This window comes from Acinetobacter sp. YH12128, assembly GCF_013418655.1.
Taxonomy (GTDB): Bacteria; Pseudomonadota; Gammaproteobacteria; order Pseudomonadales; family Moraxellaceae; genus Acinetobacter; species Acinetobacter amyesii.
Map to the genome: position 1 here is coordinate 57,672 of NZ_VPBO01000014.1, position 57,671 is coordinate 115,342.

The following is a 57,671-nucleotide window of genomic DNA, read 5'->3' on the forward strand; positions in this document are numbered from 1 at the left end:
CTGTCAACAATTGCGCAAATGGATCGATTGATTGTCTTGGATCAAGGACGTATTGCTGAGCAAGGCACCCATGAAGAGCTTGTCGCTTTGAATGGTATTTATGCACACTTGTGGCAGCGTCAAACCGGTGGATTTTTAATAGAACAACATAAAGTAGAATCAAAGGAAGATGAAAATGCTGTATCTGGAAGACCTTAAAGTTGGTGATCACTTTAGCAGTCGTGAATATGAAATGACTGTTGAAGAAATCAAGCAATTTGCCAACGCTTTTGATCCTCAGGAATTTCATACAGATGAAGTCAAAGCCCAACAGCACCCGATCTTTCAAGGGCTAGCGGCAAGTGGTTGGCATACTGCTGCTGTAACAATGCGCTTATGGACTGAATTTCCTTGTGGCTTATGGCTTAATTGGCTCTGAATCAAGTCTGCGTTGGCCGCGCCCAACACGTCCGGGGGATAAAATTCGTGTAGAAGTTGAAATATCTGCAATTACTCCGTCGAAAAGTAAGACAGACCGCGGCATTGTGACCTATGTTACGCAAGCGCTCAATCAGCACAATGACGTTCTTTATATGTCTACGACCAAAATTGTGGTCTTTTCCAAAGATTTTAAACCGAATTAATCCTTAACGGCCTACTTTACAACGCTAAGGTAGGCCGCTATAAATAGTTGAGCCTAGTCAGTTTGTCCAACAATTTTTGTGGGATACAACACGGAATCATGCCAATATAACCTTGAACAGAAGAAAAACCCGCATTGCAACGGAACGCTATGAAAACAATTAATTCCCGTCAGGATCAGGGTATTCCCGGAGTGTATGGATTGCTCCTTTTAGATGTGGTCTCTCGATGGGGCTACACTGCAGAAACATTATTTAGTCCCTTCGGATTAAACAGCGAACAATTGGCTGAACCAGATTTCCGTATTCCAACACCCATCGCCAATCAATTGGTAGAGCACGCACTACGTTTAACTGGTGAGCCAACATTAGGTTTTCATTTAGGCAACCAAATGCGCATCTCGATTCATGGTTTTATTGGCTATGCCATCATGACGGCGAAGGACATAACCGATGCCTTAGTCTTGGCAAACCGTTTTATTCAGTTACGCATGCCCTTTTTACAGCTTTTTTTCTCGACTTTTGGAACCAAAGCGACTGTTCAACTACAAACCGACGTTACGATAGAGCCTTTACGTACTGAGATTTCAATTGCCTTAATTTTTGGCATGATCAGCATGGGCAAAGCAATTACCGGTGTGGATTATTCTGCTGGTGAAATTGATTTTGATTTCCCTCAACCTGAAGGTTTTGAGCGGTTTATTGCCAAATATCCACGGCACCAATTTAGATTTGATCAGCCACACCTTTTACTCAGTTTTGATAAGCAATATTTAACCAATAAATTGGTCCATGCAGACCCGATTGCCAGTCAAATCGCGATTAATCAATGTGAAGCTGAACTCTCCGCTTTGGGCGAACGTCACCGTATTGCCATGCGCGTTCGTGACATTTTAACCAACTCCGAGCAGCACTATTTAAGTATCGAAAGTGTTGCTGAACGGCTACACATGTCCGATCGAACCCTTAAACGCCAACTTGCTGCTGAAGGGACTTCATTTTCAACTTTGGTCGACGAAGTTCGCTACCGTCATGCCACTTCGCTCCTGTCACGAACTGATTTTACCTTAGAGCAAATTGCTGATGAATTGGGCTATAGCGATGTTGCCAATTTCAGCCGTGCATTTAAACGCTGGAGTGGTCGTAGCCCAAGCAATTGGCGTAAAGATCCGTACTTATAAGTCTTTTGTTTTACCTAAAAAGCATGTATAACTCATGCCAAAAATGAATTTAATGGATTTAAGGAGTTATCAATGAATCATCCTTCAGATTTAAAGTACGCAAGTACACATGAATGGGTGCGAATTGAAGGTGACCTTGTTGTTACAGGCATTTCTGATCATGCACAAGACGCATTGGGTGATTTAGTTTATGTTGAAGCACCAGATGTTGGTCAACATATCACTGCTGGCGAACAAGCGGGTGTGGTTGAGTCGGTAAAAACCGCTTCTGATATTCATGCTCCGGTTTCTGGTGTGGTTGTTGAAGTCAATCCAGATCTTGAAGATGATCCTGATTTTGTAAATGATGCGCCTTATAGCAAAGGTTGGATTTATAAAATTAAACCAGACAATATGGCTGATGTAGATGCTTTATTGACCAGCGAACAATATGAAGCTGGCCTGTAAATATTTCTAATATCTAAAAAATCAGCCCTCAGGCTGATTTTTTTATTTCAATATGATGACTGAATTGGCTTATATACCATTTGCATGAATATCCAGCTTATATTTCTTCCGAAGCTTCGGTACTTTCAGGTTCTTCTTTCTTTTCTTCAACCATACTAAACGATTGCGCAGCCGCTGAAGTACCATTTGCACGTGAACTTTTTAGTTTAATTTGCAAACGTAGTTCATTGGTTGAATCAGCATTTCTTAAGGCTTCTTCATAAGAAATTGCGCCGTCATTATATAAATCAAATAAAGCTTGGTCGAAAGTTTGCATCCCAAGTTCACGAGATTTTGCCATGATCGCTTTTAATTCATGAAACTCACCTTTCAAAATCAAATCTGAAATGAGCGGTGTATTTAACATGATTTCAACGGCTGCACGGCGTCCTTTACCATCTTCAGTCCGGATTAAACGCTGCGAAACAATCGCTTTCATATTGCTCGATAAATCCATAAGCAATTGATTTCTTCGCTCTTCTGGGAAGAAGTTAATGATTCGATCTAGGGTTTGATTGGCATTATTTGAATGTAGCGTACCTAAACATAAATGCCCTGTTTCAGCAAAGGCAATCGCATGTTCCATAGTCTCGGTGTCACGAATTTCACCGATTAAAATCACATCTGGCGCTTGTCGTAGTGTATTTTTCAAAGCGTTATGCCACGAATGACTGTCTACGCCGACTTCACGATGCGTAATCATGGATTTTTTATGCTTATGCACATATTCCACTGGGTCTTCAACAGTGATGATATGCCCTGCACTGTTTTCATTGCGATAATCAATCAGCGCCGCTAAAGAGGTTGATTTCCCTGAACCTGTTCCCCCAACCACTAAAACCAAACCACGTTTTTCCATAATTACATGCTTAAGCGAAGCCGGTAATTTAAGTTTTTCAAAGTTTGGAATTTCTGCCGTAATGGTACGAATGACCATACCCACATGTAATTGTTGCTGAAATACATTGACACGAAAACGTGAAACGTTTGGCACACTAATCGCAAAGTTACATTCTAGTTCTGTTTCAAACTCTTTGCGCTGCTTCTCATTCATCAAACTATAGGCGAAAAGCTTTGTTTTCTCAGCATCAAGCTCTTGCTGCCCAAAGGGTTTCATCATGCCTTGATGTTTAATACTTGGTGGAAAATCTGCCGTAATAAATAAATCAGAACCACCATATTCAACCACTTTGGTTAACATGTGGAACATAAAACGGCGTGCTTCTTCCAACAATTCAGCAGTGTACATCAACTTCCCCAATATAAAATTTCAAACACCCAAGCACAGATTGTCATTATTTCTGCCGCTGTATTGAGCTTAGACATTATTGTGCATAAAAAGTTTGATTTACTCAAACATAAAATATTGAATTATCAGTATATATTTTAAAATATAGGATATATTTTAATTTTTATATCACAGTAAACAACAAAGGATTTTTCAAAATAAAAGCCTTAGAACAATCAATGTTCTAAGGCTTAGCGGTTAATCAATTCAGACTGAGTATGCTGTTGATTGTTAAGCACTACGTTTGATTTGTGATGCACGTAGCTCATTCGCAACCTGTTGAATCAAATCAATGGTTTTGTCCCAACCTAAGCATCCATCTGTTACAGATTGACCATAAGTCATGTCACAACTAATTTTTTGATTACCGTCCACCAAATGACTTTCTAACATCACGCCACGCACTTGGGTATGCTCTCGCTCTGCTACAATAGTGCGTAATACTTCAGGTTGCTTCATTGGGTCTTTATGGCTATTGCCATGACTACAATCGATGACTAAAGCCGGTAAATCGCTTTTTACTTTACTGCGAATTTTGTCTATTTCAGCCAAACTATAATTTGGACCTGTATTGGAGCCACGTAAAATCAAATGTGCTTGCGGGTTGCCAACAGATTCTAAAATACACGGTAAGCCAGTTTGGCTCATACCTAAAAACTGGTGTGGATGCGACGCAGATTGAATGGCATCTAGAGCAATTTGGATTGATCCATCTGTTCCGTTTTTAAAACCGATGCTGTATGGCATATGACTTGAGATTTCACGATGAATTTGTGATTCGCTGGTACGCGCACCGACTGCACCCCAAGCCAAAAGGTCATCAAAATAACCCGTCGCCATTGGGCTTAAAATTTCAGAGGCAATTGGCAAACCCATTTCAATAATTTGTAAGTACAGCTCACGTGATTTTTCTAGGCCCAATTGCATATTGGATGAACCATCTAAACTTGGGTCATACATATAGCCTTTCCAGCCCACTGTAGTTCGTGGTTTCTCAATGTATGCGCGCATCACAAGAAAAATTTGATCTGAAACCTGTGCATGTAATTGTTTTAATTTTTCAGCATATTCCAAAGCAGCAATCGGATCATGGATTGAACAAGGACCGGTAATAATCATTAGACGCGGGTCTTGACCCGTCAAAATATTTTGAATCGTTGCACGATGTGCAGCAATTTGTTCCGCTGATTGAGCAGATAAAGGTAATTGTTGTTTCAGTTGATGAGGCAAGCTCAAAAGTATTTCTTTCGACTGCGTAGATTTCTGTTGAATTTCTGAATTTTGAGTTTGTTGTAAAGCTGTATTTAGCGCATTCATTGGTTTTATTCCTTTGGACTGTGTACACAAACAGTCCGATCTTTTATCTGAGCGTTATGGGACTTTGGGACTTCAAGGCTTTAGACATAGACTGACTAAAGTAAAACCAATAACCGTTGCTAAAATATGAATTTTTTACTGTAAACATGAGATTTCTCCAAAAATATTATAAAAATCAAGACATAAAAAAACCTGATCAGGGTTGCCGATCAGGTATAAACTTGGTGGGCAACCTTTTTCATGCCCGAACGCGTTCAGGCAATTATCTAAACTGCCAAAAGTAATAATATGCGTTTGAGATTAAAGGTTGCTTTAACATCTTGATTTCATCAAAAAGTATCTGTCTGAAAATTAAAATACGCTGTATTCATCGGTTTGACAATAGTTTTTTGCTATTTTGTTGTATTAAATAACTCTGCTGTAAATAATTGCGACCTATTTTTAAAATTTGATGTATTGATTAATAAATAAACATTTATTAGACTGCACAACATTATTCCGCTGTTTCAACCTTTTTTCATTCATTTTAAATTCGAGTATTTGCCAATGAAGTAAGCCCTGTTTTTTTCATCATCAAATCCATTTTTTTGATGTGCAAACACATGGCTAATGACTTCGACTGCATTTTCTCAAATATTGTCTTTTTTATAGAATCAAATTAGTTATTTGTGTTGCGCATCTTTGCTATCGCAAGGTGCATCTATGACTCAAACGGCTTGTATAATTTCCAAATTAAGCTTGGAATTTCCTTCTAAAAAACTTTTTAAAAACCTGAAATTCAACCTGAATCAACAACAGCTTTCGGCATGTATTGGTCGCAATGGTTTAGGAAAGTCCTGCATCCTTAAAATCTTACATGAACAAAATATGAAAGATCTCCCCTATGAAGGTGAAATTTCATGGAATGTACCACATGCCTATTTATCACAATTTTCTCGACTTGAGGCTGACACGATTGCTTCTGCACTCGGTGTGGAAGATTTATGTAGCGCATTTCAACGTATCGAAATAGGCAATGCCAGTTTTGAAGACTTTGAGCTGACTGAAAACCAGTGGCACCTTCCTACACTTTGGCAGCAACAACTTAAGCAGGCGTCACTTCCAACAGATTTAAATTTTCCAGTCGCTCAGCTGAGTGAAGGTCAAAAAACCAAATTGGCTTTGTGTGCATTATTTTTAAAAACTGACCATTATTTACTTTTGGATGAACCTAGTAACCATTTAGATGCATCCTCACGCTTATGGCTCATCGATCGTTTAAAAAACCATCCTGCGGGTGCATTCGTCGTCAGTCATGATCGAGAGTTGCTGCAACATGTAGATCATATCTATGCTTTAAATGAGTTTGGACTCAGTCATGTTACTGGTAACTATGAAGACTACGCTCAACAAAATGATCAGCAAAATAAAGCCATACAGCGTAATGCTATACAGCATCAGCGTGAGTTAAAACAACTCAAATTACAACAACACGAAACACAGACGAAAGCGCAAAAAAGAGAACAACAAGGTCATGCACTACGCAAGTCGAGTTCCCAAGCTAAAGTATTACTCGATTTTAAAAAGGAACAAGCAGGTCAAAGCCTAGCGACAGTTCAAACGCAACAGCAGAAGCAATTGGAAGAAAAGATATCTCAACTGATTCAGTCACAGCAACAACTTGAGCATGTCAAAGAGCAGAAATTCGTTTTTCAACATCGCACTGAAAAAACAGGAGAAATCTTAAGAGTTAAAGATTTTCATAGCAAAACATCTCAGCACCTACCTTTCGACTTGGCCTTACAAGCAGGTGACAAAATTCATTTAAAAGGAAAAAATGGTATTGGTAAATCTACATTTCTAAAGTATCTGAGTCAGACCACATCACAGTCTAGCCATGAAATATTTTTGTCTGTGAATACCCTGTATTTAGACCAAAACTTGAGTGATTTATCACCTGAACTGAGTGTTTTGGACAATCTAGCAAAGTTTAATCGTGATGTTTCCTCAACGGAATGGCGTAATCAACTTGGTCAACTTAGAATCCGTGGTCAAAAAGCGGAACTGCCATTTCACTGTTTAAGTGGTGGTGAACGTTTAAAAGTGACCTTGTTAGGCTTAAATTATTTAACGCCAAATATAGAGCTTTTATTGTTAGATGAACCTGAAAATCACTTAGATATAGAATCTAGAGCGTTATTGGCTCAAGCCATTCAGCATTATACAGGTGCTGTGATCCTCGTTTCACATGATGCTTATTTTGTAGAATCTTGTGGCATTCAGAGTAGCGTCCAATTAGTTGAATAGCTCTTACTCTTTAGAAAGATCTAAAAAAGCCAAAGTAGATGAACGCTACTTTGGCGAATTTACTGCTTTAGAAATCGTTCTTATTTAACTGATATTACGCACGTAAAAGTAATTTCGCATTTTTAAAATGCTTTTTCAGTCTATTCGACGGAGTCTTACATCTAGGGTTTAGATAAAGAGATTAGCCTTCGGCTGGAGGTACTCTTACGAAACGATGTTTCTCATTAGGCAAAATGAGAAGCAAAGCTTCGCAAGGAAACCATCTTGCGGTGCAATGCACCTCACCGACTAAACTCGTTCACTAGCGTCAAATTATTCAAAGTATCGCAAAAACATTTTTGATGAGAAGTAGTCCTGTCTCAAACAGTTGCGGATGACATTACCGTGTATCGTTCTTTTATTTGAATCAAATTACGTTTCTGATGTTAATACGTAGCTTCAGCTTCTAATTTAAGATCTCTTAGGACAATATTGCTAAACAATACTGTTTTTTAACGCCCAATTTTCTTCATGATTTTTTGTTTAACGCGCTGCTGAAGTGATGTTGAGCGTTCCTTGAGCTCGGCACGCCAATCATTCGGCACTGAGCATTTCGCGAGGCGAACCCAAACGCTTGCAAATTGTTTGATAAAACTGGCTTCGTTATAGTGAATACCATATTCGTCACAAAGTGCTTTAATTTTAGGTGCGGCTTCTGCATAGCGATTCGCAGGCATATCTGGAAATAAATGGTGTTCAATTTGGTGACTCAAATTACCACTGAGTATATGCAACCATTGTGTTCCACTAAAATTACTTGAGCCACGAATTTGACGGAGATACCACTCTGCTCGAGTTTCGTTTTCGGTATTGTCCATTTCGAAGTTTTCCGCATCTTCAGTAAAATGGCCATTAAAGATGACAGCGGAAGCCCATAAGCTACGAATCACGTTGGCTACAGCATTTCCTGCAAAGACAGGAATCGCATTGGGACCTGCAATAAGCGGAAAAAACACATAATCTTTAATCACTTGGCGCTTAATTTTCTGACGTACATCGGCCGCTTCATGCCATACATCTTTCCAAGTTTTGGTTTTATACGCAATAACATCTTCTAAATGTAAACGTTGAATGCCGACATACCACTCAAAGAAAACCATGAGTTGAGCAGCCAATGGAATATTAAATAGGAAGCGTGGCTCCCACTTTTGCGATTCGCTCACACGGATCAAACCATAACCGACATCATGGTCCATACCCACAATATTGGTATAGGTATGATGCACATAGTTATGGGTATATTTCCAGTCTTGACCCGTGGCAATAGTATCCCAGTCATAGTTAGCACCATTTAAACTCGGGTCATTTAACCAATCAAACTGACCATGCATCACATTGTGTCCGAGTTCCATGTTCTCTACGATTTTAGAAATACCCAATAGGCCTGTGCCGAGTAACCACACTGGTGGAATCCAGCCTGCAAACATCAACATGCCACGAGATGCGATCTCGCTATAACGGACAAAATTGCGAATTTTATAAATATACGCTGCATCTTTTTCACCCACACTCTGGATGATTTCACGGCGAATTTGCTCAACTTTTTCGCCAAATTCAGCAGTTTGTTCGGGTGATAAATAACGTGACTTACTATTCGGACTAATATATATCGATTGATTCATGATGACGCCCCTGATTTGTTTTTATGCGGCTTGGGTTAGAGTTGAATGCGTACGGGTGAAATTGCCTGAGAGACACATAACTTGATTTGTGTGTTATTCGCATGATCCATTTCGCCAGTGAGTAAGTTTTTCACTGAACCCTGTAATTTGGTACACGAACAGGTATTACAAATACCCATCCGACAGCCATGCGCAGGTTTTAAACCGGCTTTTTCAGCACTTTCCAGTAAATTTCCCTCTGCCAAAAAATCTTGCTGGGCTAAACTAAAAGTAACAGGTTGAGCAGGTACTGAATCATCAGCAATCATCTGAAAATATTCAGTATTTAAATATTCTGAAAGCCTTAACTCACGATACAATTGCTCAATGCTTTGCATCATTTGCGTTGCACCACAGGCATAGCAATCTCGCAGCTTAAAATCAGGAACCATGTGATTTAGCACCTCTGGTGAGATATGCAATTTGGTTTTCAGCGTATTAATCGCATGTAAATGTACATGGTTAGATTGCTTCGCTAGTTGAATCAATTCATCCAAATAAGCATCATCTCGATTGAAGTAAATCAGGTCAACTGTACGTCCAAGCTGAATGGCTTGTTTAAACAAAGCCATGATTGAGGTAATACCACTCCCTGAAGCAAGCAGTAAAATTGGGCGATCCGAATTTAGCTTTAGACCAAACACACCTTGCGGTTGGGATAATTCAACAACATCACCTGTTTTTAATTGCGTCAGGCAGTTGGACACTTTGCCTTGTTGTTTGACGGCAATCACCACATGACCTGATGTATTGATTTCGACGATGCTATAGCTACGTTGATGACGTACACCATCTTTGACAACTGTCACCAGAACACATTGGCCTGGTCGATAGTTTGCTGCTTTAAAATTTTGATTCGCTAAAAAACTCAGTTCATAAAACCCGATCCCCACACAACGTGATTTGACTAATTGTGCTTTTACACGTTTGTAGGCCCAAATTGCATCAAATTTTTCTGCAATAAAATCAATAAAATCTTCCCGAATCCACTCAGGCTTGTAACTTGTAGTTGTCATTTTTTGCCTCGGATAATGCATTAATATACATTTGTTTTTTAAATTATGCTTACATTAAGTTTAGTGCTAATTCCCCACCATGTGAATTCGGGACAAAATCTATCATTTGGCATTTTTTATCATTTTATGTCTAACAATCTGTCACTTTTTGCAAATCCAAATTTGAAGTTCTGATTTGTCGTAACAACACAAATAAAAAAAACTAGGCCAAAGCCTAGTTTTTAAAACAGTGAAAGTTAACGCATTAATATTTAATGATTAGTAGATAAATCAATAATATTTAAATCAATGTTTAGTCTTCAAAATGCACAACAGAGCGAATTGATTTACCTTCATGCATTAAATCAAACGCTTCATTGATTTTATCCAACCCCATGGTATGGGTCACGAATGGTTCAAGTTTGATCTCACCTGACATGGCTTCTTCTACCATACCCGGTAATTGTGAACGACCTTTAACACCACCGAATGCAGTGCCTTTCCAAGTACGACCAGTAACCAATTGGAATGGACGGGTTGAAATTTCTTGACCTGCACCTGCCACACCAATAATCACAGATTGACCCCAACCACGGTGAGCACATTCCAAAGCAGAGCGCATCACATTGGTATTGCCAATACATTCAAATGAATGGTCGACGCCCCAACCCGTCATTTCTACAATCACTTCTTGAACTGGACGATCATAATCTTTTGGATTAACAAAATCTGTAGCGCCAAATTCTTCAGCCAGTTTGAATTTGTCAGGATTGGTATCTACGGCAATGATACGACCTGCTTTGGCTTTTTTAGCACCTTGTACCACAGCCAAACCAATTCCACCTAAACCAAAGACTGCAACTGAGTCACCTTCCTGAACTTTAGCGGTGTTTTTAACTGCACCTAAACCAGTAGTTACGCCGCAACCCAACAAACATACATGTTCATGGTTCGCTTCAGGGTTAATTTTTGCCAAAGACACTTCTGCAACCACAGTATATTCAGAGAATGTTGAACAGCCCATATAGTGATAAATAGGCTGACCATTATACGAAAAACGTGTTGTACCATCTGGCATTAAACCTTTCCCTTGTGTTGCTCGAACAGATACACAAAGATTTGTTTTACCCGATTTACAGAATAAACATTCACCACATTCTGCGGTATAAAGTGGAATAACATGATCACCTGGTTGCACTGAAGTCACACCTTCACCGACTTCAACCACAACACCTGCACCTTCATGCCCTAAAATTGCTGGAAATACGCCTTCAGGATCATCACCTGATAATGTAAATGCATCTGTATGACACACACCTGTATGGCTAATTTTGACTAAAACCTCACCTGCTTTAGGTGGTGCCACATCAATTTCAACAATTTCTAAAGGCTGACCCGGTCCAAAAGCAACGGCTGCACGTGATTTCATGTCTAAAAACATCCTGTATGGCTTATATTAACAGATGAGTTACAGTAACCTCTTTTTAAGCCTAGATACAACCTTAAAACATGATGTTATGATGAATTTTTCAAGGAATGATTAATGCTATTCGAATGATACAATTACGTGAAATAAGTTGTACTGTCGGTTTAACTGTTTCCATCAGCCTATTAACTGGATGCAGCTTACCTAGCAATCAGTCAAAAAAAGATGTCCCTATACAATCACATGCAGAAAAATGGATTACGTCTGCTACGGATTTAGAAAAATTAGAACAAAAACAAACGGCTTATTTAGCATTAGATGATGCCTTCTTAAGCATTGCTTCTCGCCTACATTTGATTCGAAATGCAAAATACACCATCGATTTGCAATATTATATTTGGGAAAATGATGCTATTGGGCATCTGATGTTTCAAGAATTACTGCATGCCGCTGACCGTGGGGTAAAAGTCAGGCTACTAATTGATGATCAAAACGGGACGAAACTCGATCCGACCTTACAAAGCCTTTCAGCTCATCCTAACATTTCAATCAAACTATTTAATCCCTATAAATTCAAAAAATTACGTGTCATTGATTATGCATTTCGCTTAAAGCACATTAACCATCGTATGCATAATAAATTAATTATTGCCGATGGTTTTATGGGCGTAACTGGCGGTCGTAACATCAGTAATGAATATTTTGATGCCAGTGAAAGTTTTCAATTTACAGATTTGGACATCCTTTTCTATGGCGAAGCCATTCAACAAGCCAATCAGGTGTTTTTGAACTTTTGGAATGATGATTTAAGTTATTCTGTTCAGCAATGGATAGGTGCAGGTACAAAAGAAGAATTAAATCAATTAAGACAACAATACCAAGAAAATTCTGCAACGTTGACTAAAGATCAGCAGCGTATTAACTATGCACAGCAACAACTGGCGGCTCAGCTTAAACTTAGACCGGTAAATTGGGCCGAAGCACATTTTATTGCGGATAGTCCGAATAAAATACGTGGTGAAGCCAAAGAACAAGAATTGATTTATAACCAATTTTCCACCTTAATGGGACAGCCCAAAGAACGCATGGAATTGGTTTCGGCTTATTTTGTTCCTACGCAACAAGGGACTGACTTTCTGATGGGCCTTGCAGGTAAAAATGTAGAAGTTCGCGTCTTAACCAACTCATTTTTAGCCAATGACGTCGCTGTCGTTCATGCGTTTTATCAAAAATATCGCAAAGACTTACTTGAAAATGGCGTGAAACTATATGAATTTAAACCTTATATAGAGCGTTCAAAACGCACATGGTATGAGGTCATAACTGGAAATATCATCCCTGCAAAAGGCAAAAATGCCTCTAGTTTGCATGCAAAATTTTTCGATATCGACGGAATGGTGTTTATTGGATCATTTAACTTTGATCCACGTTCCGCAAATTTAAATTCGGAAGTTGGCCTTGTCGTTAAGTCTGATCGATTACAAAACGATATTTCTGCCGCATTAAACCAATATTTACCGCAAATTGCGTATGAATTAAAACTGGATGAAAACGGCGAAATCATTTGGTTAGAGCATCAAAAAAATGGAAAAACCAAAACCTATACCCATGAACCTGAAACAACTCGATTCCAACGATTTAGTATAAAAGCAGTGTCATACCTCCCGATTGAATGGATGATGTAATGACAACGTACTGATAAATGATTGAATTGCCCTCGTCGAGGCTATTTATTGAAATAATCTGATAAGTTCGATCAAGTCAAAAACGGTCTTAGTCAGTCTCGTTAATATGAGTGCTGGCTTTTGAAAACAACCAAGCCATTGATTTCGCCAAGAAATTCCACTTGCCCATATTTGGCTGCTTTCAGCGCGGCTAAATGTTCCTCAACTGACATATACAACTCATGATTTTGCTGTGCATGTGGTGCATATAAATGATCACATACAAAATACACGCCTTGTGTATTTAACAACGTTTTTACAGTCCGATGAAACTCTGCTGCATACGCCTTATGTCTCAATTCATGTAAGGCCTGATGAATAATAATCACATCAAAGGTGCTGTTTTGATTAAACTGAAGTGACTCTTCCCAATTAGATTGTTTGAAATCCCCTGTTATAAAATTACATTTTAAGCGTTGCGCTGCACTTAGTTTTTCTTTTGCCAAGTCATGCATAGCTTCGGAAAAATCAAATGCAGTGTAGTGAATATTTGGACAATGATTGATTAAAAACTCAGCCAAATAGCCTGGGCCTGAACCGAGTTCAAGCACGTGCGCATTCGGGTTGAAAGCCAAAATAGAGTCAACATACATTTGAAAGATGTCATAACGCCATGGACGTTTAAGATTGACTTCAGCAGCCCATTGTTTAGCTTCGATTGGATCTTTTAAGTCTATGGGGCTGTGCACATCATTTATGTGAATATTATTTTCGCAATTCATTTTTCTTAGACTTAATTTAGATAGATTGAATGCTATTTATACATAAAATATCTCAATAAAAGCAAAGGTTTTACTCACACTTGATGATGCTTTAACATCCACCTCTTATTTTGTTTTATCTCCTCCTAAAGTTTTCTAATGCAATTTTTTGATTTAAGCCGCCAATTTAATTTAAGTGATATTTTAACGCCTTTTACAACGCTCTCTGACCTTGGTCATCAAGAATGGTTTTTGTCGAAAGTGCGGGTTGAGCATGACTGCTTATCTGACAATGAAATGATTGAAGGCCAAGCTGTACTTAAATCTAATCACAATATACAAATTGAGTTGGAATGGTTAATCCAAGATACAGGTCATGAATTACAGCTTTTATTTAAAGGCATTGAAACTGCAGCTAGCGAAGAAACTTTGGTGATCGTGAAAGGCGCACAAATTTTAGATGATGCAAACAAAAAAGTTTCATCCCAGGCACTGAGTTTATGGATCGATGGCACTTTACTGCCTATGCTGCCGAATATTCGCAAAGAAATTAAAGCGCGATTAAACCTTTGGGATTATGTTGAATATGATGGCTAAGAAGTTGATGTTTATCCATTATTAAGATGCCACGTTTTAATCATTGAATGTTTGCCTGTTTAAATAAGAAATTTTATTCAAGGCATTTCATAAATTCGAAAACTTACTTAAAGGAAGCCTATATCTTTAAATAAGCTTTGGTAGGCTTCGGCTTTTTTTTCCAATGCTAGTGGATAAGCTCTAGATGATGACGGCATACGGTATAAAGTCAAATCTCTGCCTGCAAATTCGGTACGAACAGCATGCCCAATGTGTGGTTTTTCAGTATTTTCTGGCATCGAGAGCATCAAAGTATCAGTCGCCTTGTCTCCCGTCGTCATAATACTGTGGCAATTCGGCATCTGTGTAAGCAGCTTCGCAATGTCGGTTGGCTGATAGATCTGTAAAAACTTGTCTGATGCATTGCCTTTCAAACGAATCACTTGATAGGCCGTATCAAAAATGCCTATACCTTTTTCATTTAAAAAATCTCGAATGAGCTGTTCTTTAAAAGTCTTGCTCTCTACATTGAGAAAATGATTTTTATCCTGAAAAAAACATAGGCCAAAGATTTTCCACATGTCATTTTGGAAATTTGGATAATAAAAATCCATCTTCCAGCGTGTTTTGGGTGGAGGAAAACTCCCTAGCATCAAGAGTTTCCCATTTGATGGCAAAAATGGCGCTAAAGGATGTGTTTCGATTTGCGGATTTGCGTCTGAAATATCTTTACTCATATAGATGTAACTTCACCAAGTGATTGAATCATATATTATCTATGAAAATTGTTCAGTGATATGTTTCGCTATTTTTTCAGCCCATAACTGATAAATTTCTTTACTCGGGTGAAAGCCGTCTTTGGCCATTTTTAATTTTTTTTCACGATACTCGTGTAAATCGTATTGAATTAATCTCATATTCGCTTGAGTATTAACATAATTTTTTAACAGCGCATTCATCTTTTGCGAATATTGTCCAAACAACCATGACAATGGAAACGGTAAAGCTGGAAACTCATTCATTGGTGGCACACCTGAAATGATCAATAGCTGTGGATGAAACCTTTCCTCGACAGCTTGATATAAACGCTGCTGGAGCTTCAACCATTGGTCTGGCTGTTTTAAAGCTGTGACATCATTGACACCAACAGAGCTGATCACGACATCAAAGTTCTGCATAGTGACATTGTCCAAAGCATTGATGATTTGCTGGCTGTTATGCCCCGTTGTGGCTTCAAGGCAAAAGTGAACTTGATAATCAGGCGATAAAATTTTAAGCAATTGTCCCAATAGCGCATCTGACTGATGCTCGACGCCGACACCTGCTGCTGCTGAATCACCTAGTATTAATAGCGATAATGGTCGATTACCCTTACCACTCATCCCACAACGTTCTCCCATCGGTTCTGCTAAACGTGGGGTATTTTTTTTCACACGGTAACCTTGGATCAGTAACGCAGGTAACAGCAGCAGTGTTGATACTTTGAGTAGCATAATATTTGGGTAATGATTTAAAGCTTGTCGTCTTCATTATTTTAAATAGTTTAAGAAACAAAGCATTGACTCTATTGTAATTTTTCTACGTTTTCTTTTGTTAAAAGTGGCATATTGCTAGTTATTTATATTAATAATGATTATCATTTATTGGTTTTCATCCTACCTATTTTATTATTTCAATGAAAAAACTTTCCCCACTTTTTTTAGCTTGCTCTATGAGCGTTGCTGTTTCTTCTGCTTTTGCCCAAACTCAAAATTCACCCGCTTTAACCGATACAACAGAAAAAAAACATTTCCCCTATGCTGCTGCATGTGAAGATGTCAAAGCGCAAAGCCAAATATTATTAAACCTACAGCATCAGTTAAATCAAAATCCAAAACAACATGCTCAAATACTTGAAGATTTTTGGAAGCGTGTAGAGCCTATGGGTACACCAATCATTGAAAACCATGATGAAAAACATGACCGTATAATTTTTTTATGGAAAGGTGCGCAGCATAATGTTCGCCTTATTGGTGGCCCTAGTAATGACCATGAATGGCTGACGCGCCTACCAAATACCGATATTTGGTTTAAAGAATCGATTATTGATCATCGTTACATTGGCAGTTATAGCTTTGCTGTCGATTTACCGAACTTAGAAGGTTATCTGTCAAATTATTGTCCGCATCTGAATCCAAAACTTAAAGAATCAAGAACACAGCGCCGTGCTGTGATACAGGTACAACGCATCGATCCTTTCAACAAAAACACTTATCTCGCAAGTGATGACACATCAGGCTTGCGTAATGAAAATTTTGTGGCCCTTAAAGATGCCCCGCCTTTTATTGATCCAAAACAATATCTAAATGTTAAACAGCCCAAATTACAAGAGTTTGCTCTAGATAGCAAAATTTTGAATAACTCACGTAAAATCCAAATTTACCAATCTAAAGCCAAGAAAAACCAGAGTTATATCACCGCTATATTTTTTGATGGTCAGCAATATAATGAATTACTGAATGTTCCAAAGGCATTAGACATTTTAGTTGAACTAGGTCAATTGCCATCAATTCAAGCCATTTTTGTTTCTCCACCGAACGATCAGGAACGACCTAAAGAATTAACACCAAATATAAAATTTTCAGCATTTTTTAGTGCTGAATTGATGCCTTGGATTCAAAAAAATGCACCTGCAAAAGTCGATTCGAAAAAAACGGTTTTGCTCGGGTCAAGCCTTGGTGGTTTAAGTTCAGCTTATTTAGCCTTAGAAAATCCAAATCAAATTAGTCATGTCGTACCGTTATCTGGATCATTTTGGTGGCAAAATGCGGCGACAGACCTCCCCAATGGCATGAGTAAAATCATTCGTGATAAAACCTCACAACCTAAACAGCATTGGTTTATTACTGCCAATATTTATGAAAGCTCACGCAATAATAATGAACTGAGTATTTTAGAGACTTCGCCTATTGTTGCAGCCGACTTAAAAAATAAAGGTCATGATGTGCATTACCAATCATATATCGGCGGACATTCCTACGCGGTATGGCAAGTTGCCTTACAAGATGCGCTCAAACATTTTTTTGCGCAAAAGTAATTTATAAACGTTTAGATCATAAAAAATCCCTCAATTGAGGGATTTTTTTGAAGCTAGTACTGATTTAATTCCAGCGATTTATGCGTTTAAAGGTTCCAAAATCATTGAAACGTACACCAACTTCACGCATGACTTGGTGTGCCGTTTTTGCAGTTAGGTGACGAATATAAAACGGCTCTTTGACCACAAAATGGTGGATGGCATGGGTCGAACCAAAGTTAAAGCAAAACAATTGCATTGGGAACAACCACCACGGATTTAACACCTGAGTTTGTTTAATGACATCGCGTGGGTCAATATCACCATAATAATGCATATTTGAGCTGATAAATTGTAAGCAGAAAGAACGTATAAAGTTCGGAATAATCCAAATCACAGCTAGAAAATTAATCGTTGGAATTAACTTCACTAAATTGACTGACCAACTAATACTTTGCCCTAACATCGGAGCAATACCATTCACCACATGATAAATGACAAATACATACCAAATGCCGTAATAAACAAAACTTAAAGGAAAAAATCCAGTCAGTTGAGAGAACAATGCCGTTTTACGTTCTTTTTCAGGTTGTTTTTCAATGAATTGACTAATCATTTTAAACATTTGAAATGGGCGCAAATACACCGTCATCAATTGATCGCTCATGACCAATATACGACGTAAACCCCACGGCATGCCATTACTAATGCCCCGTTCTTCCAAATCGTATTCTGAACCTGAATATTTATGGTGGTTGAGATGCAAACGACGACGTGCCCAAGGACTAATGGTATTCGGACGTGCTAACCACACCAAGGCCAACATGAGATGGTGAGCCCACGGCGTCTTTTTAAAGTACATATAATGAATCAGGTCATGTTCTAATTCATGTGTCAGTGAAGCAAACATCGCCACCAAAATCACACAAGCCCATGCCGGTAAAATGCCAACAGCAAACGCCCAAGCTGAACCCAACATTCCTAGTAGCGCAAAAAAAAGGATGGCTGCGCCTATAAAGTTTTGATGTTTTAAAATGGGATATTGCTGACGTAAGTCTTCACCAGCTTTCGTTACGACAGTTCTGACTTTGTTAATTCGCTGTTGATCTGTCATATCGGAAGACATAGACATAGTACAAACCTAAAAATTAATGAACAGTTGTACATTAAAGCAAATTAAAAAAAAGGAAATCGCTATTTTGAGTACAAATCATCGTCTGTTCAAATATTCAACATTTTATTTATTTTCAATATCTTATTTATAAATAATCTGAGTAATTACTCCATTTTTTCTTTGCAAAATCGGCTGCTTTTACTGTCTTTTCATCACAGGTTTTCTGTATTCATTTTAACCTTCAGAAGGTTGTGAATATCATTTGAGAATAAAAAAGCCCCAATATTGGAGCTTTTTTATTACATAAAGGTTTAACCCAATTTATTCACGATCTTCAACGGCAATACTTTCATCGCAAGACCTAAAGGCAACCAAGGCCATTGTGGTACATAAGCTTTAATTGGTGCTTTCTCAATGGCTTTTGCTAAAAGATGTGAACCAGTTTTTTCATCGACTTCAAATGGCAGTTTTTTCGCACCTTCATTGATCTCCGTACGAATATAACCAGGGAAAATAGTCGTCACTTTAATTGGGGTATCAATCAGCTCTGCACGAATACCTTCAGCTAGAGCAGCAACACCTGCTTTACTTGCACCATAAGCCGTTAAATGTTTAGGCATACCACGCATAGCACTCATCGACGAAATCACAACCAAATGCCCTGCATTTTGGCTACGGAAAATTTCAACCGCAGCTTCGCATTGCGCCAAAGCAGAGATAAAGTTAGTTTCAACTGTGGCGCGGTTAATTTCAAAATTACCTTTACCAATACGACGACCTTCACCGACACCTGCGTTGACAATAACACGGTCAATACTGCCAAAATCTGCTTTAAAGGCACGGAACACTTCAAACACTTGATCGTAATTTGTGACATCGAGGGTTTTCGCAATCACTTTGATGCCATATTGGCTTTCCAGTTCATTTTTTAGCGTTTCTAGACGCTCTAAACGACGTGCACAAATGGCTAAGTTGTAGCCTTTTTGTGCAAACTCGCGTGCCATTCCTGCACCAATCCCTGAGCTTGCACCTGTAATTAAAATTGTTTTAGCCATGATAATTCCTTTGTTTATCTTAGATCCAAGTCAATAAATTTGGATCAACTGCTTTTATAAAATGATGTTCATTTAAACTGAGTAATTGCGGTTCATTTCCAACCAAACGCAGTGTTGTCATACTGGTATTGGCAATGGCCCAATTAAGTGCAAATGTTTTTTCAGGACTCAGCCCTAAAATTTTACCGACTGCAACGGAGATCACTCCACCTGAACTAAACACAACGGCATAACGCGGTTTGGTTTCAGCCAGTTGAGTGCATAACTTTTCTAGCGCTGTTTCGACTCGATTTTTAAAATGTGGCCAAGATTCATCGTATTCATGATGAAATTCTCCGCCTGTCCAACGTTCAATGGCACCTTCAAAAATTTTAGATAAATAAGCACGCGGGTTTTCATGCTTAGATACATCTTCTTTTAATAAATGCGGTTGGTTAAATCGAGGTTCATATTGAGCAAAAACTTGCTGATGATTAAATTCATTCCACGCGTTATCTGTATCAACTTGTGCTTCTGGAAAGCATTCAGCCAATGCAAGATTGGCTGTTTGTTGATGACGTTGCATGGAGCCTGCAACCACATAAGGACTTTCTTTTAAAATACGGTCGAAATACTGTCCCAGCACCTTAGCCTGTAGCTCACCATTGGGAGAAAGCTTGTCATAGCTTTCTGCACCAAAAGAAGCCTGACCGTGCCGAATTAAATATATCGTGGTCATTTCCCTAAAATATCCTTCATTTTTTCAATATATTTTTGTGCCACATCATTGGCTTCAAGTTTTTGCAAACCGATAAGTTTTAAGGCACGAATATGTAAAGCATGGATCACAATCCAAAAATCTTTGAATGCCGGATTATTGGTTTGTTTGTGGTAAAAGCGGTAATAAATTTGCTGTGCGATCACGGCTAAACGGAAAATGCCGAACACTTCATAAAATGTCCAGTTGTCTGTTTGTAGACCAGTTTTTTCTAAGTAATATTCAACGACTTCTTTACGACTAAACATACCTTTCAAGTTAGTCGGCTGGCGTCGAGTCGCTTTAAAAATTGCGTTATCGCCACTTTCAACCCAATACGCTAAAGCTGAACCTAAGTCCATCAGTGGATCGCCAAGCGTTGCCATTTCCCAATCCAATACGCCAATCACTTGGGTAGGATCATTTGGATCTAAAATGACGTTGTCAAAACGCCAATCGTTATGAATTACACAGGTTTTAGAGTCAGCAGGAATATTGTCTTTGAGCCAATTACGGACATATTTAAAAGAAGGAACATTTAAGGTTTTGGCTTTTTCATAGCGTGCGTCCCAACCTTCCACTTGACGACGACAGTAGCCGTCGCCCTTGCCTATTTTTTCTAAAGCTGTGCCTTCATATGGCACTTGATGCAGTTCAATTAACTTGTCGATGACGTTGGTACATAACGCTCGAACTTGGCTTTCATCAAAATTTAATTCTTTGGGTAAGTTTGCACGTGGAATGATGCCTTCTACGCGCTTCATCACGTAGAAATCACAGCCAATAACTGATTCATCCTGACATAGCGCCACCATTTCAGGGAGTACAGGATAAAATTCAGATAATGCTTTCTGTACGTTAAATTCACGTGCCATATCATGTGCAGACTTGGCTTTGGTACCTTTCGGTGGACGACGTAAGATTAAATCAGCATTGTCGTATTTTAAGCGATAAGTCCAATTTGATGCGCCACCTGAATATTGAGTGACTTCAACAGGCCCTTCTATTTCAACGCCATGTTCAATCAACCAATTGCCTACGGCACGTACATCCAGTTCTTCACCCTCACGAACTGAACCGCCTACATCGATCACTGACATGCTTTTCTTCCTAAACTTGAATCTATCATGATGATAAAAATATAATTTTCTATAGTTTTATAGCATGGACAACTCAGGGTTGCCATGCCAAATATGTGACTACAACTTGTTTATTTTTTACTGCGGCTGTTGTAACCGCGCTTTGCCAACTCTAATTTTGCAATCATGCCTTTATGCACTTCATCAGGGCCATCAGCTAGACGCAGTGAACGTGCTTGCGCAAAGAAACCTGTGAGCGGTGTATCTCGAGAAACCCCAGCACCACCGTGGATTTGAATCGCCATATCAACGACTTTTTCTAAGACACTTGGCGCAACCACTTTAATTGCCGAAATCTCGGTTAATGCAGCCATATTCCCTAGAGTATCCATTTTATATGCTGCATAGAGGGTCAGTAAACGTGCTTGATCGATCGCAACACGTGCTTCTGCAACACGCTCTAAATTGCCACCGAGTTTTAAAATTTCTTTACCAAAAGCAGTACGGCTCATACCACGGTCAATCATCAGTTCTAGCGATTTTTCAGCTGCACCAATACACCGCATACAGTGATGAATACGGCCTGGGCCTAAGCGACCTTGTGCAATTTCAAAACCTTGACCAGCGCCGCCAATAAAGTTTGCAACAGGAACACGTACATTTGTGAAGCTAATTTCTCCATGTCCATGAGGTGCATCATAATCACCAAAGACTGGAAGCATACGTTCGATTTTCACTCCAGCAGTTTCAACTGGTACTAAAACCATAGAATGCTGATGATGACGGTCTTTGCTTTCATCTGGTGTATGTGCCATAAAAATAATGATTTTAGCATTAGGATCACCTAAACCTGAAGACCACCATTTACGGCCATTCAACACAATTTCGTCGCCTTCAACGACAGCTGTTGCTTCCATATTGGTGGCATCACTTGAAGCAACAGCAGGTTCTGTCATGCAAAACACCGAACGGATTTTGCCTTCTAGTAATGGTGTTAACCACTGCTGCTTTTGTTGTTCCGTACCATAGCGCCAAATCACTTCCATATTGCCGCTGTCTGGTGCATTACAATTGAATACCGTGGGTGCAAGTAAGCTACGGCCTGAAAGTTCTGCGATGTGTGCATATTCTTGTACAGATAAGCCTTGCCCAAGTTCAGGACAAGGTAAGAACATATTCCATAAGCCTGCAGCTTTGGCTTTATCCTTTAAAACCTCTAACTGTGCCGGCCATTGCCATTTGGTCCAATCACCACCTTGGTTCAACTCATGAACTTCTGCCCAAAACTCAGTTTCTACAGGCTCAATTTCATCTTTAATAAACTTTTTTGTTCTTTCAATATAATCTTGTGCACGTGCTGAAAGTTCAAACATGACAACATCCTTTAAACATTATGTTCTTTACGCTTTACAACACCATAACCTGAAATCTAATATGAACAAAATGATTTAATTCAATAGATGAACATGAATAGTATTCATAAAAACACCGTCATCGATATGGGTGTGTTTCACCGTATGGATATCAATTTATATCCACTTTATATCGCAATTTATGAACAAAAAAGCATTTCAAAAGCAGCACAAATTTTGTGTATTACTCAGTCTGCAGCGAGTCATGCACTTCAACGTTTAAGACAACATTTACAAGATGACTTATTTGTACGTGCTGGGGCGAAAATGCTTCCGACCCCATTTGCCGAGCAGATCTATCCAGTAATTAAAAATGCGCTTATTGCGATTCAAAGCATTTCTATCCAAAAACAACAATTTACTCCGTCGATGGTGCAGAGCCTAAAAATTGCGGTACATGATGAAATTGAACCGATTATTTTTCCTAAGTTAGTTGAACACTTTCAACAGCAGCAGTTTCAGATCCAATTTTCCAGTATTAAATTAGACCGTAAAACCATTGTGGCTGATCTTGCTGCACAGCAAATCGATTTTGCGATTGACCTTGAGCAAAACTTTGGTGAAAAAATAAATTTTCAAACCTTGGTTGAAGACCAATTCGTGGTTTGTAGTCAACATCCTAAGATGGATGAATCTATTTATCTTTCTGCTCCTCACATTGGGGTTTCTTCCCGACGTGCAGGTGTATTAGTCGAGGATATTTATTTAAATCGTAAAAAACACTCTAGAGAGATTTTTTTACGCTGTCAGCATTACTCTACTGCGCTACAAATTTTGGCACAGCAACCCAAGGCAATATTAACGATTCCGCAAAATATTTTGACGCATTTACAGGTTGCTCCCGAACTGAATATTTTTGATGTACCTGTAGACTTGCCGAAAATTAAACTAGGGATGTATTGGCATAATGATTTGGAATTAAATTCACGGCATGTTTTTTTGCGAAGCCAAATTTCTAAAATTTTTGCTTAGGCTATTTTTAAATGAGATATCACTTTGCTTAGGCTATTTACATGGATTTAGATTTAATTCTGCGTGATGAAACTTGCTGTATATTTATAGATCAAATACTGATTATTTAAGGTATTTTTAACTGACCGTCGGTTTATTCGACAGCCATAAATTATGAGTTCTTATAAAATCTAAATTCCTGTTTTTATGCGATATGAGCTCGTTCATATCATTTTGTATGCTTTCAAATCTCTCCGCGAATTGGCTCATGGCGTTAGGTGCAGTACTGTGCCTGATCACAGTCTATGTTCTCTATAAAGTCACTATATTCTTAAAGGATTTTTTCCAGCCTTTTAAGAAAGGAAAATCTTACCTCTGCCGTGTATCCGATATTAGTGATGGCGATACCCTCACCTGTTATCGGATGAATCTAAGACGTTCTAAAACCAAACTTCGCTTTGCTTATGTGGATGCGCCAGAATCGACACAAGCCTACGGTAAAGAGTCAGCCCGCCTGATCAAATCCATGGTTTATAAGAAATTTGTCCGCGTAAAAATAACTGATGTAGACCGTTATGGCCGCTGCGTTGGGGTTATTTATCGCTACCGTAAATGTATGAATGAAGAGATGGTAAAACGTGGGGCTGCATGGGTATATGAAGAATACATCCGTGACCAAAAGCATTTGAACTATATGATGAATTTACAAAGCAAAGCACGTAAACAAAAGAAAGGTTTGTGGAAAGCCAGTCGTCCAATGCGCCCTAAAGAGTATCGTAAATTACATAAATAACAGACCACATTACAGCATGGCTAAGGAATATTTGATGACTTAGCCATGTCTAATATTTGACCTTTTTTTACTTCGCTATACAATAATGCTGCCCTTTTGGGCATAGAAAATAAATTAGATAATTAAAATTGGAATAATAATGACTGAACTTACTTCAAGCGAATTGAATCCGTTTCAACAAGATCAAAATATTCAGCCTCAAATTCAAAAAGCCGATCATCCCCTGTCTCCTGAGGGACGTTTTGGCCGCATGTCTTATTTAGCGTGGTTATTTATCATTAGTATGATTTATACCTGCCTATTGGGCATCAGCGTCGCGCTGGGTCTTTTTGCATTTTTCAATTCAGCAGAACGTAGTATTGATGCACTTTTTAATTCATTCTTAGGACTCAGTGCGATCGCTCTGATTGTCGTTTCCATCGTTGCAATGTTTGTCGCAATGATCTGCATTACGATTCGTCGTTTACATGATCTAAATAAAAGCGGTTGGCTCTGTTTAATTTTTCTCATCCCACTGGTCGGAACCATCTTTAGCATTTATGTGATGGCTTCAAAAGGCACTGAAGGTGAAAATAAATATGGCATAAAACGTCCAACGGAACAAACAGAGAAAGTTATTGGGTCATTGTATCTAATCCTGATGATTGTTTATTTATTGGTCATGATCCCATTGATGTTCAATATGCAAAGTATGATGAACAATTTAGAACAAGCGCAATTACAAGAACAAGCGATGATGTCTGATAGTGAACCTGAATTAACGGATGAACAAATTGCGGCTTATTTAGAGCAAGCTGAATCAGAAGGTGAAGAACTTGCTTATGCAGATGGTGAAAGTGTAGAAATTTCAGAAAATGCAGACAGTTCAGCGGAAGATGCTGCAATTGCAGCTGCAGAAGCTTCTGTAGAATAAACACGTATTGTTTAAGGTATCAATTCAATGATATACATTGAACGATAAGCTTTAAATGAAATGTTATGCAAAAAAACCTGTGTGCGCACAGGTTTTTTTATACCTGTTTTTTATGCTTTGAGTTGTTCACTTGAATTCAAAATAAATAAGGCATAAAGTTGCGATAATTTAGTTACCCTAGTTAACTATCATGAATTCCACATTAGGTTTCCGCTCTTCACTTCTACGCTGTGCGCGTTTGATGAGTGATGAAATCAACACGATTTTATTGCCCTATCAATTGAACTATTCGCTTTGGCAAGTCATGTTTGTCATCCGTGAAAAAACCGCTTGTACATCTATTGAAATGGCGGAATATTTAAACGTATCCAAGCCATCTATCACAAAGCGAGTCAAAATTCTTGCACAGATGGATATTTTGGCACATGTGCAAACTGACGATAAACGTCAAAAGAAAATGATGCTCAGCGAGACTGGACGTGAGTTATTTCAGCAATGTGCAAAAGACATAGATGCCTTTGAGCAGCGCCTGATCGCGCCATTAGCTAGCCAAGATATCCAACACTCCATTCAAATTTTACACCGTGTCATGCAAGAACTTGAACACAGAAATGTAGGTGATGATCATGCAAGATAAAGCACCACTTTGGACTCGAAATTTTATTTTAGTCAGCGCCATTAACTTCCAATTGGTTTTAACCTTTTATCTCTTGGTTGTGGTGATCGTGGGCTATGCGGTGGCTGAATTGGGTGCGACTACAGCCCAAGCAGGTTTAGTTTCAGGCTTGTTCATTGTCGGCACATTGGTCGGGCGTTTATTGGTGGGTAAGTTCCTAGAACGTTTTGGTCGTAAAACAACACTGATCGTTGGTTTAATTGGCTTTTTAGTCTTTTCTGGTTTTTACTTCATTCAGTTTGGCGTCGGCATGTTGCTTTTCATACGCTTTATGCATGGCTTTATGATGGGTATGGCATCAACAGTGCTGGGTACCTTAATTGCTCAAATCTTACCAGCGACACGTCGCGGTGAAGGCATTGGCTACTACAGCATGAGTAGTACTTTAGGTACAGCTATTGGGCCATTTCTTGCCATTTGGATGATGTTACACATTGGTTATCACGCGATTTTTATCGTTTCTACGATTATCGCATTGAGCTGCCTATTGGTTGCCTTGCTGATTCAAGTGCCCGATTTACCCAAAATCAATAAATCCCTCGATACTGTTGAAGCTGTCAAAAAACCGAGTTGGATTGCTCAATTTGTAGAACCTAAAGCATTACCGATATCGTTCATCATGCTTTTCGCTTCAATCTGCTATTCAGGCGTATTGTCTTTCATTAACTTCTATGCCAAAGAAATCGATTTGGTTGAAACAGCCTCGTTTTTCTTTTTGATGTATGCCATTGCGATTTTAATTTCTCGCCCATTTACAGGCCCGTTGATGGACCGTAAAGGTGAAAATGTAGTGATCTACCCTGCTTTTGTGATTATGGGCGTGGCATTGGTATTACTCAGCATCACTCAGAGTTCATGGATGCTTTTACTTTGTGCAGGCCTACTTGGACTCGGTTATGGCAATATTCAGTCGGTCTGCCAAACAGTTGCCGTGAAAAGTGCACCGCTTGAACGTATGGGCTTTGCCACTTCGACTTTCTTTATCTTTTTAGATGCCGGTTTAGGCTTTGGGCCATACTTTATCGGTAAATTGCTCGACCATATTGGTTACTCACAATTGTATTTGTATAGCGCATTTGCTGCCTTTGCATGTATTGGTACCTACTACATTTTACATGGTCGTTATGCCGTTCGAACCGCTTAAACTGTATTTAAACATCAAATCGTCGGCTGAAACGTCGACGATATTCTAAGGGGCTCAGCCCCGTTTTTTTTTGAAATAACCGTCGAAATGAGCTTGGGTCACTATAGCCGACCTCTCGCATAATCAGATCTAATGCGTGTCCCGTTTCTTCTAAACGCTTTCGTGCAGCTTCTATCCGTATTGATTGTAAGTATTGATTGGGAGGAATATCCAAAGCCGTTTTAAAATGTCGAATCAATGTCCTCGTTGTCACATTAAACTGCGCCGCAAGTTCATCTAAGACAATATTTTCATGATAATGCTGTTCTAACCAATCTTGAACTTTTTGCACCAAACCATCCTGATGCGGTTTAGATATTTTCAATAATGAATAGGACAACTGACTATCACGACGATAATCCAGTACAAATGATTTTGCCGTATGGATTGCCGTTTCAAAACCATAAAAACGTTCGATTAGGTGCAGTCCCAAATCAAACCATGCTAAGCCACCTCCAGCACAGTAAATATTTTGATCATGGCTAATGAGCTGATCTGCATTCAGTTTCACCAAAGGATAGCGTTCACTAAACATTTGCTGAAAGCCCCAATGCGTCGTTGCCTGCTTACCATCTAAAAGCCCTGCTTCCGCCAGAAAAAAATTACCCGTACAATTTCCTGCGATCAGTCCGCTCTGCAATTGCCGAGTTTTTAATAACTCGATCAGCGCTGAATTTTGCGCTAAAACATCTAAAATCGCCGCGCCTATCGTTGGAACAATGATGATATCTGCATCTGTTATTTCAGAAAATGCTAAATCTGCATAAAGCTTGATGCCATTAATACATTGCACAGCTTGACCATGTTGTGAGGCAATTTTAACCTGAAATAGCCGCTGCACATTTTGTTTTTGAATCCGGTTCCAACTGACTCCCGCCATTGCAAAGAGATCAACAACCCCAGTAATCGCAGAAGCCAAAGCACCATCAAATGCTAAAATTATGATTTTCTTCATTTAAAGTTCAAATTATCAAAATGTCATTTTTGACTTATTAAGTGTCATTATTGACAATTCTATATCTAAAAATCAACTGCTAGGCTTAAGCCATAAAATTCGACCCGATTAGAGATTGATCAATGGCGCAGTTAATCAATGACAAAGATTTAAATTTTTTGCTATTTGACGTGTTTAAAGCGCAAGACTTAACGCATTACCCACGTTTTGCTGAGCATGATGCTGAAACCTTCAAAAGCATCCTAGAAACTGCACGAGGTATTGCTCAAGACTTTTTTGCACCCCATAACGCAACAGCCGATCAAAACGAACCAACCTTTGATGGTCAACAGGTTAAAACCATTGCAGAAGTCAAAACGGCATGGAAGCAATTTGCAGATGCCGGCTTGCTTTGTGCGCAGCATGATTATGATGCAGGCGGTATGCAACTTCCGACTTTGATCAACATGGCTGCAAATGCTTATTTCATGTCAGCAAATCCTTCATCAGTGGCTTATTCATTTCTAACCGCTGCGGCTGCAAATGTGATTCAAGCTTTCGGTACGACTGAACAAAAAGATAGGTTTGTACCGCATATGTTCAGTGGTCGCTTTGCAGGAACGATGGCCATGACTGAACCTGATGTGGGTTCATCTTTAGGTGATTTGACCACAAAAGCCATGCCACAAGCCGATGGAACATACCTCATCAAAGGCCAAAAGATGTTTATTTCAGGGGGTGACCAAGACATCACTGAAAATATCGTGCATTTGGTCCTTGCTCGCATCCAAGACGCACCTCAGGGCGTAAAAGGTATATCTCTGTTTATTGTTCCGAAGTTTAAAACCCTGAGCGATGGTTCACTTGCAGGCGCCAATGACGTTCAACTGGCTGGCTTATTACATAAAATGGGCTACAGAGGTACAACATCGACAGTACTGAGCTTTGGTGAAAAAGACCAATGTACAGGCTATCTGATTGGTGAAGCAGGTGCTGGTCTTAAATATATGTTTAAGATGATGAATGAAGCACGAGTCGGTGTCGGCTTAGGTGCAGCCATGATTGGATACCGTGGCTATTTAGAGTCACTCGAATATGCCAAAAACCGTCCACAAGGTCGCTTAGTATCAGATAAAAATCCTGCCTCAAAACCTGTCAATATTATTCAACATACAGATGTTAAACGGATGCTTTTGGCACAAAAATCCTATGTGGAAGGCGCACTCGCATTATGCCTATTTGCTGCACGATTAATTGATGAACATCAAGCCGCTAACAATGAAGACAGCGCGTTGTTATTAGATTTGATTATCCCTGTCGTCAAATCATTCCCTTCCGCCTATGGACCAAAAGCCAATGATTTAGCCATTCAAGTTTTAGGTGGCGCTGGCTATACCCGCGAATATCCACTTGAACAATGCTATCGCGACAACCGCTTAAATCCGATCCATGAAGGTACATTTGGTATTCAATCTTTGGATTTGTTGGGTCGTAAGCTTTGGCAGCACAACAGCAGAGGTTTGATGCTGTTATTACAACGTATGCAAAATACGATTGATCAAGCTCAACATCCAAAAACGGAAGCGCTTGCAGCGATTTTTTCAGGGCATTTAAACACGGTGAAGAAAACCACACAAAGTTTGGGACAAGTCCTCGCACAAGGTCGTGTCGATCAGGTACTGGGTAATTCTGCCTTGTATCTAGACATGATGGGCAAAGTCATCATTTCATGGCTATGGCTTGAAATGGCTAATCAAGCTCTTGTGAAATTTGAACATTCAGATTTAGCTGAAGATCAACAATTCTTAGCCGGTAAATTACAAGCCGCGCAATATTTTATCCGCTGGGAATTACCTGAAATAGAGCACCAAGCCAAGTTATTGCTAGAACTTGATGATACTTGCCTCAACATGCAAGAAAGTTGGTTCTAGCCACTTGTTTAGCTCAGTCCTCAATGGGCTAATCTGGACAAGGTTTTCACGGATGAAAATCTTGTCCAACCCTATCTATTTCAATAAAACCGCAATAAAAAAAGGAATTTAGTTTTCGTGCCTTTTTTATAAAATTGAGTGCTATACACCGAAATTATTGGAAGACTTTAAAACGAGCTGCATCATCCATATAGCCTTTTTCTTTCGCTTCACCTTCCACTGAACCAAAAACCAATTGAGCACGAAGTTTCCAATGCGCAGGAATGTCCCATTCAGCATGCGCTTGTTCATCCACAATTGGGTTGTAATGCTGTAATGATGCGCCTAAACCTTCGGTGTGCAATGCGGTCCAAGTCGCAAATTGGGCAATGGCAGTTGAATGCTCTGCCCAAATCGGAAAGTTTTCTGCATAAGAAGGAAACTGTGCTTGTAGACCACTGACCACATCCAAATCTTCAAAGAACAGAACCGTACCCAAACCTGCTGCAAAACTTGCCATTTTAGCCGTGGTCTTCGCAGCACTTTCTTCATCTTTTGCATAAGATTTTAATTTGTCAGCGACTAAGCCCCAAAATTTTTCGCTTTCACCATTAAATAAAATAACAGCACGAGAAGATTGTGAGTTAAATGAAGACGGGCTTTGTTTAATCGCTGTTTGGATCAAATCAGTTAAATATTCTGTGCTTTGGCTTACATTGTCCCCAATAGCATAAATAGTGCGACGTTTGCTTATCAGGTCAATAAACTGATTTGACATATAAAATGGTCCTTTAGAATATAATGTGCAGATGAGTCAGAAACATTTGGAATGATAAGTATCGCGACTTTCCAAATGTTTTGAATGCTTTACTTGCTTGATGGGTCACTATGAAACAGTCACTTGTCGAAGTAAATCTGAAGTTCTGCTGTACATATAAAAAATCCTCCTAAGCGGAGGATTTTTCGACTAAAACCTTATGAAGTTTAGAATTTTGCTTCTAGCACATTCGCTGACACTTTGTTTTTCCAAAGCTCACGTAAAGTCGGTAGATAGAATTTTTCACCTAGCTCAACCAACTCTGCATCAATCAAACCATGAACTTCGTGCATGAATAGATAATCCAGTTCAACAGTTTGTAATTTTGACTGTGCTTTTTTATATTCTTTGCGCTTTTGCTGTGCTTTTTTTACCAAGTTATCTGCATAAGCACGGTCTTTATATTGGGCAATAGCATTCAAACGTAGTTCGATTACGCCCCAACCACTGAGTAGTAATTTGAATTTTTCAAAATCAGTAGTAGTAGATTCCCAGCTCATTTCTTCTAGATTTTCATTTTCAGGCAAAACTGGTAGCAAAAGCTCCATAACACTTGGGAAAATCTTTTTAAAATTCAAAACAAATTTAACAGGATGCTCGCCCGGATAGTCTTTAAATTGAACGTTCTTTTGGACATCTGTCAAATAGATGGTGAGCATTGGGGGAAATCCTTAAATAAAACACTGTCTTGCAAATATTTATTCAAACAAATGTCAAATAGCAACGAAAACAGAAAAAGAAAGGCATTTTAACAAGTGTGCCAATGAATTCAAAGCCCAATCCTATGAATTACTTGCTTCATACTCCGGCCTTGCTGCATTTTGTTCGTTCCCCTATTTTTAATAAATCGTCTGGTTTCTATACATACATTTCAAGATGAATATGAATCCAAAGAATCTGTGTTAGGCAATAACTAGTTGAAAAATAATTCAATCATATATCCAATAAAAAGAGAGGCTGAGTATGAGTCAGCCTCTCAAATTATTTTCAAACACTCTAATTGAATGATCTCAAAACTATTTATTTGGTATTGGGTGAAACCATTTGCTCAGGACGAACCACTTCATCAAATTGCTCTGCAGTGACTAAACCGAGTTCTACCGCAACTTGTTTTAAGGTTTTTCCTTCTTTATATGCAGTTTTAGCAACTTTTGCAGCATTTTCATAACCAATTACAGGATTGAGTGCCGTAACTAACATTAATGAATCATGTAAGAAATGATCGATTTTTTCACGGTTTGGCTCAATGCCTACTGCACAGTGGTCATTAAAGCTATTACATGCATCACCGAGGAGTTGAATAGATTGCAATAAGTTAAAGGCAATAACAGGCATAAACACGTTTAATTCAAAGTTACCCGATGCACCGGCAACATTAATGGTTGTGTCATTTCCAAGTACTTGAGCAACCACCATTGTCATGGCTTCACTTTGAGTTGGATTGACCTTACCTGGCATGATGCTTGAGCCTGGTTCATTTTCTGGAATACGTAGCTCACCAAAACCACAGCGTGGGCCACTGGCTAACCAGCGCACATCATTGGCGATTTTATTTAAACTTGCAGCAAGTGTTTTTAACGCCCCCGACGCGAATACAGCTGCATCACGCCCTGCTAGTGCTTCAAATTTATTTGGCGCAGTGACAAATAGCAGACCCGTTTGTTTCGCAAGTTCTGCTGCTGCTTTTACAGCATATTCAGGATGTGCATTCAGACCTGTACCGACCGCTGTACCACCTAGTGGTAATTCATACAGTCCTTCTAAAGCTTGATTTAAACGCTTCAAACCATGATCGAGCTGTGAAACATAGCCGCTAAACTCTTGGCCTAATGTTAAAGGCGTTGCGTCCTGTAAATGTGTACGGCCAATTTTAACAATATCTTTAAATTCTTTAGATTTCGCTTCTAAAGTATTACGCAGTTTCGTTACAGCAGGAATTAAAAGCTCATTGATTTGTAGACTTGCAGCCACATGAATTGCGGTTGGGAATGAATCGTTGGTCGATTGAGCACGATTGACATGATCATTGGGATGGACAGGTTTTTGTGAACCCAACGGATTACCCAGTTTTTGATTGGCAATATTGGCAATTACCTCATTACAGTTCATGTTACTTTGCGTACCTGAACCAGTTTGCCAAACTACCAGTGGAAATTGTGCATCCCACTGCCCTGAGATCACTTCTTCGGCTGCATTGACGATATAACCAGAAAGTTCCTGAGGGATTTGACCCAATGCTGCGTTAGTAATCGCTGCTGATTTTTTAACGAGACCCATTGCACGAATCATGGGACGTGGTAAACGTTCACCACCAATTTTAAAGTTTTGCAAACTACGCTGTGTTTGTGCACCCCACATCGCATCGCTAGGTACTTCAACATCGCCCATTGTGTCATGTTCAATACGTGTTTGCATAAATGACCTCATATCCTTATCTATAAAACTTGAACGTCTATGCAGAATCAAACTCTGCTGATAAATACAGTTTAGGTAACTTGCTTAGATTTGTAAATAATAACCATTATCAATTATGAGCGGTTTATTTGATAATCTTTATCGTGATTTTATAAAGAAAATCATGCACGATGATTAAATTTACCGAAAACAAGACGAGTTAATTCCCTCTTAATGTTTGTTGATAGAAACGCCATTCATCTTCTAGCATTTTCTTTAAATCTTGTTCAGGCTGCCAATCAAAAGTACTTTTCGCTTTCTGTGTACTTGCCCCAAGCTGGTCATATTCATGGCTTGGATAAAAAGTAGATTCGACAGTCTTAATCTCGGCCTTAGTTACTTCTGAAAGCGTATCTAATAGTTGCTGTATCGAAACCAACTCACCTGAAATATTAAAAGCCTCACAGGCGAATTGCTGCTGCGACAACCATTGCAAACATTGCCACACCGCCTTACAACAGTCGAGTACATGCAAGAAACTCCGTTCCACAGTACCATCTCCAGTTTTAGCTTGTTTGCGAAGTTCGATAAAATCTCGTTGTAAAGCCCCAACTTGCATCGCTAGTGGCACGATATTTTTTGGCAATGGCGCTACAAACTCACCTAAAACTGCATGCTCGAAAGCACCTGCGACGTTTCCTAAACGCAAAATCGCAATTTTCCACTCGTTATCAGTACGTGCGGTATCCCGTATAATTTCTTCCACCATTTGTTGAGATTTCACATAGGGATTTGGATAAGTAAAATTGATTTCTGTGTCTTCTGTTAAATCTGCCGAAGACTGACCATATACCGCCAAACTTGATAAATGGATCAGTGTTCGTACACCTGTTCGCTGCATGGCACGCAGCAAACTCATGATACAACTGACATTATCATTATAATATTCAAGTGGTTTAAGGACGGATTCTTCCAATGACTTAAAGCCTGCCGTATGAATGACTGCATCGACGGTATATTGTTCAAATACTTTATTGAGTGCGGGAGTATTGCGAATATCGAGTTTGACAAAAGGCACATACATGCCTGAAATAAATTCTAGTCGTTCAAGTGTTTGTAAATTTGCATTGGATAAATTATCCACAATAATGACTTCTTGACCTTGAGCCATTAAACTCAAGGCTATATGTGAACCTATAAAGCCTAAACCACCAGTCACTAAAATCATTGTTTAGATACTCCTTATAGTTATCAAGCTTTTACAACTCTTTGGCATCATCTTGGTGTCGTCACCAACTTATCTACAGATCTAAATTTTGAAACTTCGCCTCAGCATTTTTCATGAGCCGAATAATCTGCAAGAGCATTCTAGTTTTATCTTACTGCTTTAGAATTTTGACTGTGTTGCAGTTATGGATATTAACTGTATTTGATTTACGACAAATGACCTCGCTAGCGATTCATTTTGAAGACAACACAATTATTCGTGGCATTTGAGTGAACGCATTTAGAAGAAGATATTTAAAAATAATCGCACTAGAAAGCATATTTCACAGCAATAAAAAGTATTAGAAGTGATCTACTCGAATGAGCAAATAGCATTGAGCAGTCTGACTATTTTTTGAGGTATAGGACCTGGATGTGAACGCCAGATGAATCATCAGAAATATTCATCTGGCAAGATGTTGGCAATGTAACTATAACAGCAGCAAACGTTTGAAATCGCAAATATCTAAGCAACTTAATTTAGCGGATATAGCCTTTTTTGATCATGGCTGAGAATAGGAACTCGTAAACTTTTAAGATCATGCTCACCAAATAAAACCCATATTTTCGCCATAAAGACAGCCCAACAAAATTCAGCAAAACCGCAATGATCAGCGCCCCTGCCATATCCATTGGATAATGCACACCTAAATAGACTCTCGACCACGCCACAAGAAAAGCGAATGCGAGAAATACATAGCCGACAGTTTTTTGCTTTGAAAATATATAAGAAAATGCAATCGTGCTAAAAAACAGCATGTGATCACTCGGGAAGGATCCATTCGGTGAATGTTCTATAATCGTGCGTCCAACATCCAAGACAAAAGGTCTAGGATAGTAAAAGAAACTTGAAATCACTTGGCTGAAAAGAAAAGCGACAATTGTAAAAACAGTGGCTTTAACGATTTGTTTTTTGGTGTCAAAACTGCCTTTAAACCAAGCCAAAAACATCAAAAGAATCACGATATAAAATAGATCATTGGCTATAAATATGGCAAAAGAAATAGTGAAATCTAAAGCATTGTCCGATGCATTGATTGAATTAAATAAACTTAAGTTAAATTTCTCTATATTCATGAGATGGTTTAAAAAATGAAAAGATCATAGCACTCTGCAAAATCAAAAATTGCGTTTTATTCATATAAAGATTTTTCAGTATGTAACCGTAGAGTTTATTTATGAAAAAGTGATGGCTCGAGGTTGAATCCAAATTAAACCCAATGTTATACCAATCGTTCTATTTGAAGAAAAATTTGCAATGACTTCGCTGCCTAAATAAGCAAAACTGTGCAAATATTCAGATCATTGAGTAAATCATTGTATACTAGCTTTTTCTTCTGAACTCAGAACAAACTGTCGATCTAGACCGTTTATTCATTTAGTGAATTTCGATGAGTACTCTATTACTAATTACCTCCTCACCCACTTCGATACTGGCTTGGCATGCTTTGGGTCTTGCCCAAGCGCTGAAGCAAAAAGGCGAAAACTTTCGAGTTTTTTTCTATCAAGATGGTGTAAATGTGGCAAATGCCCTGCAATGGGTGCCAGATGATCAACGCAAACTCAGTAGTGAATGGCAAAAACTCGGCATTCGTTTACCTGTTTGCGTAAGTGCAGCGCTCGCACGTGGGATCACAGATCAGGAAAATGCACAGCGTCACAATATTCAGCAACATAATCTAGCTGAGCAATTTGAACTTGTGGGCTTAGGTGAACTTGCCGATGCCGTACAAACTGCAGACCGTTTATTGCAATTCTAAGTATTTTGATTGCCGCGCATTTGTAGCATTGAAAAGGAAAATTACGTGAAATCTGTACTGGTTGTTTTAACCCATGCAAATCTTGCAAGCTTACAAGTACATGAAAGTCTTTCTGCGACCATGGTGCTTGCAACCTTCGGTTGTGACGTTAAAGTGTTGCTCAAAGATGCTGCGCTGAGCCTACTTCAAGCCGAACAAGAGTTTAGTCAACTCAAGCATGCATTTAAACTCGCATCCAACATGGTTGATAGCTTTGAGTTTTATGATCTCACCCCGATTTATATTGAACAAAAAAATTCACAGCATCCATTTGTAATCAACAGTGAACAAGAACTTGAGTTTGTTCAATTCAATACTAAATTAATTCAACAATTTGATCATGTGTTGTATTGGTAAAAGAGGAATGATGATGTCAAATTCTACGCTGTATTTAGTCCAAGCCAGCTATGCCAATACCCTACAGCACATCCAGCAGTTAGCCAGTTTAATCAACCCTGAAGATGCAATCATCCTGATGGGTGAAGCAGTCTTACATATTGCAGATGAACAAATTCAGCAATTTGGCACATGTTATGTACTTGAAAATGATGCTGAAATTTTAGGTAAAAGTATGAATTATAGTCATATGAAAGTGATCGACTATGCCGCTTTTGCTGATCTATGCCTTAGATTTAAACGATGTATTTCACTCAAATAATTTGAGTAAAAGCGATCCATTTCTACAATCTTCTCTTTTGGAATGAATATGAATCTTGAATTAGACCAAGATGGCCATTTGGTGGATTACACTATTTGGAATGAAGCTGTTGCCCAAGAACTGGCTAAAAGTTTAGAACTTGAGTTAAGCCCTTGGCATTTTGAAGTTTTACAAGCTGTACGACAGTTTTATCAACAGTTTGGTCACTCACCGGCAACTCGCCCACTCATTAAATTTTTAATGAAAACCGTGAGCGCTGATATTAATAATGCAGTGTTACAAGACAAATTTAACACCGGTTTGGTCGCTCGACATTTAAGTCGTTTAGCGGGAATACCTAAACCTGCAAATTGTTTGTAATTTTAAAGTAATCTAAATACTGCTTAGGCTATTTTGGCTATATGGATGCAAATCAGCATCTTGAAGAAAGCCATAAAACAGCTTAGGCAGGTTTTAATTGGTTGAGAGCGATGTAATAGGCTTGGGTAAATATCGGTTTGACCTGTTTGGCTTGGATCGGTTCAGCACAACATGAGCACACCAAAACCGGTTTAAATTTTTGCCCACATGCCTGATGCACATATTCAACAGGTGATCCTAAGCCCTGATCCATATATTGATCAGCCCAATGGGTCATAGCTAGAAGGATTGGATACAAGTCTAAGCCTTTTTGAGTCAGTCGATATTCAAAACGTTCCTGACGCTCGACATAAGCAACTTTGGTTAAAATACCCTCTTCAACCAAACGCTTTAATCGGTCGGATAACACATGACGCGTCACACCGAGATTTTGTTGAAAGTCATCAAAACGTCGAATGCCCATAAATGCATTACGGATAATCAACATGGTCCAACGATCCCCTAGCACTGAAAGCGCACGAGCGATTGAACACGGTTGTTGACCAATATCATCCCATTTCATTTTATGAACCATCAAAAATAACGACCAACACCCAATTTAATTCATGCCTGTTGATTTTGCAAAATCCTTTTCAATAATCTTTGATATACAAATCATAAATCAACCTTCATTTCCAATCATTTATTTATCGGCTTGATCTGTGAATGAACTAAAAATGTATTTTGTCTTTATTGTCTTCAATGATTTCTAGCCATGCACGCGTTGCGGGACTCATGGCAACAGTGGTATTCCAGGCCATACTGAGTTTCCAGTCTAGGTTTGGATTTTCTAATTCAGCCATATGGTATTTTGCCGCATCAAGTTGTTCACAATAAATTTTAGGCAGGAGTGCAATCCCGACATTTGAATCTACCATTTTGGCGATAAAGTCCCACTGGCTACTTTTACACACCACATTTGGCTCAAATCCGACGTAATTTGCCGCCTGTATAATGATGTCATTGAGTGTGAAGGTATCGTCATACAATAAAAAAGATTCTTCTTTTAATTCAATCAACGAAACGGTTTTTCGCTTACGCCACTGTGAGTTTTTTTTAGATAATAAACATAAAGGTGACTCCATCACTGGAATACCACTTAACACCGGTTTCAAGTGACCCAAAATAATTCCCACATCGACCTGTTTTTTTAAAATGGCATTTTCAATACCCGTCGCCCCTACCTCAAAAAAGCTCAGTTCAATATTGGGGTATTTTTTATGAAACAGCGCAATTAACTGACTGAACAATACCGATGCCAATGGCGGTAAACCTAGAGTCAATTTACCTTGTTTTAAGGCGCGAACTTGGGTGACAGTATCAAGCATCCGTTGTTGTTCATTCAAAATCACTAAAGCATGCTGATAAATCTGCTCTCCCATATAGGTGAGCTGTGCTTCCCTTTTTCGACCTGCTTCTCCTTTATGAAATAAAGGCACGCCGATCTCATCTTCTAACTGACGAATTAATTTACTAATGGTCGGCTGAGTGACAAAAAGCGCTTCAGCTGCATGACTGAAACTCTGTTTTTGTACGATGGTCACAAAGACTTTTAGGCTTTTAATGTCCATTATTATTCCATTTAAGCATAATTAATAATTAATTATTCATAATTATACAGGGTATGCACTTTTAAAATAGCGTCATCTCCTATTCTGCTGTTGTCTCATGGATACGTTTCCACAATCTACTTCCAAATTTACCCAGTTTCTTAAGACTTTAGCGCAGCTAAGTTTATTGATATTGATCTGGTGGATCGGCTCTTGCATTCAATCATGGTTTAACTTGCCGATCTCTGCTGGCGTGATCGGTTTATTGCTCCTTTTAGCTGCATTGTTGAGTGGTTTATTTAAAATGCAATGGGTCAAACAAGGCTCAGATTTTATTTTGGCTGAACTGGTTCTATTCTTTATCCCCTGTGTAGTTGGATTAATTAAATATCAAGATTTATTACTCAGCTCTGGCTGGCAGTTAATTTTAGCCGTGGTACTGGGTACCGTCTGTGTCATGGTGTTTACAGCATTTACGGTTTATTGGGGCTTTAAACTCGAGGCAAAACTTAAAGCGAAACACCAAACTGCGACAGATCATGATGTCAACACAGCAGGAAAAACCTTATGAACGATTTTGGGTTGAACAGTATCTCAGTGTTGTTTTTCGTCCTGACCCTTGTCGGTTATATTTTGGCGAAAAAGCTACATCGTAAGTTACCGTATATGGTTCTTTCCCCTGCACTATTCGTCCCGTTTGTGCTGATTATACTCATGCTTTGCTTTCATATTTCATATGACACCTATATGCAAGAAAGCCAATGGATTGTATGGATGCTCGGCCCGGCCACTGTGGCCTTTGCTATCCCCATCTATGAATATCGACAAATTATCCGTCAGCATGCGCTGAGTATTAGTTTAGGCATCGTGATTGGCATGTTAGCTGGGATTATTAGTGCTTTTTATTTGGCACAGTTATTTCAATTTGACCAAGAAACGTCTTATAGCTTGATGGCACGTTCCATTTCTACGCCATTTGCCATGGAACTTACCTCAAATATTGGGGGCTCAGTAGAATTGGTGATTCTATTTACCATGATTACTGGGATTGCCGGCGTGGCTTTGGCTGACCTAGTTTTGGCTGGGCTTAAATTGCATTCACGCTTTGCGCAAGGTGCGGCTCTTGGCAATGCTGCACATGGATTTGGTACAAGTAAGGCGTTATCACGTCATAAAGAAGAAGGTGTTGCAGCCTGCCTGAGCATGGTACTTGCTGGAGTATTTATGGTATTACTTGGGCCATCACTTATTCATTTGGTCATTTATCTATTAGGATAAAATAAAAAGCCCAGTGCATTAGCTGGGCTTTTTTTTAAATTGTGAGTTAAGTCATTTCACTGTAAAAACTAAGCAATTATATAATGTAGTGCAATGACAAACGCTAAGAGACTCGACACTTCTGTGATTTCAATTGCTGCACCAATTGTATCTCCCGTCACACCACCTATACGCTGAATAAATTTCCATCGCAAATACAGTAAAGTACAAATAAACGCGAATATACTCACCACTCCAGTCCAGCTAAAATACAAACATGCACTTAGGCAGAGTATAAAGATCATGTATGCCGACTTTCGTGGAATAGTTGCTGCTATCGATGAGCCTAAGCCTTTTTCACGGACATATTGAGTTGTTAAAAACAAAAATAAAGGGGCTAAACGACCCAATACTGGAAATATAACTATTGCCAAATACATTTGCTGTTGTAGCAAAACATAAAGCGCCGACCATTTGAGTAAGCAAATCACGACGAGGCTCAACACACCAATCGGCCCACATGCAGGGTCTTTCATGATGTTAAGTGTACGCTCGGCATCGCCAAAGCCACCGACCCATGCATCTGCCGTATCGGCTAAACCATCTAGATGTAACCCACCTGTGAGCCAAATCCAAACTACCAGCAAAATACTGCTGAGTAAGATAATCGGCAGGCTGTGAAATGTGAAAGCAAGCAAGGCAAGAATGCCACCGATCAACAATCCCACCATAGGATAAAACAACAAAGACTGTCCATTTTGCTGTTTCGATGGCATCGCTTTAAGTTGAATCGGGAAAGTCGTGAGAAACTGTAGAGCAATCCAAAAAGGTGTCATTCTCTTTGCTCCAAAAGACGAATATTTGCACGATTTTGCACAATGAATGAATTTAATTGTCCCAATTCAGCCGTCATTTTTAATAAATCATCTAAATGACTTTGCTGTGCCATACATTTTAATAATTTAATCACGCCACCATGGGAAACCAATAAAACGCGTTGCCAATGATGCTGTTGAGCCTGCAAGACTAGCTCATCTAGACCGCTTAATATCCGATGTTGAAATTGCTGAAGACTTTCTGCATTCGGTGGCGTAAATGTGCTGGGACTTTGCCAAAACTGTGCGAGTAACTCTGGAGTGTTTTCATAGATATGCTTGGTTGATACCGCTTCCCAGTCGCCAAAATGAATTTCTTGAAACTTCGCATTTTCAAACATTGGACGTTTAAGTTGTTGAGACAAATCTAAAGCAAATAAACGGCAGCGCTGTAAGTCAGAAGTAATGATGACATCCCAGCTCGCTAAACCGTGTGTATGAATGACGTTCAATACATCATCTATGGTCTGCTGCATCTGCTGCCAACCTTTTTGCGTCAAAGCATCATCTGTAGAGCCACGTAAGGTATGGCTCAGTTCAGTCTCACCATGACGCAATATATCTAAACGGAAATGTTCCATTTAAACTTTTTCACCAATCACAGCAGCTTGTGCAAAAGTCGCCATGTTGTTATGTAAACGACATGCCAAACGAATTAAACCCAAGGCCGCACCGGCACCGCTGCCTTCACCTAAACGTAAATTCAACTTTAAGAGTGGTTCAGCTTCAAGGGCTTGAAGTAAACGCTGGTGCCCATATTCAGCCGATTGATGACCAAAAAGCATCCATTCACGTACAGCAGGATTTAAACGAACAGCGACCAAGGCAGAAACCGTACTAATAAATCCATCAACGACCATTGCCAGACCCAATTGCGCACAGCGAATGTATGCTCCAACCATTGCGGCAATTTCCAAACCACCTACAGCACATAGAGCTTTAAAGACATCTTGGCCGACATAGTCCTGATGTAAAGCTAAAGCTTGATCAATCACTTGTTTCTTATGTGCCAATTGTTCAGCACGAATACCTGTACCAACACCTGTCAGTTTTTCGGCCGGCTCATTAAATAAAAAACATGCGACAGCAGAAGCCGAACAGGTATTGCCAATGCCCATTTCCCCTGCGACATAAATAGACGCACCTGCAGCGATAGCATCTTCAACACTTTTACGGCCAAGATTCATCGCTTCAATACATTGTGATTCGGTCATCGCAACAGTTTTAGCAAAATTTGCCGTACCCGCTGCAATACAGTAGCGCTCTACCCCTGCATATTCATAGGCTTCACCCACCGAACCACAGTCAATCACTTGTAGTTTGGCTTGATACTCACGTGCAATGACACTAATACACGCACCACCTGTCGTGAAGTTTTGTAGCATTTGGCGTGTGACGGCTTGTGGGTAGGCTGAAATATTTTCTTCCATCACACCATGATCACCAGCAAAGATGGCAATCCATGGAAAATCGATATTGGGTTGATCCGTGTTTTGTAATGATGCAAGTTGCACCGCAACATTTTCAAGTTCTGAAAGCGAGCCCGTAGGTTTGGTTAGCTGTAACTGGTGATTTGACGCCTGTTGCTTAGCTTCGATACTCGGATTTTGACAGGGTTCTTGCCACCAGTTCATGCTTTATCTCCTTTTAAGATCATTGGAAAACCTGCAACACAAAACACCACATGGTCAGCTATTTGACCAATTTGTTGATGTAAGCGCCCAGATTCATCGACGAATTTTCGACTGATTTGTCCCATGGGAACAACGCCCAGTCCAGTTTCGTTACTGACTAAAATAATGTCTGACTTTAATATTGGCAGCACCGTAAGTAATTTTTGGCATTGTTGCTGTTGAAAATCTGCTTGTTCATGCAGCAATAAATTACTCATCCACAGCGTTAAACAATCGATAAGAATGGTTTGATGAGCTTGGTCTATTTCAACTAAGCGATCGGCTAAATACAAAGGCTCTTCAATCAGCCCCCAATGTTCAGGTCGGTCCGCTTGATGATGCTGAATTCGCTCCTGCATTTCCTCATCATAGGCTTGTGCTGTCGCCACATAGATGACGGCTTGAGCACTTTCTTTGGCTTTTTGTTCTGCAAGTCGGCTCTTACCTGAACGCGCCCCACCCAAAATGAAATGAATCATGACTGTGCCATCTCTATATTTTGTCTGAACTGATGTTGATAATAAGGACTCAAAGCCCCTTGTAATACTTGAGCCTGATAATGACCAAAAGTCAGTTGCTCGCTTTCAAAATCAAAGCTGTGCTGCTCAATTTGTTGGATTCTTTCAAAAATATCATCGCTATTCCACGCCTGTTTATACAAGCCCAATGTGATATGCGGACAATATTCGATCGGTGCAATTTCATTCGAACTAAAATTCAAAGCTTGACGTAGATGGTCTAACTTACGTTCTAAATCCACAATTTCAATAAACAGCGCGCTTTGAAAGCTATGGATCTGACCTGTACATAACCGAATATTAGATAGCGATAACTGTCGAAGTTGTTGTTGGTGCAGTGCCAATTCATCTGCTGAGAAATTATCATTCCATCGTTGTTCAGAATGATCGAATAATTGGGTTTTATTCAGCTCTTGAAAAAAACCACAAATAAACACGGTAATATGAAATTGGCGCGTATTCGGCGTGTATAAAAGATCTGAAAACTGCGCTCGAAGTGCTGTGAGATATGCCAATAATTCAGGATCCTGTATTTCTATATACCACAAAGCATAGTGATGACGACCTTGATGCCAATCGGGATAATCCTGATTGAGCGTAGGTACGACTTGCGTTGAAGGTTTTAGAAACACAGATAAATCACTTTAAATTCAATCTGCTTTATTAAAGCATGAATCAAAACAGACTTTGCCCAATTTTGATTTAGTAATATTCATTTAAAGCTGAAATTCATTCATCTAAAGCTTCTTTGTAAGAAAAAAATGCCGAGTCATACTCAGCATTTTGATTCAATATACATTGCGCACAGATAAGCATTATATTTTAGGCAAATTTCACAGTATCTTTTTGATCTTGCGTTACAGCATGGTTTTTCCAAGATGTGAACTGCTCTGTGGACTGATCAGAAAAATGGTGCAACTGTATCATTACATTGGCCTCAATCTGTTCAATACGTTCCAGTTGTTCAAGCTCGTTGGTCTTTTTCAGTTCTGAAAATTGCAACCGGATAAAGTTGATAGCCTGATCCATCGTACATTGATTTACACTCACGGCATACATCAAACCATAGACAATCCCTTGTTGTAGATGTGTTGTCTCCAGTCCATATTTCACATTGGTCGCCAACGAGCCCAACACTCGTTCATTAATTGCAAGTTTACGTAAAGGATCTCGTGCCACACGCGCACATGGATCTTTATACGCATGTTCACAAGAGTTTATAAAGCTTTCTGCCAGTCGTGTTAAATCAAAAGCACGATTTGGTAAGCGCAGTGCTAAACCAGCCTGCACCTCGTCAATGAGTTCATGCATAAATTGATCAACACGATGATCTGCAAGTGCCACACCTATGGTTTGATGATTGAACAGTGCAGATTGCCAAGCCAACATGGCATGTACGCCATTCCATAAGCGATTTTTGATTAGCTGAATATCTTCAATATGATCGACCAAAATCATTTGACGCATTTTTTCTAACAAAGGACTGTTATTTTCTACATAGATCGGCATGTCAGATTCTGCGTTAAATAAAATTAAATCCATGCTTTGCAATATATGACTTGGGTGGAAATTTCGGCGCATATCCTCAACATATAAAGTGGCTTGACGTTCCTGATCAGGATTTAATTTCGTCGCATCTTCTAAGTCTAATTGAGCATCCACTTCAACTTCATCTAATTGAAATTGTTTGAAGATATTATATTTTATACGGAGCTGACGATATAAGTTTTGGTCACTTAACTTAGATACCATGCGGTTGACTACGGTATCGCAAAAATAGTGTTGTTGCATGATTTTCTCTGCAACAACCGCTCCAGCAAGCTCAGTTAAAGCCTGTTTTAAATGTGACATTAATAATTGTTTTGCTCCGACTTTGTTCAAAATGATCAGCATCGTTAGAGGTTCGATGGCTTTCTCATCATGTGCAATATGTCGTGCATACAGGCCTTGTGCAATGGTTTTGGCCTCTTCTGCAATCGCTTTTTCAGGCAAACAGATGGCAACCAAACTTGACTCTGTGTACATCTCTTGCATCTGCTGAATATTTTCAGCATCAATGACTGCCATGTTTTCAATGCGTTCGTCATAAGACAATTGACCATAGCGAATACTATAGGTACCAAATGCATTGACCGCAGAGCGATATAAAGGGTTACGTGTCGAAGCATAGATTTTTTTCGGGCGAGTATAACCATCCCAATGCGACAAAATTTGTGCTAAATAACCACCACCAATCGCCCCAAAACCATGAATACCAACAGTGAGCTGATTAAGGGTTTGTGGAAAAGCCTCTTGCACAAGTGGCATCTCTAAATGCGCGGTGAACGGGTCAAGTTCCGTCAAGCAGTCATACATACATTCATAATAATATTTGGCTTTGGACAGCATGTTTTCATTGGGTGATTTAATATCTTTAAACAGTACGGTAATACCGCCAGCGTCAAAGGCTGAAGTCACACCATTTTCAGAGTCTTCAAACATCAAACAATCAGCAGGACTTAAATTCAGCTTTGCGGCAGCACGTATAAATATTTCTGGATGCGGCTTACCATTTTCAACTTCATCACCACAGACTAAGACATCAAAGAACTTATACACATTGGCATTGATGAGATATTCTTCTGCGATTGCTCGGCGACTCGATGTTGCTACAGCCATCCGTAGTCCTGACTTGCGTAAGCGTTCTAATACTTGAACCAAGCCTTTTTTGATCGGGACACCAAACTGACGAACATGCTCCAGCTCTAATTCATCTGCACGTTTGCGAATATCTGCGTATGGAATGTTTTCATCATATTCGGCTTGGGCCAATCGATGCGCGCTTTGTGCACTTAGCCCCAAACAATTCATCAGATACGATTCGGAAAACTCAACACCGGTCAATTCAAGAGATGCCTGTTTCAATGTTTGAAACCGTAAACGTTCAGTATCAAACATTGTTCCATCCATATCAAAAATGGCGCCCAGAACCAAATCATTATTAAATTTAAGCATTTAACCTCCGTTATTTTTCTATGTGAAAAGAATAACGGAGAAAACTATTGATTCAGTACTTTGAGAATTAATGAAACAATTGTGATTATTTTTCAACCAATAGGCTTGCTTTCAAAATCTATTTTGTAAGATCAATCGCTGATCAAGTAACAGCATGTAATCAAAACCCACTGTTGTCAGGATGGTCCTGTCGTCACACTGCCCTATCGAAGTATTTATACAACTCGATGCTTATTTCACTCAGTCACTCGCTTCACGGTTTGTGTTTTGGTTTGAAATAAAAAGAATACGATTAAACCAAGCATCACGAAAAATAAAAAATAATACGGAAATTCTTTGTGCCACTGGTATAAACCCGTACTAATCAGTGGCCCGACAACAAAGCTCAAAGCCTGAGTGGCTGTACACCAACTTGCCACCTTGGTCTGTAACGCACTTGGCGCTGTTTGCGCTGCACCCGTTGTAAATGCAGGGATTAAACACGCAACCGATATACCATATAACAGGTATGTGGCTTGGAAAATCCGTAATTCAGTGGTGAAAACCGAAATTAGCAATGCTGCAGCCATGCTAAACAGCCCAACCCAAAGTAAGCGATATACAGACCAATTTAAATACTTAGAAATCAGCGTTTGCATAACCACCAAAGCAATACCTACGACGAGAGAACACTCTGCAAAATGCACTGCGCCTTCTGCAGCAGTCATATTAAAACGGTCTTGAATATAAAACCCTGCCGTTAAATTCACGGTCACGATGGCAAGATAGAGACTGAATCCCAACATTAACCATGGATAGCATTGCTGAATGCTCAAAACCGTAGATGGTATCTCATCCTTAGCTGTCACTGGCTTTTCAACACTATGCTGTTCAGTATGTCGGTCAAAGCTGAACACCAAGACCACAGAAATCAACGCTAAAATAATAATTGCAGCCCACAGTGGCGTCATGATTCCACCAAAGCCCAACAGTAAGGTTGTTAGAAATGGCCCTATGATTACGCCTGCACTGTTTAATGCACCAAATTTTGACATCGCTTGTGAACGCTGTTGCTCATTACTAAATCGGGTCATCACATAAGTTTGCAAGGCAATCTGTGGCATCGCCATAAATACCCCAGTCGCTGCGCGTGACAACATCAATAAACTAAACAGCAGCAACATCCCTATCTGAACAGTAAGGCCATACATCAACACGGCTGTAAATAACCCCCATGTCACAGCCATGCCCACAAAACCGATACTCAACAGTTGATATATCGAAAACTTGGATTGATTTTTTGAAATGTAAATGGCACCGATGGCCATCAGCAGCGCACCGACGGAAACCATCGCGCCGCCTTGTAGTTCAGAAAGTTTTAACTCACGAACCAATGGCGCCAACAGCGGCAATATCATCGAGAAACTTGCACCATTGGCAAGACTGGCAGCAATAAACAGTTTGTTATTTCGATCCATTATTTTTGTTATCCATTTTTAATGGCTACGTTATAAACAATAGAGGTGACTTAAGCCACCTCTATTTTGTAAGTCACGATACCGTGCTTTAAACACGATTCAGGATTTAAATCAGTATTTCACTGTATAACTTAAACCGTAGGTACGACCTTGTGCAGCTAGGCTAGAAATTGGGCCATAGACAGTTTCAACCGACTGGCTGTACACCGACTTATAATCCGTATTCCACACGTTGTAGACACCAAAGCCCACATTACCCGGTCCTACTTTTGCATTGGCAATCACGTCCATCGTTGCAAAGCCTTTAATTGCCGCTGCTGGAGCAGATCCATATTTCATAGCATCTTTTTGGGCTTTGTCTGTACCGCCAATCGCTAAAGCTTGAACACGTAGGCTCATGTCATTATCAAACTGCCATTCTGAAAATGCTGTTCCTTTTAAAGGTGCCACACGAATGGCATCCAATTCTTGCCAGTCACCTTGGGTATTTTTAAATTGGCCCGTGGTATATGCAACTGTGCCGCCAACCGTCCAATTTGGTTGAACTTCATAACTGGCATTGGCTTCGACACCATAGATACGCTCATCGGTATCAATAACATCAATGGTGTAATTCGGCGCACCAAATTTCAGGCTTTTATCTGAGTCATTATAAAAAGCCGTCACGCCTGCATTTAAACCACCGGCATTTTGTACACGCCATCCGAGTTCATAGTTATTGACTTTAATCGGGTCAATGGTTTGGCTATTAATCACAGAATTTGCCGGCACATCGCGCAGCATACGTTGCACATCGGGCAAGTTTGAACCTTGTGAGAAATTAGCAAACACTTGCTGTGCATCTGTTAAGTGATACACCGCGCCAACATTAAACAGCGTTGCATCATGTTTTACTTTGCCGCCATTCAGTGTTTTCGCCACATAACCTGGGGTTAAATCTGCAGTAATTGCTTCCATATAAGGCACAGATGAATCGACATCGCTTTCTACACGTTCATGGCGAATGCCTGCTTGTAAGCCAAGTCGGTCGGTTAATTCATATTGCGCTTGGGCAAATACGCCAAGTTTTTCTGTTTCAACATCTGGGCCAAAGGCATAGTAGTTAAACGGCTGATAACTCAAACCATTACTTTGAATAAACGTTGCGCTGTCATACATTTGGATATTTTGTTGATCTTTTTCATTTTCATAGTCCACACCATAGGTTAAACCCAGTTCACGACCATTTAAGTTAAGATCTTTTTGTAGAGCAACACGCGCGCCTAAAACATCGATATCGGTTTCTGACTGATACACCAAGAAGAGTTCAGGTGCCATTTGACGTGCAGATGGGAACCACCGTGCTTTTTCATTTCGATAATAGGTTTCAGCGTTTAGACGGTGGCCTAAAATATCTTGATTTTCATATTGTGCGTTGACGCTATAACGTTCAGTTTGTGGTTGTTCAGCAAGTAGTAAGCCCTTTACTGCATTTAATGACAACGGCAGCTTGCCACCCACGGGCTGTGAGCGCAGCGCATTTAAATTTGGACCATAGTCAGGTCCATAATCACTATCTTGCTCATCATTATAATATTGCGCGCCAAAACTCAACGTTTGACCATCGGCAATTTTCCAACTGACACGACCATTTAGATCTAAAGTGTCGGTATCTTGACGGTCTGTTTGCGCAATTTCAGGTCCAATACGGTTGCCATGGCTATCTTGTATTTCGCCACGTTTGGTATAGCTTGCACCTAAAGTTCCGCGTAAATTGCCTTGATTAAAATTCATGGTTTGCGCAGCTTCATAAGCCAGCGCATCGGACTTAAAGTTATTACCAGAAGTGACTCCTACTTTTGTTTCAAAACTCAGCGGCTCTGATCCACCTCGTTTAGTGATGATATTGATAATACCGCCTGTCGCACCTGAACCATAAATACTACTTGCACCAGAGACCACTTCAATTCGTTCAATCATCGACGGGCTAATACTCGCCAGTTGTCGAGATCCATCACGATATCCCGTTTGCGGCACACCATCGATCATGTATTGCACCACACGTCCACGCATGGTCATCCCATAGTTAGACGTTGTACCACTTGATGGAGTCAGTGATGGCACCAATAAACCGACAATATCAGCTGTGCTTTTACCTGCATTGGCTTGTTTTTCAATTTCTTCTTTAGGAATGCTGTACACCGTACCCACAATATCTGCAATGCTTTTCGCAGAACGAGTTGCCGTCACAACAATCGGTGCCATTTTAGTAGCTTCTGCAGTTTGTGTTTCAACTGCAGTATTTTGTGCAGTGTCTGTCGTGACGTCTTGCGCATAAAGCTGAGTGCAAATTGCTAAGCTGAGACAAGTCAGTTGCATCGGTAGAGCTAAACGTTTCATATTCTTTTCCATTTCTTAGAGTTCCGATTGAGTCGGAAGTGTTTGAGTTTTAAAATTTTGTGTTTTTAAAACAATGCGCTGACTAATTAAGACGCTGATTACTGAGCCAATTGCCAATACCAAGTAAAAATGTCCATAGCCTAATGATTTTGCGAGAAAGCCTGAAAATGCACCGCCAATGAAGTAAACGAGCAATTCAAAGCACACTAATATGGTGAAATCGGTACCCGCCTGTTCTTTAGAACTGGTCTGCATGAAATAGGCATAGAGTGATGTCATGGCGATATAACGAATGGCTAGCATCAACACGACAAATAGACCTAAAAGCAGATGCCATTGATTCAACCACTCCAATACAACGGCTGCCCCAATGACGGCATATAGCAATGTACGTAACCATCCTGCCCAGACCAACAATTGCGTCGCTTTGATTTTTTTCAGCAATACAGCTGCACTAACAGCTGCAATCAGACCGACACCGGCACCGACCACAGACATCAACACCCCGATCTGAGACAGTGACCATTTTTGATCGATCAACATGGGATTCAGCATTGCCATAGCGGGTGCTTCCACCACGCGATAACAAACGATGAGCAGCAAGGCCCAACGAATCGCAGGTCGTTTAAACGCTTGTCGTAGGCTTGGTTTGGCTTTGGCAATTTGAGTTAGTGGTTCTTCTTGAATAAAAAACACAGCAAACATGGTTAAAAATGTCAGCAGCGATAAAGTTGTGAGCGCTGACTGCCAACCCCAATATTGGTAAATCCATAAAGTTGCAGCGCCACCAAGCATGCTACCGACGGCCACCCCAATACTCTGTGCCATACTGCCCAGACGGTAATTGCCTTCGGTAAATTTCTCTACGGTATAACCATCAATCGCAATATCTTGCGTTGCCGCAAACGTTGAAATCCATAAACCAACAATGACAAATAAAGTCAGCCCATAAGAAAACTGCGTAAAGGCTAAAACCAGTACCCCCAGTACCAATGCGATTTGCGTAAACAACAGCCATGTTTTACGTTTACCGAGTTTTTTGACATAGAGCTGATCGATCCAAGGCGCCCAAAAAAACTTGAATGCCCATGGAATATAAAGCAGCGATAACATGCCGATCCAGCGTAAATCTACCCCTTGATGTCGTAAAATGGCAGGCAAAGCCACATTGTAAAAATACAAAGGCAATGCATGTGCTAAGTACAAAATAATCACGACGCTCAAACTCAGGACTGAAATTTGAGATGGTGAAATTGCATGATTTAATTTTCTTGAGTGTTGTTGCATATCCACCTCTGCACTGCCCATTGCAGCGCATCAGACTGTTCTAATGAAACGTAATAAGGCACACGCCACGCTGCATGCAGCGCGGGTGTATTTAAACGTTTGAAGTCATCTGGATCTTGCGCAATACGCACCAGACCCAAACAATATTGAAAAAAGAGATGTTTAAACTTCTTGTACCAAACGGCCTGTATTTGCCGATATTCTTCAGGAAAAGTCGTTCCCTCAGCCGTTTGCATAACCAAAACAAAGGGCTGACTTTTCAGAAAAAAGCGCTCAACTTGAGTCAACCATTGTTCAAACTCTTCCACTGAAACATGCGCTGAAAAGCGCATGTCCAGTATGTGCATGTGGGTGCAGCGATAACTCATGACACCGCCTTAGCTAGTTGCTGATGCTGAAATGCCTTGGAGTCGTTTAAGTAATGACCAAATTTTGAATAAAATGTTTCTCTAAAGCAGTAATACAACATGGCGGTCTTTTCAGGCATTGGGATTAGGCGCTGCGCTTCATAGCACATGTCTTCAACCACGACGGCATAAGGCTTCACACTATGATCAGGCTCTCCCACAATCTTGGCTGATGCGGCATTTTCAAAGATATAAAAACTCAATAAACGCATGACGGGACGTAAATAACCTTTACCAAAAACGGACTTTTCACCAAATAACAAATGCCAACCTAGATCAAGCTCATCACCGTCGTAGTACAAACCTAAACGATCCCGTTTTCCTTCGTAGATCTCTGTGTATCCCACATCTTCACCATTGACTCCTACAATCAAAATTCGGTGATGATCATCTGCCAGCATTTTTTCGTAATACACTTTTAGTTCAGTTTCTGACTTATTGAGCTGCCACTGTGGAATAACATGCGGTTCATGCATCCATTTATGAACCAAAGCCATATCTTCTGGATATTGCATTTGTCGTAAGTAGTATTGCGTCTCATTCTCATGGTATTCATAAAAATCAGGTAGTTGTTGTGATAACGTTGTCATGATGTCGTCCTTTAAATTTGTTTAATCTTTTCTGTTCTTAGCTCAAAAATCTGTTTATGACGCAATACGATTAGTTGTCGTTTTCTGTTCGGCGGTATGCTGTTGTTTCGCCCACTGATTTAAAGTGCTTGGACTCACAGGGTTTGCAATAGGATCTAAAAATACAGGTACTGGTCGTTCTGCTTCGTCGTTATAACTGGTGGTAAACAGTCGAACACGGTTCAGACAAATTTTCTCGAAACGTGGACGGAACATACTGAATTTTTCAATACGATCTGCCAATTCAGGATGTGCCTGATGAAATTCGTCAATCACGGTGGAGATGGTTTGCCAAAACTCAAGTTCTGTATGCTGTGGATAATCTTCAAGGAAGACATTAGAGATATAGCGGTAATGCACCATGAACAAACCTGTAAAGATAAAGTGACTAAGTTCTTCAGCAGGATGGCGCAGTAAAATTTGCCCTTCAGTTGGTAAATTTTCGAGTTCAGGAAAATCTTCATCAACTAAATTGACATCATCAATAAAGTCCTTCAGCACCATTTTTTTCGGTAAGCCATTTTCATGGATCAACATGGTGTTTTCACCGTGGGGAGAAAAAGCCAAACCATATTTGTATAAACAAATCAGTAGCGGTGTTACACAAACTTCAGCAAAACGTTTCAGCCATTGCAAAGGGGTAAAACCTGAAGCCTCAATCAACACGGATAAAATAGACCGACCATTTATGTCTCGATGCAACAATGCTGCTTGGGAAAGTGCTAACTGGTGTTCACCAATACATGGCTCGACACTTTCACGCCATAAACAACCAAACAATTCTTTAAATTGGTAAGGCGCACCGTCTATCTGATCAAAACATGGCTGTTGCAAAGTTAAACTTGCAACTTCACCCAAAAATGCTACCTGTGTTTTTTGCAGGTCTACATCATGATGTTGAATGTCCTTCAGCCAAGCGGTCACCGCAGGTGCAGCTAAATTTCGTTTTGAAGGCAAACCTCGATATACCGCCGTATTAAAGATACTGACAGGTAACTTTACATAATGACGTTCAGGATGACTGGTATTGCATAAAGTACGAATTGATTGCATTGGCGCATAGTCATCTTGTCCAATGTCCAGCTCTACAATGCGCTGATCGACGATTTCATTGGCATAGGTCGGGATTAACCACTGATGCCATTGCCATGCATGTACAGGAATAAAGTAATACTCAGTAGCATTTAAGGCGTTGTCCGCCAATTGCTGTTGAAAATCGTGTAATTGCGCAGAATTCAATTCATGGCGATATAAGCTTTTCGCATCCCAAGCCTCGGTCGAACGAAACTCAGCTAAATCACGATGAACAGCTAACCATAAGACTTTGACCGTTGGAGAAATCTCTGGTGCGGAGCTTAAATAATCATCATAGCCAAAGCCCATACGGCCTTTACTCATAATGAGCCATGGGTGTCCACGTAACATGCCTTCAATTTGATAGTGTGGCGCTGACAAGACAGCATGACTCAGCAATCGCTGTTCATCAAAAACATGGGCTTCTGCTAACCATGTATTGTTCATTTCTTTAATCAAATATGCCTTGGTAAATGGTTTCACCTCAGCTTGATTTGAAAAAGCACGAATAAATTCATGCAGATTCCATGCGGGCTCTGTTGTCGATTCACTTAACTCTCGAACGCTCCCTTCAACAATACGCCAATGCCCAAGCAGAAACTGAGTCGCTTCAAATTGATACGTTTTATCATCCAGTTTGAGTTGCCAAGTGTTATTTTCCACTTGCTGAATCTGAATAATTTCTTCATATAAAAATTCAGCAATCGCCATTTCAATCAGTCTTTGCCCTGCACGGCGCCACTGTGTTTGATTTATCTGTAATTTTGCAAATGTCATTATAATTTCTCGAGTTTAACCGTATTCTGTTCTTGCTTATTCGGCATGGTCGTATTGCGGTTCATTGCATAGTTGGCAATGGTTTTTTTAACGGATAAAGGTCTTTGGATATTGGTTGGCGCTGATTTCTTCACAATGCCCATACTGTGCATTTCAGCATTTTCACTGGGTGAAAAATGTTGGAAACTTTGAGCTTGATCACTCAAATCGTATAAGTTAAAACCCAATAATTGATTGGCAATGACTGCTGCACGGTGAGCACCCAACCCTAAATCTGGAGTTCCTACACCGTGGCTGTGCATTTCCTGATTTTGAACAAAAATTTCACCGACAGCGTCATGCTGTACGCGGTAGTCCTGACTGATTTTCCAGCGGCCGAATTCATCACATTGAATCAGTGGTTTTAGATATTTGAGATATTGCCACTCTGGACTGTGATATCCCGTTGAAGCCACGACTAAGTCCGCATCTAGATAGAACTGTTCTGCCGTGACTTTATGCTGAAACTGCAAACGGATGCCCGCGCCATGCGGCTCGGCAGCAACCAAACCCACCTGAGCATGTAAATGCGTCTGTTGAATATTTTGACCAATGCTCCGATAATATAGTTTTTGGTAAATATCACGGATGGTTTTTGCACTGATGCCCTTATATAACAAGCCTTGTTGCTTCAGTTGTTCGGCTTTATTTTCGGGACTTAGTTGATAAAAATGCGCGGTATAATCTGGACTAAAATGCTCCAATCCAAGTGGTGCATATTCCATCGGGAAAAACCCACTCGAGCGGGTCAGCCAATGCAACTTAAACTGCGCTGTTGTGGTCTGATCCTGCAAATATTGACGATCAAACAGATCCATAAAGACTTCGGCCGAAGACTGGCCAGACCCCAGTACAACCACATTACCTTTCAAGTGATTTAACTCAGCATTGCAATAATTTGCAGAATGTAAGCAGCGCTCCGGATATTGCTGTTGTATGTCTTTTAGACACTGTGGTAAATGCGGAACATTCCCCGAACCAATGACCAGATTTCGGCATTGATAACGTCGAAAACGTCCATCTTGCTCAACCATGACCTCAAAGCCTTGCTCTTGGGCATAAATGGCTTTTACGGTTGATTGATATTGAATATGCTCTAGTTGATCTGCAACCCACTGACAATAATGATTATATTCACGTCTAGGAATCTGCGCTTGTTCTAAAAAATAGAATTTGTATAAACGTTGCTGCGTCTTTAAATAGTTTAAAAAACTAAAAGGACTGGTTGGATCGACCATGGAAACCAGATCGGCCATGAACGGCACTTGCAGCACTGTATTGGGCAATTGCATACCCGCATGCCAGTCGAACTGTGGTTTCTTTTCAAAAAATTGATACTGCAAATGATTTTGCTTATGTAGCAAACTCGCCAAACTAAGATTAAATGGCCCTAAGCCTATCCCAATAAAATCAAGCATATTGCACATCCTTCTGTTCCACACATAAAGGATTTGGCAACTGTACATAAACCGATTGCTGATCGACTGGGGCAATCAATTCATCCAGCTCGTACAAGCGCGTCAACAGATTGCCCTTATACGGCAAGGTTGGCTGATACAGTAATGAATGAATCAATGAACTTTCTGGATAAGCCTGATGTAAGGCCAACAGTTCATTTTGCAATATCGATATCAACACTTGCTCTGTGACATACCCAGTTGCACCGATTGCATTGATGATGCCGAATAAAGTATTACCAAAGAAATAATAGCTAAAGCGCTCATCGACAAAGGCTTTGGAACCCACGGCATGCGCTTTTTCTTCCAACTCTGGAAACGCTGTTAAGACTTCACCTGCAAGTTCTTCAATATAGTAAAAGCCTTGATTGTCACGCAGCCATAGATATTTAGGCATTGCATGTTCAAGCTCAAGCAAGACATTTTGCTGATGTGATTCAAAAGCCATTCCGTATTGGTGATACAAATACATCAGTGGTTTTAGACTGATAGCTAAGAATTGTTTAAACCAATTGATCGCAATGGCACTTTGATCAAGTTCAGGTTGTTGCTTTGCAATCTGTTCAAATAAGGCATTAAAACGGTTTTTCGGCTGTGCAGGATGATCTTGGCATAATGATGCAATACAACTCACCTGCTGCTTTTCACTAAAAGGCTGATCACGGAAGATACAAATCGTTTCTTCGACGATTTCATCATCTATGTTCAATGCCATCCAAGCAGAATCATTCACCGCTTTGAGCGTTGGGCATTGTTGTAAAATATGTTCACCGAGGCTTGAATGCCAAAGTCGATGGGTCATTTCACCACGGTGGCATTCTTTGGCCAGATTGACTCGGATTGAATTGGTGATCATCACGGATAGCGATGGTTTCAACATCCACGGCGCCGCAAAACTTGCCATGGTGCGTACAGATGTTGTTGGTGAAAATGTCCAACCCTTTTCGCCGAAGTCGATAATTTTTAATTTGGTTTTTAAGTTTTTAAACCATGCTTTTGACTGTAAATAGCGTGCTTGCCAAGGATGCAAAGGTAATAACTTATAATGCGAATAGGCATTGAGCAGTGCTTGATCTGTTTCTGATAAATGCCATTGCAATTCGCTTTTCAATTGCGTTGATACAGTTTGATCTAAAGCTGAACCTTCTTGAATATATTCTGGAGCAACCAACCAATAATGCAGTTGGCTGAGACCTTTGGCTTCTGGCGAATACCTTTCCCAATCTTCATGCACAAAACCAACCCGACTTTTCGGTGCAGGATGCATGCTGTGCCCTAAAATTAAGGCCTGTTCTGATTCAATGAAACTTTGTTCCGCTTGGACCAAGGCCTCTAAATCATGTTCACGTAGTGTCAAAAATTGTGTAAGCGCTTCACGACTTTCGATCCAACGCTCTAATAATGATGAAGCATCCAGTGTATGACCTGACTCTTGTACGAGCTGTTCAAGCAATAAACTCGCGATCGCGGTGATACTAAATGACAGTTTCTGTCCTTTATTAAAAACGTATGGGAGATCTGCAAGACGATGTCTACCAACAAGGCTGACATAAGATAGTGGTACAAATAACTGTGATTGAATGCAATCTAAAGGGATGCATAACAACGTCAAGCCTTGGCTAAACGTCAATTGTGATGAATTCTGTTGATACTTTTCCAGCAAAATACCTTTACCGGTTTCTTGTGAGTATGCATTGACAAGATGCTGCATCGCCAAGCGATTAGCAAGCTCTTTCATCTGACCATATCCTCTATTTTTAAGCTTTTCCAAGCTTTGTCATGTAATTATGTTTCTTTAACTGTGCAAGTCATGCTTAGTACGCTGGCCAGCGTGAAACTATGTTAATGATAATC

Annotated in this window: 54 protein-coding genes and 1 pseudogene (1 of these 55 only partly in view); 20 read left to right on the forward strand and 35 right to left on the reverse strand. The window is 39.8% G+C overall.

All coding sequences use genetic code 11. From position 1 onward, the window contains the following. The 4 genes and pseudogenes from FTU64_RS08805 to gcvH all read left to right on the forward strand — a co-directional run. Positions 1–198 carry the 3' portion of an ABC transporter ATP-binding protein gene (locus FTU64_RS08805; protein WP_180059593.1) on the forward strand. The gene continues 1,677 nt to the left of window position 1, outside the view, so 198 of the gene's 1,875 nt are visible here — the last part of the coding sequence; its start codon lies off the left edge, out of view; the stop codon is at positions 196–198. Continuing rightward, a pseudogene (locus tag FTU64_RS08810) lies at positions 176–623 on the forward strand (MaoC family dehydratase). The gene FTU64_RS08805 and the pseudogene FTU64_RS08810 overlap by 23 nt, the downstream one beginning before the upstream one ends. 149 nt (positions 624–772) lie before the next feature. Beyond that, positions 773–1,801, forward strand: a complete 1,029-nt coding sequence (locus FTU64_RS08815) for an AraC family transcriptional regulator (protein ID WP_078190954.1) — start codon at positions 773–775, stop codon at positions 1,799–1,801. A 72-nt stretch (positions 1,802–1,873) separates the two neighbouring features. Continuing rightward, positions 1,874–2,248, forward strand: coding sequence for a glycine cleavage system protein GcvH (gcvH, locus tag FTU64_RS08820; RefSeq protein WP_078193810.1), 375 nt, complete (start codon positions 1,874–1,876; stop codon positions 2,246–2,248). Between the two features lie 97 nt (positions 2,249–2,345). Here gcvH and FTU64_RS08825 read toward each other — a convergent pair whose 3' ends face one another. Continuing rightward, positions 2,346–3,536 carry a PilT/PilU family type 4a pilus ATPase gene (locus FTU64_RS08825; protein ID WP_078190956.1) on the reverse strand — a complete coding sequence of 397 codons (1,191 nt, stop codon included), beginning with the start codon at positions 3,534–3,536 and terminating at the stop codon, positions 2,346–2,348. A 270-nt stretch (positions 3,537–3,806) separates the two neighbouring features. Then, positions 3,807–4,892, reverse strand: a complete 1,086-nt coding sequence (locus tag FTU64_RS08830) for a 3-deoxy-7-phosphoheptulonate synthase (protein WP_180059594.1) — start codon at positions 4,890–4,892, stop codon at positions 3,807–3,809. A 702-nt stretch (positions 4,893–5,594) separates the two neighbouring features. On the opposite strand from FTU64_RS08830, the gene FTU64_RS08835 reads away from it, so the two are divergent. Further along, positions 5,595–7,178, forward strand: a complete 1,584-nt coding sequence (locus tag FTU64_RS08835; RefSeq protein WP_180059595.1) for an ATP-binding cassette domain-containing protein — start codon at positions 5,595–5,597, stop codon at positions 7,176–7,178. Positions 7,179–7,669: 491 nt separating this feature from the next. On the opposite strand, the gene FTU64_RS08840 is transcribed toward FTU64_RS08835, so the two are convergent. The 3 genes from FTU64_RS08840 to FTU64_RS08850 form a co-directional block, all read right to left on the reverse strand. Next, the gene (locus FTU64_RS08840) at positions 7,670–8,839 is read right to left on the reverse strand and encodes an acyl-CoA desaturase (RefSeq protein ID WP_180059596.1); all 1,170 of its coding nucleotides are present in this window, start codon (positions 8,837–8,839) and stop codon (positions 7,670–7,672) included. A gap of 35 nt (positions 8,840–8,874) precedes the next feature. Next, positions 8,875–9,894, reverse strand: a complete 1,020-nt coding sequence (locus FTU64_RS08845) for a flavin reductase family protein (protein WP_168377537.1) — start codon at positions 9,892–9,894, stop codon at positions 8,875–8,877. A gap of 292 nt (positions 9,895–10,186) precedes the next feature. Beyond that, positions 10,187–11,302, reverse strand: a complete 1,116-nt coding sequence (locus FTU64_RS08850; RefSeq protein WP_078193885.1) for an S-(hydroxymethyl)glutathione dehydrogenase/class III alcohol dehydrogenase — start codon at positions 11,300–11,302, stop codon at positions 10,187–10,189. Between the two features lie 125 nt (positions 11,303–11,427). Here FTU64_RS08850 and FTU64_RS08855 point away from each other — a divergent pair, with 125 nt between their 5' ends. Further along, on the forward strand, positions 11,428–12,984 hold the full coding sequence (locus FTU64_RS08855) for a phospholipase D family protein (RefSeq protein ID WP_180059597.1): 1,557 nt from the start codon (positions 11,428–11,430) through the stop codon (positions 12,982–12,984). A gap of 101 nt (positions 12,985–13,085) precedes the next feature. Here FTU64_RS08855 and FTU64_RS08860 read toward each other — a convergent pair whose 3' ends face one another. Continuing rightward, a complete protein-coding gene (locus tag FTU64_RS08860; RefSeq protein ID WP_180021897.1) occupies positions 13,086–13,721 on the reverse strand; it encodes a class I SAM-dependent methyltransferase in 636 nt (211 codons plus the stop codon). 162 nt (positions 13,722–13,883) lie between these two features. Here FTU64_RS08860 and FTU64_RS08865 point away from each other — a divergent pair, with 162 nt between their 5' ends. Next, entirely contained in the window at positions 13,884–14,321 is a 438-nt protein-coding gene (locus FTU64_RS08865) for a hypothetical protein (protein WP_180003708.1), read from the forward strand. A gap of 107 nt (positions 14,322–14,428) precedes the next feature. Here FTU64_RS08865 and FTU64_RS08870 read toward each other — a convergent pair whose 3' ends face one another. Both FTU64_RS08870 and FTU64_RS08875 read right to left on the reverse strand, forming a co-directional pair. Then, a complete protein-coding gene (locus tag FTU64_RS08870) occupies positions 14,429–15,037 on the reverse strand; it encodes a uracil-DNA glycosylase family protein (RefSeq protein ID WP_180003710.1) in 609 nt (202 codons plus the stop codon). Between the two features lie 39 nt (positions 15,038–15,076). Continuing rightward, complete coding sequence (locus tag FTU64_RS08875) at positions 15,077–15,793, reverse strand: SGNH/GDSL hydrolase family protein (protein WP_180003712.1); 717 nt, start codon at positions 15,791–15,793, stop codon at positions 15,077–15,079. Positions 15,794–16,011: 218 nt separating this feature from the next. Here FTU64_RS08875 and FTU64_RS08880 point away from each other — a divergent pair, with 218 nt between their 5' ends. Beyond that, positions 16,012–17,376, forward strand: coding sequence for an alpha/beta fold hydrolase (locus FTU64_RS08880; RefSeq protein WP_180003714.1), 1,365 nt, complete (start codon positions 16,012–16,014; stop codon positions 17,374–17,376). Positions 17,377–17,440: 64 nt separating this feature from the next. Here the strand turns inward: FTU64_RS08880 and FTU64_RS08885 are convergent, their stop codons facing one another. The 5 genes from FTU64_RS08885 to FTU64_RS08905 form a co-directional block, all read right to left on the reverse strand. Next, positions 17,441–18,487, reverse strand: coding sequence for a fatty acid desaturase (locus tag FTU64_RS08885; protein WP_180059598.1), 1,047 nt, complete (start codon positions 18,485–18,487; stop codon positions 17,441–17,443). 293 nt (positions 18,488–18,780) lie between these two features. Further along, the gene (locus tag FTU64_RS08890; RefSeq protein WP_180059599.1) at positions 18,781–19,524 is read right to left on the reverse strand and encodes an SDR family oxidoreductase; all 744 of its coding nucleotides are present in this window, start codon (positions 19,522–19,524) and stop codon (positions 18,781–18,783) included. A 19-nt stretch (positions 19,525–19,543) separates the two neighbouring features. Further along, complete coding sequence (locus FTU64_RS08895) at positions 19,544–20,242, reverse strand: histidine phosphatase family protein (protein WP_111884351.1); 699 nt, start codon at positions 20,240–20,242, stop codon at positions 19,544–19,546. After that, entirely contained in the window at positions 20,239–21,360 is a 1,122-nt protein-coding gene (locus tag FTU64_RS08900; RefSeq protein WP_168377545.1) for a phosphotransferase family protein, read from the reverse strand. Before FTU64_RS08900 ends, FTU64_RS08895 begins: the two co-directional genes overlap by 4 nt. 110 nt (positions 21,361–21,470) lie before the next feature. Next, positions 21,471–22,712, reverse strand: coding sequence for an acyl-CoA dehydrogenase family protein (locus FTU64_RS08905; RefSeq protein ID WP_180059600.1), 1,242 nt, complete (start codon positions 22,710–22,712; stop codon positions 21,471–21,473). Between the two features lie 93 nt (positions 22,713–22,805). Here FTU64_RS08905 and FTU64_RS08910 point away from each other — a divergent pair, with 93 nt between their 5' ends. The 5 genes from FTU64_RS08910 (at position 22,806) to FTU64_RS08930 (ending at position 27,228) form a co-directional block, all read left to right on the forward strand. After that, positions 22,806–23,723 (forward strand): LysR family transcriptional regulator, encoded by a 918-nt coding sequence (locus FTU64_RS08910; protein ID WP_180059601.1) that lies wholly within the window; start codon positions 22,806–22,808, stop codon positions 23,721–23,723. A 217-nt stretch (positions 23,724–23,940) separates the two neighbouring features. Beyond that, the gene (locus tag FTU64_RS08915; RefSeq protein WP_078190973.1) at positions 23,941–24,495 is read left to right on the forward strand and encodes a thermonuclease family protein; all 555 of its coding nucleotides are present in this window, start codon (positions 23,941–23,943) and stop codon (positions 24,493–24,495) included. Between the two features lie 139 nt (positions 24,496–24,634). Continuing rightward, positions 24,635–25,408: a DUF805 domain-containing protein gene (locus tag FTU64_RS08920; RefSeq protein ID WP_180059602.1), complete on the forward strand. Its 774-nt coding sequence runs from the start codon at positions 24,635–24,637 to the stop codon at positions 25,406–25,408. 190 nt (positions 25,409–25,598) lie between these two features. After that, on the forward strand, positions 25,599–26,045 hold the full coding sequence (locus FTU64_RS08925; RefSeq protein WP_180059603.1) for a MarR family winged helix-turn-helix transcriptional regulator: 447 nt from the start codon (positions 25,599–25,601) through the stop codon (positions 26,043–26,045). After that, on the forward strand, positions 26,029–27,228 hold the full coding sequence (locus FTU64_RS08930) for an MFS transporter (protein WP_180059604.1): 1,200 nt from the start codon (positions 26,029–26,031) through the stop codon (positions 27,226–27,228). The genes FTU64_RS08925 and FTU64_RS08930 overlap by 17 nt, the downstream gene beginning before the upstream one ends. Positions 27,229–27,235: 7 nt before the next feature. On the opposite strand, the gene FTU64_RS08935 is transcribed toward FTU64_RS08930, so the two are convergent. After that, positions 27,236–28,222: a GlxA family transcriptional regulator gene (locus FTU64_RS08935; RefSeq protein ID WP_180059605.1), complete on the reverse strand. Its 987-nt coding sequence runs from the start codon at positions 28,220–28,222 to the stop codon at positions 27,236–27,238. Between the two features lie 122 nt (positions 28,223–28,344). Here FTU64_RS08935 and FTU64_RS08940 point away from each other — a divergent pair, with 122 nt between their 5' ends. Further along, positions 28,345–30,132 carry an acyl-CoA dehydrogenase gene (locus FTU64_RS08940; RefSeq protein ID WP_180059606.1) on the forward strand — a complete coding sequence of 596 codons (1,788 nt, stop codon included), beginning with the start codon at positions 28,345–28,347 and terminating at the stop codon, positions 30,130–30,132. 154 nt (positions 30,133–30,286) lie between these two features. Here FTU64_RS08940 and FTU64_RS08945 read toward each other — a convergent pair whose 3' ends face one another. The 5 genes from FTU64_RS08945 to FTU64_RS08965 all read right to left on the reverse strand — a co-directional run bounded on the left by FTU64_RS08945 (position 30,287) and on the right by FTU64_RS08965 (position 35,665). Continuing rightward, positions 30,287–30,889, reverse strand: a complete 603-nt coding sequence (locus tag FTU64_RS08945) for a nitroreductase family protein (protein ID WP_180059607.1) — start codon at positions 30,887–30,889, stop codon at positions 30,287–30,289. 206 nt (positions 30,890–31,095) lie between these two features. Beyond that, positions 31,096–31,587 (reverse strand): hypothetical protein, encoded by a 492-nt coding sequence (locus FTU64_RS08950; RefSeq protein ID WP_180059608.1) that lies wholly within the window; start codon positions 31,585–31,587, stop codon positions 31,096–31,098. A gap of 361 nt (positions 31,588–31,948) precedes the next feature. Beyond that, on the reverse strand, positions 31,949–33,343 hold the full coding sequence (gene fumC, locus FTU64_RS08955) for a class II fumarate hydratase (RefSeq protein ID WP_180059609.1): 1,395 nt from the start codon (positions 33,341–33,343) through the stop codon (positions 31,949–31,951). Between the two features lie 199 nt (positions 33,344–33,542). Further along, positions 33,543–34,550 carry an SDR family NAD(P)-dependent oxidoreductase gene (locus tag FTU64_RS08960; protein WP_180059610.1) on the reverse strand — a complete coding sequence of 336 codons (1,008 nt, stop codon included), beginning with the start codon at positions 34,548–34,550 and terminating at the stop codon, positions 33,543–33,545. Positions 34,551–35,068: 518 nt separating this feature from the next. Then, positions 35,069–35,665, reverse strand: coding sequence for a phosphatase PAP2 family protein (locus FTU64_RS08965; protein WP_168378645.1), 597 nt, complete (start codon positions 35,663–35,665; stop codon positions 35,069–35,071). A gap of 314 nt (positions 35,666–35,979) precedes the next feature. On the opposite strand from FTU64_RS08965, the gene tusD reads away from it, so the two are divergent. The 4 genes from tusD to FTU64_RS08985 are packed head-to-tail and all read left to right on the forward strand — an operon-like array spanning position 35,980 to position 37,405. Further along, positions 35,980–36,348, forward strand: a complete 369-nt coding sequence (gene tusD, locus FTU64_RS08970; protein WP_180054849.1) for a sulfurtransferase complex subunit TusD — start codon at positions 35,980–35,982, stop codon at positions 36,346–36,348. 45 nt (positions 36,349–36,393) lie between these two features. Further along, positions 36,394–36,744 (forward strand): hypothetical protein, encoded by a 351-nt coding sequence (locus tag FTU64_RS08975; RefSeq protein ID WP_180059611.1) that lies wholly within the window; start codon positions 36,394–36,396, stop codon positions 36,742–36,744. Between the two features lie 13 nt (positions 36,745–36,757). Continuing rightward, entirely contained in the window at positions 36,758–37,045 is a 288-nt protein-coding gene (locus tag FTU64_RS08980) for a DsrH/TusB family sulfur metabolism protein (RefSeq protein ID WP_078190986.1), read from the forward strand. 48 nt (positions 37,046–37,093) lie between these two features. Next, entirely contained in the window at positions 37,094–37,405 is a 312-nt protein-coding gene (locus tag FTU64_RS08985) for a TusE/DsrC/DsvC family sulfur relay protein (RefSeq protein WP_111884335.1), read from the forward strand. 82 nt (positions 37,406–37,487) lie between these two features. Here FTU64_RS08985 and FTU64_RS08990 read toward each other — a convergent pair whose 3' ends face one another. Together FTU64_RS08990 and FTU64_RS08995 are read right to left on the reverse strand one after the other, a co-directional pair. Beyond that, entirely contained in the window at positions 37,488–37,967 is a 480-nt protein-coding gene (locus FTU64_RS08990; RefSeq protein ID WP_078191046.1) for a helix-turn-helix domain-containing protein, read from the reverse strand. 148 nt (positions 37,968–38,115) lie between these two features. Beyond that, positions 38,116–39,015, reverse strand: coding sequence for a LysR family transcriptional regulator (locus tag FTU64_RS08995; RefSeq protein WP_180011413.1), 900 nt, complete (start codon positions 39,013–39,015; stop codon positions 38,116–38,118). Positions 39,016–39,112: 97 nt separating this feature from the next. Here FTU64_RS08995 and FTU64_RS09000 point away from each other — a divergent pair, with 97 nt between their 5' ends. Then, positions 39,113–39,565, forward strand: coding sequence for a CidA/LrgA family protein (locus FTU64_RS09000; protein WP_111884333.1), 453 nt, complete (start codon positions 39,113–39,115; stop codon positions 39,563–39,565). Beyond that, complete coding sequence (locus FTU64_RS09005) at positions 39,562–40,272, forward strand: LrgB family protein (RefSeq protein ID WP_171262654.1); 711 nt, start codon at positions 39,562–39,564, stop codon at positions 40,270–40,272. Before FTU64_RS09000 ends, FTU64_RS09005 begins: the two co-directional genes overlap by 4 nt. A 68-nt stretch (positions 40,273–40,340) precedes the next feature. Here FTU64_RS09005 and FTU64_RS09010 read toward each other — a convergent pair whose 3' ends face one another. The 14 genes from FTU64_RS09010 to FTU64_RS09075 all read right to left on the reverse strand — a co-directional run bounded on the left by FTU64_RS09010 (position 40,341) and on the right by FTU64_RS09075 (position 57,555). Continuing rightward, positions 40,341–41,087, reverse strand: a complete 747-nt coding sequence (locus tag FTU64_RS09010) for an adenosylcobinamide-GDP ribazoletransferase (RefSeq protein WP_180059612.1) — start codon at positions 41,085–41,087, stop codon at positions 40,341–40,343. Then, complete coding sequence (locus FTU64_RS09015) at positions 41,084–41,707, reverse strand: histidine phosphatase family protein (RefSeq protein ID WP_180059613.1); 624 nt, start codon at positions 41,705–41,707, stop codon at positions 41,084–41,086. The genes FTU64_RS09010 and FTU64_RS09015 overlap by 4 nt, the downstream gene beginning before the upstream one ends. Further along, entirely contained in the window at positions 41,708–42,760 is a 1,053-nt protein-coding gene (cobT, locus tag FTU64_RS09020) for a nicotinate-nucleotide--dimethylbenzimidazole phosphoribosyltransferase (protein WP_180059614.1), read from the reverse strand. Beyond that, positions 42,757–43,278, reverse strand: a complete 522-nt coding sequence (gene cobU / locus FTU64_RS09025) for a bifunctional adenosylcobinamide kinase/adenosylcobinamide-phosphate guanylyltransferase (RefSeq protein ID WP_180003751.1) — start codon at positions 43,276–43,278, stop codon at positions 42,757–42,759. The genes cobT and cobU overlap by 4 nt, the downstream gene beginning before the upstream one ends. Then, positions 43,275–43,949, reverse strand: a complete 675-nt coding sequence (locus FTU64_RS09030; RefSeq protein WP_180026280.1) for a 2'-5' RNA ligase family protein — start codon at positions 43,947–43,949, stop codon at positions 43,275–43,277. Before FTU64_RS09030 ends, cobU begins: the two co-directional genes overlap by 4 nt. 190 nt (positions 43,950–44,139) lie before the next feature. Next, a complete protein-coding gene (gene mtlD, locus FTU64_RS09035; RefSeq protein ID WP_180059615.1) occupies positions 44,140–46,311 on the reverse strand; it encodes a bifunctional mannitol-1-phosphate dehydrogenase/phosphatase in 2,172 nt (723 codons plus the stop codon). Between the two features lie 236 nt (positions 46,312–46,547). After that, a complete protein-coding gene (locus tag FTU64_RS09040; RefSeq protein ID WP_180059616.1) occupies positions 46,548–47,768 on the reverse strand; it encodes an MFS transporter in 1,221 nt (406 codons plus the stop codon). 111 nt (positions 47,769–47,879) lie between these two features. After that, the gene (locus FTU64_RS09045; protein ID WP_180059617.1) at positions 47,880–50,147 is read right to left on the reverse strand and encodes a TonB-dependent receptor; all 2,268 of its coding nucleotides are present in this window, start codon (positions 50,145–50,147) and stop codon (positions 47,880–47,882) included. A 15-nt stretch (positions 50,148–50,162) separates the two neighbouring features. Then, complete coding sequence (locus FTU64_RS09050; RefSeq protein WP_257222227.1) at positions 50,163–51,434, reverse strand: MFS transporter; 1,272 nt, start codon at positions 51,432–51,434, stop codon at positions 50,163–50,165. Further along, positions 51,410–51,802, reverse strand: coding sequence for a hypothetical protein (locus FTU64_RS09055; RefSeq protein WP_078190999.1), 393 nt, complete (start codon positions 51,800–51,802; stop codon positions 51,410–51,412). Before FTU64_RS09055 ends, FTU64_RS09050 begins: the two co-directional genes overlap by 25 nt. Continuing rightward, on the reverse strand, positions 51,799–52,431 hold the full coding sequence (locus FTU64_RS09060) for a GNAT family N-acetyltransferase (RefSeq protein WP_180059619.1): 633 nt from the start codon (positions 52,429–52,431) through the stop codon (positions 51,799–51,801). Before FTU64_RS09060 ends, FTU64_RS09055 begins: the two co-directional genes overlap by 4 nt. Positions 52,432–52,485: 54 nt before the next feature. After that, complete coding sequence (locus tag FTU64_RS09065) at positions 52,486–54,321, reverse strand: IucA/IucC family siderophore biosynthesis protein (protein WP_180059620.1); 1,836 nt, start codon at positions 54,319–54,321, stop codon at positions 52,486–52,488. Next, positions 54,321–55,778, reverse strand: a complete 1,458-nt coding sequence (locus FTU64_RS09070; RefSeq protein ID WP_180059621.1) for a lysine N(6)-hydroxylase/L-ornithine N(5)-oxygenase family protein — start codon at positions 55,776–55,778, stop codon at positions 54,321–54,323. Before FTU64_RS09070 ends, FTU64_RS09065 begins: the two co-directional genes overlap by 1 nt. Beyond that, entirely contained in the window at positions 55,771–57,555 is a 1,785-nt protein-coding gene (locus FTU64_RS09075) for an IucA/IucC family siderophore biosynthesis protein (protein ID WP_180059622.1), read from the reverse strand. Before FTU64_RS09075 ends, FTU64_RS09070 begins: the two co-directional genes overlap by 8 nt. Positions 57,556–57,671: the final 116 nt, after the last annotated feature.

What these genes read in the sequence shown, in the direction of transcription:
- FTU64_RS08815 (WP_078190954.1), top strand. Translation starts at nt 773, where the DNA reads ATGAAAACAATTAATTCCCGTCAGGATCAGGGTATTCCCGGAGTGTAT.
- gcvH (WP_078193810.1), top strand. Translation starts at nt 1,874, where the DNA reads ATGAATCATCCTTCAGATTTAAAGTACGCAAGTACACATGAATGGGTG.
- FTU64_RS08825 (WP_078190956.1), bottom strand. Translation starts at nt 3,536, where the DNA reads ATGTACACTGCTGAATTGTTGGAAGAAGCACGCCGTTTTATGTTCCAC.
- FTU64_RS08830 (WP_180059594.1), bottom strand. Translation starts at nt 4,892, where the DNA reads ATGAATGCGCTAAATACAGCTTTACAACAAACTCAAAATTCAGAAATT.
- FTU64_RS08835 (WP_180059595.1), top strand. Translation starts at nt 5,595, where the DNA reads ATGACTCAAACGGCTTGTATAATTTCCAAATTAAGCTTGGAATTTCCT.
- FTU64_RS08840 (WP_180059596.1), bottom strand. Translation starts at nt 8,839, where the DNA reads ATGAATCAATCGATATATATTAGTCCGAATAGTAAGTCACGTTATTTA.
- FTU64_RS08845 (WP_168377537.1), bottom strand. Translation starts at nt 9,894, where the DNA reads ATGACAACTACAAGTTACAAGCCTGAGTGGATTCGGGAAGATTTTATT.
- FTU64_RS08850 (WP_078193885.1), bottom strand. Translation starts at nt 11,302, where the DNA reads ATGAAATCACGTGCAGCCGTTGCTTTTGGACCGGGTCAGCCTTTAGAA.
- FTU64_RS08855 (WP_180059597.1), top strand. Translation starts at nt 11,428, where the DNA reads ATGATACAATTACGTGAAATAAGTTGTACTGTCGGTTTAACTGTTTCC.
- FTU64_RS08865 (WP_180003708.1), top strand. Translation starts at nt 13,884, where the DNA reads ATGCAATTTTTTGATTTAAGCCGCCAATTTAATTTAAGTGATATTTTA.
- FTU64_RS08870 (WP_180003710.1), bottom strand. Translation starts at nt 15,037, where the DNA reads ATGAGTAAAGATATTTCAGACGCAAATCCGCAAATCGAAACACATCCT.
- FTU64_RS08875 (WP_180003712.1), bottom strand. Translation starts at nt 15,793, where the DNA reads ATGCTACTCAAAGTATCAACACTGCTGCTGTTACCTGCGTTACTGATC.
- FTU64_RS08880 (WP_180003714.1), top strand. Translation starts at nt 16,012, where the DNA reads ATGAGCGTTGCTGTTTCTTCTGCTTTTGCCCAAACTCAAAATTCACCC.
- FTU64_RS08885 (WP_180059598.1), bottom strand. Translation starts at nt 18,487, where the DNA reads ATGTCTATGTCTTCCGATATGACAGATCAACAGCGAATTAACAAAGTC.
- FTU64_RS08890 (WP_180059599.1), bottom strand. Translation starts at nt 19,524, where the DNA reads ATGGCTAAAACAATTTTAATTACAGGTGCAAGCTCAGGGATTGGTGCA.
- FTU64_RS08895 (WP_111884351.1), bottom strand. Translation starts at nt 20,242, where the DNA reads ATGACCACGATATATTTAATTCGGCACGGTCAGGCTTCTTTTGGTGCA.
- FTU64_RS08900 (WP_168377545.1), bottom strand. Translation starts at nt 21,360, where the DNA reads ATGTCAGTGATCGATGTAGGCGGTTCAGTTCGTGAGGGTGAAGAACTG.
- FTU64_RS08905 (WP_180059600.1), bottom strand. Translation starts at nt 22,712, where the DNA reads ATGTTTGAACTTTCAGCACGTGCACAAGATTATATTGAAAGAACAAAA.
- FTU64_RS08910 (WP_180059601.1), top strand. Translation starts at nt 22,806, where the DNA reads ATGAATAGTATTCATAAAAACACCGTCATCGATATGGGTGTGTTTCAC.
- FTU64_RS08915 (WP_078190973.1), top strand. Translation starts at nt 23,941, where the DNA reads ATGCTTTCAAATCTCTCCGCGAATTGGCTCATGGCGTTAGGTGCAGTA.
- FTU64_RS08920 (WP_180059602.1), top strand. Translation starts at nt 24,635, where the DNA reads ATGACTGAACTTACTTCAAGCGAATTGAATCCGTTTCAACAAGATCAA.
- FTU64_RS08925 (WP_180059603.1), top strand. Translation starts at nt 25,599, where the DNA reads ATGAATTCCACATTAGGTTTCCGCTCTTCACTTCTACGCTGTGCGCGT.
- FTU64_RS08930 (WP_180059604.1), top strand. Translation starts at nt 26,029, where the DNA reads ATGATCATGCAAGATAAAGCACCACTTTGGACTCGAAATTTTATTTTA.
- FTU64_RS08935 (WP_180059605.1), bottom strand. Translation starts at nt 28,222, where the DNA reads ATGAAGAAAATCATAATTTTAGCATTTGATGGTGCTTTGGCTTCTGCG.
- FTU64_RS08940 (WP_180059606.1), top strand. Translation starts at nt 28,345, where the DNA reads ATGGCGCAGTTAATCAATGACAAAGATTTAAATTTTTTGCTATTTGAC.
- FTU64_RS08945 (WP_180059607.1), bottom strand. Translation starts at nt 30,889, where the DNA reads ATGTCAAATCAGTTTATTGACCTGATAAGCAAACGTCGCACTATTTAT.
- FTU64_RS08950 (WP_180059608.1), bottom strand. Translation starts at nt 31,587, where the DNA reads ATGCTCACCATCTATTTGACAGATGTCCAAAAGAACGTTCAATTTAAA.
- fumC (WP_180059609.1), bottom strand. Translation starts at nt 33,343, where the DNA reads ATGCAAACACGTATTGAACATGACACAATGGGCGATGTTGAAGTACCT.
- FTU64_RS08960 (WP_180059610.1), bottom strand. Translation starts at nt 34,550, where the DNA reads ATGATTTTAGTGACTGGTGGTTTAGGCTTTATAGGTTCACATATAGCC.
- FTU64_RS08965 (WP_168378645.1), bottom strand. Translation starts at nt 35,665, where the DNA reads ATGAATATAGAGAAATTTAACTTAAGTTTATTTAATTCAATCAATGCA.
- tusD (WP_180054849.1), top strand. Translation starts at nt 35,980, where the DNA reads ATGAGTACTCTATTACTAATTACCTCCTCACCCACTTCGATACTGGCT.
- FTU64_RS08980 (WP_078190986.1), top strand. Translation starts at nt 36,758, where the DNA reads ATGTCAAATTCTACGCTGTATTTAGTCCAAGCCAGCTATGCCAATACC.
- FTU64_RS08985 (WP_111884335.1), top strand. Translation starts at nt 37,094, where the DNA reads ATGAATCTTGAATTAGACCAAGATGGCCATTTGGTGGATTACACTATT.
- FTU64_RS08990 (WP_078191046.1), bottom strand. Translation starts at nt 37,967, where the DNA reads ATGAAATGGGATGATATTGGTCAACAACCGTGTTCAATCGCTCGTGCG.
- FTU64_RS08995 (WP_180011413.1), bottom strand. Translation starts at nt 39,015, where the DNA reads ATGGACATTAAAAGCCTAAAAGTCTTTGTGACCATCGTACAAAAACAG.
- FTU64_RS09000 (WP_111884333.1), top strand. Translation starts at nt 39,113, where the DNA reads ATGGATACGTTTCCACAATCTACTTCCAAATTTACCCAGTTTCTTAAG.
- FTU64_RS09005 (WP_171262654.1), top strand. Translation starts at nt 39,562, where the DNA reads ATGAACGATTTTGGGTTGAACAGTATCTCAGTGTTGTTTTTCGTCCTG.
- FTU64_RS09010 (WP_180059612.1), bottom strand. Translation starts at nt 41,087, where the DNA reads ATGACACCTTTTTGGATTGCTCTACAGTTTCTCACGACTTTCCCGATT.
- FTU64_RS09015 (WP_180059613.1), bottom strand. Translation starts at nt 41,707, where the DNA reads ATGGAACATTTCCGTTTAGATATATTGCGTCATGGTGAGACTGAACTG.
- cobT (WP_180059614.1), bottom strand. Translation starts at nt 42,760, where the DNA reads ATGAACTGGTGGCAAGAACCCTGTCAAAATCCGAGTATCGAAGCTAAG.
- cobU (WP_180003751.1), bottom strand. Translation starts at nt 43,278, where the DNA reads ATGATTCATTTCATTTTGGGTGGGGCGCGTTCAGGTAAGAGCCGACTT.
- mtlD (WP_180059615.1), bottom strand. Translation starts at nt 46,311, where the DNA reads ATGCTTAAATTTAATAATGATTTGGTTCTGGGCGCCATTTTTGATATG.
- FTU64_RS09040 (WP_180059616.1), bottom strand. Translation starts at nt 47,768, where the DNA reads ATGGATCGAAATAACAAACTGTTTATTGCTGCCAGTCTTGCCAATGGT.
- FTU64_RS09045 (WP_180059617.1), bottom strand. Translation starts at nt 50,147, where the DNA reads ATGAAACGTTTAGCTCTACCGATGCAACTGACTTGTCTCAGCTTAGCA.
- FTU64_RS09050 (WP_257222227.1), bottom strand. Translation starts at nt 51,434, where the DNA reads ATGCAACAACACTCAAGAAAATTAAATCATGCAATTTCACCATCTCAA.
- FTU64_RS09055 (WP_078190999.1), bottom strand. Translation starts at nt 51,802, where the DNA reads ATGAGTTATCGCTGCACCCACATGCACATACTGGACATGCGCTTTTCA.
- FTU64_RS09060 (WP_180059619.1), bottom strand. Translation starts at nt 52,431, where the DNA reads ATGACAACGTTATCACAACAACTACCTGATTTTTATGAATACCATGAG.
- FTU64_RS09065 (WP_180059620.1), bottom strand. Translation starts at nt 54,321, where the DNA reads ATGACATTTGCAAAATTACAGATAAATCAAACACAGTGGCGCCGTGCA.
- FTU64_RS09070 (WP_180059621.1), bottom strand. Translation starts at nt 55,778, where the DNA reads ATGCTTGATTTTATTGGGATAGGCTTAGGGCCATTTAATCTTAGTTTG.
- FTU64_RS09075 (WP_180059622.1), bottom strand. Translation starts at nt 57,555, where the DNA reads ATGAAAGAGCTTGCTAATCGCTTGGCGATGCAGCATCTTGTCAATGCA.